Source organism: Sphingomonas sp. Leaf25 (genome assembly GCF_001421635.1).
Taxonomy (GTDB): domain Bacteria; phylum Pseudomonadota; class Alphaproteobacteria; order Sphingomonadales; family Sphingomonadaceae; genus Sphingomonas.
Window position 1 is genome coordinate 236,823 of sequence record NZ_LMKU01000029.1, and the last position, 50,532, is coordinate 287,354.

At 68.4% G+C, this 50,532-nt stretch carries 43 protein-coding genes, 1 tRNA gene and 1 pseudogene; 27 read left to right on the top strand and 18 right to left on the bottom strand.

The window, feature by feature from the left end; translation table 11 throughout:
- Positions 1-84 precede the first annotated feature (84 nt).
- The 8 genes from ASE78_RS12805 to fabD form a co-directional block, all read right to left on the bottom strand.
- Positions 85-435 (bottom strand): hypothetical protein, encoded by a 351-nt coding sequence (locus tag ASE78_RS12805; protein WP_156351500.1) that lies wholly within the window; start codon positions 433-435, stop codon positions 85-87.
- A complete protein-coding gene (gene mltG / locus ASE78_RS12810) occupies positions 435-1,403 on the bottom strand; it encodes an endolytic transglycosylase MltG (RefSeq protein ID WP_056497789.1) in 969 nt (322 codons plus the stop codon). The genes ASE78_RS12805 and mltG overlap by 1 nt, the downstream gene beginning before the upstream one ends.
- Before the next feature lie 5 nt (positions 1,404-1,408).
- On the bottom strand, positions 1,409-2,668 hold the full coding sequence (gene fabF / locus ASE78_RS12815) for a beta-ketoacyl-ACP synthase II (RefSeq protein ID WP_056497790.1): 1,260 nt from the start codon (positions 2,666-2,668) through the stop codon (positions 1,409-1,411).
- Between the two features lie 123 nt (positions 2,669-2,791).
- Positions 2,792-3,028 carry an acyl carrier protein gene (locus ASE78_RS12820; RefSeq protein ID WP_055760552.1) on the bottom strand — a complete coding sequence of 79 codons (237 nt, stop codon included), beginning with the start codon at positions 3,026-3,028 and terminating at the stop codon, positions 2,792-2,794.
- A 162-nt stretch (positions 3,029-3,190) separates the two neighbouring features.
- Positions 3,191-3,706 (bottom strand): hypothetical protein, encoded by a 516-nt coding sequence (locus tag ASE78_RS12825; protein ID WP_056497791.1) that lies wholly within the window; start codon positions 3,704-3,706, stop codon positions 3,191-3,193.
- Positions 3,703-4,440, bottom strand: coding sequence for a 3-oxoacyl-[acyl-carrier-protein] reductase (fabG, locus tag ASE78_RS12830; protein WP_056497792.1), 738 nt, complete (start codon positions 4,438-4,440; stop codon positions 3,703-3,705). The genes ASE78_RS12825 and fabG overlap by 4 nt, the downstream gene beginning before the upstream one ends.
- Positions 4,441-4,442: 2 nt before the next feature.
- Entirely contained in the window at positions 4,443-4,868 is a 426-nt protein-coding gene (locus ASE78_RS12835) for a GxxExxY protein (RefSeq protein WP_056497793.1), read from the bottom strand.
- A gap of 38 nt (positions 4,869-4,906) precedes the next feature.
- Positions 4,907-5,842 (bottom strand): ACP S-malonyltransferase, encoded by a 936-nt coding sequence (gene fabD / locus ASE78_RS12840; RefSeq protein WP_056497794.1) that lies wholly within the window; start codon positions 5,840-5,842, stop codon positions 4,907-4,909.
- A 169-nt stretch (positions 5,843-6,011) separates the two neighbouring features.
- Here fabD and ASE78_RS12845 point away from each other — a divergent pair, with 169 nt between their 5' ends.
- The 5 genes from ASE78_RS12845 to ASE78_RS12865 all read left to right on the top strand — a co-directional run bounded on the left by ASE78_RS12845 (position 6,012) and on the right by ASE78_RS12865 (position 8,223).
- Positions 6,012-6,389, top strand: a complete 378-nt coding sequence (locus ASE78_RS12845) for an RcnB family protein (protein ID WP_055759915.1) — start codon at positions 6,012-6,014, stop codon at positions 6,387-6,389.
- Positions 6,390-6,539: 150 nt separating this feature from the next.
- Positions 6,540-6,962 (top strand): 30S ribosomal protein S6, encoded by a 423-nt coding sequence (gene rpsF / locus ASE78_RS12850; RefSeq protein ID WP_055759912.1) that lies wholly within the window; start codon positions 6,540-6,542, stop codon positions 6,960-6,962.
- Between the two features lie 12 nt (positions 6,963-6,974).
- On the top strand, positions 6,975-7,199 hold the full coding sequence (rpsR, locus tag ASE78_RS12855) for a 30S ribosomal protein S18 (protein WP_010543816.1): 225 nt from the start codon (positions 6,975-6,977) through the stop codon (positions 7,197-7,199).
- Positions 7,200-7,210: 11 nt separating this feature from the next.
- A complete protein-coding gene (gene rplI / locus ASE78_RS12860) occupies positions 7,211-7,801 on the top strand; it encodes a 50S ribosomal protein L9 (RefSeq protein ID WP_056497795.1) in 591 nt (196 codons plus the stop codon).
- Positions 7,802-8,148: 347 nt separating this feature from the next.
- Positions 8,149-8,223, top strand: a tRNA-Glu gene (locus ASE78_RS12865).
- A 74-nt stretch (positions 8,224-8,297) separates the two neighbouring features.
- On the opposite strand, the gene ASE78_RS12870 is transcribed toward ASE78_RS12865, so the two are convergent.
- Both ASE78_RS12870 and ASE78_RS12875 read right to left on the bottom strand, forming a co-directional pair.
- A complete protein-coding gene (locus ASE78_RS12870) occupies positions 8,298-8,990 on the bottom strand; it encodes a DUF6445 family protein (protein WP_056497796.1) in 693 nt (230 codons plus the stop codon).
- Entirely contained in the window at positions 8,987-11,125 is a 2,139-nt protein-coding gene (locus ASE78_RS12875; RefSeq protein WP_200911056.1) for an alpha-glucuronidase family glycosyl hydrolase, read from the bottom strand. The genes ASE78_RS12870 and ASE78_RS12875 overlap by 4 nt, the downstream gene beginning before the upstream one ends.
- Before the next feature lie 107 nt (positions 11,126-11,232).
- Here ASE78_RS12875 and ASE78_RS12880 point away from each other — a divergent pair, with 107 nt between their 5' ends.
- Genes ASE78_RS12880 through ASE78_RS12890 form a run of 3 tightly spaced genes read left to right on the top strand, consistent with a single transcriptional unit; the run spans position 11,233 to position 14,973 of the window.
- Entirely contained in the window at positions 11,233-12,549 is a 1,317-nt protein-coding gene (locus ASE78_RS12880) for an MFS transporter (RefSeq protein ID WP_056497797.1), read from the top strand.
- Positions 12,546-13,700: an endo-1,4-beta-xylanase gene (locus ASE78_RS12885; protein WP_056497798.1), complete on the top strand. Its 1,155-nt coding sequence runs from the start codon at positions 12,546-12,548 to the stop codon at positions 13,698-13,700. Before ASE78_RS12880 ends, ASE78_RS12885 begins: the two co-directional genes overlap by 4 nt.
- Before the next feature lie 58 nt (positions 13,701-13,758).
- Entirely contained in the window at positions 13,759-14,973 is a 1,215-nt protein-coding gene (locus tag ASE78_RS12890; RefSeq protein WP_056497799.1) for a flavin monoamine oxidase family protein, read from the top strand.
- 119 nt (positions 14,974-15,092) lie between these two features.
- On the opposite strand, the gene ASE78_RS12895 is transcribed toward ASE78_RS12890, so the two are convergent.
- Genes ASE78_RS12895 through ASE78_RS12905 form a run of 3 tightly spaced genes read right to left on the bottom strand, consistent with a single transcriptional unit; the run spans position 15,093 to position 22,957 of the window.
- The gene (locus ASE78_RS12895; RefSeq protein ID WP_056497800.1) at positions 15,093-16,538 is read right to left on the bottom strand and encodes a flavin-containing monooxygenase; all 1,446 of its coding nucleotides are present in this window, start codon (positions 16,536-16,538) and stop codon (positions 15,093-15,095) included.
- A gap of 57 nt (positions 16,539-16,595) precedes the next feature.
- On the bottom strand, positions 16,596-20,822 hold the full coding sequence (locus ASE78_RS12900) for a translocation/assembly module TamB domain-containing protein (protein ID WP_056497801.1): 4,227 nt from the start codon (positions 20,820-20,822) through the stop codon (positions 16,596-16,598).
- Positions 20,822-22,957 carry an autotransporter assembly complex protein TamA gene (locus ASE78_RS12905; protein WP_056497802.1) on the bottom strand — a complete coding sequence of 712 codons (2,136 nt, stop codon included), beginning with the start codon at positions 22,955-22,957 and terminating at the stop codon, positions 20,822-20,824. Before ASE78_RS12905 ends, ASE78_RS12900 begins: the two co-directional genes overlap by 1 nt.
- Positions 22,958-23,169: 212 nt before the next feature.
- Here ASE78_RS12905 and ASE78_RS12910 point away from each other — a divergent pair, with 212 nt between their 5' ends.
- Positions 23,170-24,174, top strand: coding sequence for a YihY/virulence factor BrkB family protein (locus ASE78_RS12910; protein WP_235515049.1), 1,005 nt, complete (start codon positions 23,170-23,172; stop codon positions 24,172-24,174).
- Here the strand turns inward: ASE78_RS12910 and ASE78_RS12915 are convergent.
- Positions 24,168-24,650, bottom strand: a complete 483-nt coding sequence (locus ASE78_RS12915) for a MarR family winged helix-turn-helix transcriptional regulator (RefSeq protein ID WP_056497803.1) — start codon at positions 24,648-24,650, stop codon at positions 24,168-24,170. The genes ASE78_RS12910 and ASE78_RS12915 overlap by 7 nt on opposite strands.
- 84 nt (positions 24,651-24,734) lie before the next feature.
- On the opposite strand from ASE78_RS12915, the gene gntA reads away from it, so the two are divergent.
- Positions 24,735-25,421, top strand: coding sequence for a guanitoxin biosynthesis heme-dependent pre-guanitoxin N-hydroxylase GntA (gene gntA, locus ASE78_RS12920; protein ID WP_056497804.1), 687 nt, complete (start codon positions 24,735-24,737; stop codon positions 25,419-25,421).
- A complete protein-coding gene (locus ASE78_RS12925) occupies positions 25,418-26,005 on the top strand; it encodes a DUF1989 domain-containing protein (RefSeq protein ID WP_056497805.1) in 588 nt (195 codons plus the stop codon). Before gntA ends, ASE78_RS12925 begins: the two co-directional genes overlap by 4 nt.
- A gap of 204 nt (positions 26,006-26,209) precedes the next feature.
- On the opposite strand, the gene ASE78_RS12930 is transcribed toward ASE78_RS12925, so the two are convergent.
- Complete coding sequence (locus tag ASE78_RS12930) at positions 26,210-26,953, bottom strand: prepilin peptidase (RefSeq protein WP_056497806.1); 744 nt, start codon at positions 26,951-26,953, stop codon at positions 26,210-26,212.
- Between the two features lie 110 nt (positions 26,954-27,063).
- On the opposite strand from ASE78_RS12930, the gene ASE78_RS12935 reads away from it, so the two are divergent.
- From ASE78_RS12935 to ASE78_RS12990, 12 genes are all read left to right on the top strand, one after another.
- Positions 27,064-28,248: an acetyl-CoA C-acyltransferase gene (locus ASE78_RS12935; RefSeq protein ID WP_082467201.1), complete on the top strand. Its 1,185-nt coding sequence runs from the start codon at positions 27,064-27,066 to the stop codon at positions 28,246-28,248.
- Between the two features lie 217 nt (positions 28,249-28,465).
- Positions 28,466-30,745 carry an FdhF/YdeP family oxidoreductase gene (locus ASE78_RS12940; RefSeq protein ID WP_056497807.1) on the top strand — a complete coding sequence of 760 codons (2,280 nt, stop codon included), beginning with the start codon at positions 28,466-28,468 and terminating at the stop codon, positions 30,743-30,745.
- Positions 30,742-31,521, top strand: coding sequence for a formate dehydrogenase accessory sulfurtransferase FdhD (gene fdhD, locus ASE78_RS12945; RefSeq protein ID WP_056497808.1), 780 nt, complete (start codon positions 30,742-30,744; stop codon positions 31,519-31,521). The genes ASE78_RS12940 and fdhD overlap by 4 nt, the downstream gene beginning before the upstream one ends.
- Positions 31,521-32,072, top strand: a complete 552-nt coding sequence (locus tag ASE78_RS12950) for a molybdenum cofactor guanylyltransferase (RefSeq protein ID WP_200911064.1) — start codon at positions 31,521-31,523, stop codon at positions 32,070-32,072. Before fdhD ends, ASE78_RS12950 begins: the two co-directional genes overlap by 1 nt.
- Before the next feature lie 32 nt (positions 32,073-32,104).
- Positions 32,105-32,581 carry a chemotaxis protein CheW gene (locus ASE78_RS12955; RefSeq protein ID WP_056497810.1) on the top strand — a complete coding sequence of 159 codons (477 nt, stop codon included), beginning with the start codon at positions 32,105-32,107 and terminating at the stop codon, positions 32,579-32,581.
- A complete protein-coding gene (locus tag ASE78_RS12960; protein ID WP_082467228.1) occupies positions 32,578-33,849 on the top strand; it encodes a CheR family methyltransferase in 1,272 nt (423 codons plus the stop codon). Before ASE78_RS12955 ends, ASE78_RS12960 begins: the two co-directional genes overlap by 4 nt.
- Complete coding sequence (locus ASE78_RS12965) at positions 33,846-34,361, top strand: chemotaxis protein CheW (protein ID WP_056497812.1); 516 nt, start codon at positions 33,846-33,848, stop codon at positions 34,359-34,361. The genes ASE78_RS12960 and ASE78_RS12965 overlap by 4 nt, the downstream gene beginning before the upstream one ends.
- A 3-nt stretch (positions 34,362-34,364) precedes the next feature.
- Positions 34,365-36,023: a methyl-accepting chemotaxis protein gene (locus ASE78_RS12970; RefSeq protein WP_056497813.1), complete on the top strand. Its 1,659-nt coding sequence runs from the start codon at positions 34,365-34,367 to the stop codon at positions 36,021-36,023.
- Between the two features lie 5 nt (positions 36,024-36,028).
- Positions 36,029-38,029 carry a response regulator gene (locus ASE78_RS12975; RefSeq protein ID WP_056497814.1) on the top strand — a complete coding sequence of 667 codons (2,001 nt, stop codon included), beginning with the start codon at positions 36,029-36,031 and terminating at the stop codon, positions 38,027-38,029.
- Between the two features lie 7 nt (positions 38,030-38,036).
- Positions 38,037-39,080 carry a chemotaxis protein CheB gene (locus ASE78_RS12980; protein ID WP_200911058.1) on the top strand — a complete coding sequence of 348 codons (1,044 nt, stop codon included), beginning with the start codon at positions 38,037-38,039 and terminating at the stop codon, positions 39,078-39,080.
- The gene (locus ASE78_RS12985) at positions 39,077-40,732 is read left to right on the top strand and encodes an ATP-binding protein (protein ID WP_056497816.1); all 1,656 of its coding nucleotides are present in this window, start codon (positions 39,077-39,079) and stop codon (positions 40,730-40,732) included. The genes ASE78_RS12980 and ASE78_RS12985 overlap by 4 nt, the downstream gene beginning before the upstream one ends.
- Positions 40,732-42,531 (top strand): response regulator, encoded by a 1,800-nt coding sequence (locus ASE78_RS12990; RefSeq protein ID WP_056497817.1) that lies wholly within the window; start codon positions 40,732-40,734, stop codon positions 42,529-42,531. The genes ASE78_RS12985 and ASE78_RS12990 overlap by 1 nt, the downstream gene beginning before the upstream one ends.
- Here ASE78_RS12990 and ASE78_RS12995 read toward each other — a convergent pair.
- Both ASE78_RS12995 and ASE78_RS13000 read right to left on the bottom strand, forming a co-directional pair.
- Complete coding sequence (locus ASE78_RS12995) at positions 42,503-43,225, bottom strand: hypothetical protein (RefSeq protein WP_156351501.1); 723 nt, start codon at positions 43,223-43,225, stop codon at positions 42,503-42,505. The two genes, ASE78_RS12990 and ASE78_RS12995, sit on opposite strands and share 29 nt — an antisense overlap.
- Complete coding sequence (locus ASE78_RS13000) at positions 43,215-43,838, bottom strand: L,D-transpeptidase family protein (protein WP_056497819.1); 624 nt, start codon at positions 43,836-43,838, stop codon at positions 43,215-43,217. The genes ASE78_RS12995 and ASE78_RS13000 overlap by 11 nt, the downstream gene beginning before the upstream one ends.
- Positions 43,839-43,981: 143 nt before the next feature.
- Here ASE78_RS13000 and ASE78_RS13005 point away from each other — a divergent pair, with 143 nt between their 5' ends.
- Together ASE78_RS13005 and ASE78_RS13010 are read left to right on the top strand one after the other, a co-directional pair.
- The gene (locus tag ASE78_RS13005; protein ID WP_055759830.1) at positions 43,982-44,689 is read left to right on the top strand and encodes a murein L,D-transpeptidase catalytic domain family protein; all 708 of its coding nucleotides are present in this window, start codon (positions 43,982-43,984) and stop codon (positions 44,687-44,689) included.
- Positions 44,690-44,906: 217 nt separating this feature from the next.
- Positions 44,907-46,961 carry an NAD(+) synthase gene (locus ASE78_RS13010; protein WP_056497820.1) on the top strand — a complete coding sequence of 685 codons (2,055 nt, stop codon included), beginning with the start codon at positions 44,907-44,909 and terminating at the stop codon, positions 46,959-46,961.
- Positions 46,962-47,470: 509 nt separating this feature from the next.
- On the opposite strand, the gene ASE78_RS13015 is transcribed toward ASE78_RS13010, so the two are convergent.
- Positions 47,471-48,337 (bottom strand): oxygenase MpaB family protein, encoded by an 867-nt coding sequence (locus ASE78_RS13015; RefSeq protein WP_056497821.1) that lies wholly within the window; start codon positions 48,335-48,337, stop codon positions 47,471-47,473.
- Positions 48,338-48,441: 104 nt separating this feature from the next.
- On the opposite strand from ASE78_RS13015, the gene ASE78_RS13020 reads away from it, so the two are divergent.
- On the top strand, positions 48,442-50,082 hold the full coding sequence (locus tag ASE78_RS13020; RefSeq protein ID WP_082467202.1) for a histidine kinase famiy protein: 1,641 nt from the start codon (positions 48,442-48,444) through the stop codon (positions 50,080-50,082).
- Between the two features lie 99 nt (positions 50,083-50,181).
- A pseudogene (locus tag ASE78_RS19580) lies at positions 50,182-50,532 on the top strand (hypothetical protein); the annotation flags it as partial.

Sequence of the window (50,532 nt, forward strand, 5' to 3'; positions counted from 1 at the left end):
GTGGGTCGGCCGGTGGCAGGTGAGCCGTTCCCTCGCGAGCCTACCCACCCCCGGCCCCTCCCTTGTCAGGGAGGGGAGCAGGGTTCAGCCGAAACTGCGCTCGAGCCTCTTCGCCTCGGCCGGCGTCGCCCAGCCGAGCGCGTCGGAGCCGCGCAGATAGACGACCAGCCGCTCGCCCTTCGCCGGATCGCGGCGACCGCCGCAGATCGCGCGCCAATAGGGAATGGTGCGGGTGGCGGGCTTGTCGCCGCGCACGATGCGGACCGTGGCGATCGCGGGATAGCGGCGCAGGTCGAGCGACACGACATCGACCAGCAGCGCGGTCTGGGTACCCGCCGGACGCGCAGTTAGCGGGCGATAGGGACTGGAGACGGTGCAGGCGACGGCGGGCTGCGCGACCACGCCCAGCGCGGCAACCAGCACCATCCTCCGCATCACATCTCTCCCCGCGCCCTCCGGATGGCATACCATTTCTGGACGTTGGCATTGTGTTCGGCAAGCGTGTTCGCGAACACATGACCGCCGCTGCCGTCGGCCACGAAATACAGCGCCTTGCTGTCCTCGGGATCGAGCACCGCGTCGATCGAGGCACGGCCGGGGTTGGCGATCGGCCCGACCGGCAGCCCACGCGAGGCATAGGTGTTGTAGCCGTTCTTCGCCAGCAGTTCGGAGCGCAGGATGCGTCGGCCGAGCGGCTTGCCCTTCGTGATCGGGTAGATGACGGTCGGGTCGGCCTGAAGCGGCATGCCGATGCGGAGGCGATTGGAATAGACCGCCGCGACCATCCGCCGTTCGGACGGCTTGCCCGTCTCCTTCTCGACGATCGAGGCTAGGATGATCGCCTCGCGCGGGGTCTTGGCGACCGTGGTCGGCTTGCGGCTGGCCCATGCGGCGGTGAGGTAGCGGTCCATCGCCGCCTGCATCCGCGCGACATAGGCGGCGCGGGTGTCACCCCGCTGATAATCATAGCTGTCGGGCAGGATGCTGCCTTCGGGCGGAAGCGGGGTCGGCCCCTCCAACTGGGGTGCCTTGGCGACCGCTTCCTGCACCAGTACCGAGGGCCAACCTTCGGGGACGGTGACGAACCGGCGTAGCGTGCGGCCGCCTTGCAGCAGTTTCAGGATGTCGGACTGGCTGAGGCCGGCGGGCACCTGATACTCGCCGGCGCGGATCGGATCGCCGCTGCCGAGGAAACGGGCGTAGAGGCGGAAGCGATCGGCCGAGCGGATCGCCCCGGCCTTTTCCAGCTCGCTCGCCGCCGCCGTCAGGCTGGCACCTTCGGGGATGACGACGGTCAGCGTCCGCGTTGCCGGACCGGCCCCGCCCCAGCCCTGCATCACGACAAACAGCGCGGCAATCCCGAGCAGTCCGACGATCAGGCCGAGGCAACCGATCCGGCGCATGGGGCTCAGAGCGCCTTCATCACCAGCGAAGCGTTGGTGCCGCCGAAGCCGAACGAATTGTTCAGCACCGCCTTCACCTTGCGCTCCTGCGCGGTGTGGGGGACGAGGTTGACGCCCGCGCAATTTTCCGACGGATTGTCGAGGTTGAGCGTCGGCGGCACGATGCCGTCGCGCATCGCGAGAATGCAGAAGATGCTCTCGACCGCACCTGCGCCGCCGAGCAAATGGCCGATCGCCGACTTGGTCGACGACATGGCGATGTCGCCGATCGCATCGCCGAACAGCCGCCGCACCGCGCCCAGCTCCAGCTCGTCGCCCAGCGGAGTCGAGGTGCCGTGCGCGTTGATATAGTTGATGTCGGTCAGCGACAGCCCCGACTTGCGCATCGCCATTTCCATCGAACGGAACGCGCCCGACCCCTGCGGATGCGGTGCAGTTACGTGATAGGCGTCGCCCGACAGGCCATAGCCGATGACTTCGGCATAGATCTTGGCACCACGCGCCTTGGCGCGCTCATATTCCTCGAGCACGACGACGCCGGCACCCTCGCCCATCACGAAGCCGTCGCGGTCGCGGTCATAAGGGCGCGATGCTTTTTCAGGCTGGTCGTTGAACGCGGTCGAGAGCGCACGCGCCTGCGCAAAGCCGGCGATGCCCAGCGGGCAGATCGCGCCTTCCGAACCGCCGGCGAGCATCACGTCGGCATCGTCCATCGCGATCATCCGCGCGGCATCGCCGATCGAATGCGCGCCGGTCGAGCAGGCGGTGACGACGGCATGGTTCGGCCCCATCAGACCGTATTTGATCGAAACCTGACCCGAGATCAGGTTGATGAGCCGGCCGTGGACGAAGTGCGGGCTGACGCGCGACGGGCCCTTGTTTTCGCACACCAGCGATTCGCTGGCGATGCCGGGCAGGCCGCCGATGCCGGCGCCGATCGAGCAGCCGGCGCGGTAGCGCTCTTCCTCGGTCATGTCGGTCAGGCCGGCGTCTTCCAGCGCCTGTCCGGCGGCGTCGATGCCGAACACGATGAACGGATCGACCTGCCGCTGGATCTTGTGATCGACGCGCAGCCCTGCGTCGAAGCCATATTCATGGCCGGCGGGCTTCACTTCGCACGCGATGCGGCACTTCTGGTTCGACGCATCGAAATGGGTGATCGGCCCCGCGCCCGATTTGCCGGCGATCAGATTCTTCCAGGCGACCTCGACCTCGGCACCCAGCGGGGTCACGAGGCCGAGGCCGGTCACGACTACGCGGCGCATGGGCATTCCTCTTTCGTTCAGCGTCGATACGAACGACCCCCCGCCCATGGCTTTACGCCGGGACGGGGGGCCGTGAAACTCTCTGGCATGTCGGCGGGGCGGCTTCTGGCCGCCCCGGCCGGATCAGCCCTTGTGCTCGTCGATATAGGTGATCGCGTCCTTGACGGTCGTGATCTTCTCGGCGGCATCGTCGGGAATCTCGACCCCGAATTCTTCCTCGAACGCCATGACCAGCTCGACGATGTCGAGGCTGTCCGCGCCCAGATCGTCGATGAAGCTCGCGTCCTCGGTGACCTTCTCGGCTTCGACGCCCAGATGCTCGACGACGATTTTCTTCACGCGCTCGGCGGTCTCGCTCATATTCATTCCCTCTTCACCTGCGGGGTGTATTCCTGAACGCCCCTAGAACGCACGAATGCCGCGCGCAAGACCCGGCGCGGCTTCATCGGGGTCCGTCCGGAAATGCGCCGAAGCGCATTTCGCGGCACCGGCGCGCCCCTCCGCCAGTTTTCAACCGAACCCTCAGGCCGCGCGCGATGCGAACAGCCGGGCCAGCGTCGCGGCATTGAACGCATAGCCGCCCATCAGCCGCTGCACGCGCACCTGCGCCTTTTTGGCACCGGCCAGTTCGAGCATGCCGTTCATGAACGCATCCACCTCCGCCGTCTGCTTGCGCGCGAGGAAGGCGTTGAGGACGGCGGGCGGGGTCTGGCTGAGGCGGCGGTTGATCGCAACCGGATCGACGCCGTTGGCGGTAAGCCCGGAGGCCAGCGCCTCGACCGCGATGCTGGTGACGACCAGTTCGCCCGCGCGGGTATCGGCCTTGCCGGTGCCCGGCTGGCAGGTGGCGGCATGGGCGCGCGCCTTCTTCACCAGCGCCTCGATCGGCGGGGCGGGCTTCTTGCCCTCCAGCACGCCGACGATCATGCCCTGCTGGAGCTTGGCCAGTTCGAGCTTCGGCATCTTGGCGACCGCGCATTTGACGACATTGCCGTCGCCCGCCGCCGCCATCGCCGCGACCATCAGAAATACGCTCATACCATCGCCATCCCGCCGTTCACATGGATCGTCTGCCCGGTAACGTACCCGGCCTCGCGGCTGGCAAGATAGGCGACCGCGGCCGCCACGTCATCGCCCGTGCCGAGCGCCCCGGCAGGAATCTTGCCCAGCAGGGCGGTTTTCTGCGCCTCGGGCAGCACGTCGGTCATCGCCGAGGCCATGAAACCAGGGGCGACGCAGTTGACGGTGATGCCGCGGCTGGCGAGTTCCTGCCCCAGCGCCTTGGACATGCCGACGAGGCCGGCCTTCGACGCGGCGTAATTGGCCTGCCCCGGATTGCCGGTCTGCCCGACGACCGAGGTGATCGAGACGATGCGGCCGAAGCGCGCCTTCATCATCGGCCGGGCGGCGGCGCGGCAGAGGCGGAACGCGGCTTCGAGATTGACGCGGATCACCTGATCCCATTCATCGTCCTTCATCCGCATCGCGAGGTTGTCGCGGGTGACGCCGGCGTTGTTGACGAGGATGTCGAGCTTGCCGAGCGCGGCCACCGCCTGCGGCACGAGCGCGTCGACCTGCGCACCGTCGGACAGGTCGCAGACGAGCGTGACGTGATCGCCGGGAAGGGTGGCGGCGAAGGCTTCGAGCTTGGCCTGGTTGGAACCGGACAGCGCGAGGCGCGCGCCCTGCGCGGCAAGGCCCTTGGCGATGGCGGAACCGAGGCCGCCGCTGGCACCGGTGACGAGAGCGGTCATTCCCGTTAGGTCGAACATCGTTATTCTCCGGAAGATTGGTTCACGCGGAGGCGCGAAGACGCGGAGGGGCGGTAGTCGTTGACGATCCGGCGCAGCCCCTCCTTGAGCGTTTCGCCGCCGAAATTGATGAGTAGCCCTACGGGCTGTTTGGTCAGGCGCAAATAGGTCAGCAACTGCTTGCCATGGACCGGTAGGAGCTTTTCGACCGATTTTATCTCGACCAGCAACCGTCCGGCGACCAGCAGATCGATCTTGAATGCTTTTTCAAAACGAAGGCCGTCGAAGACGACGTCGATCGGCTGTTGCCGGACGACGGCGTAGCCCATCGCTTCGAGCCGTCCTGCAAGCAGCATTTCATAGACGCTCTCGAGAAGCCCTGGCCCCAGTTCCCGGTGCAGTCGCAGGGCAACGTCGACCACATCACCGGAAACCGCTTCCAGGTCCATACTTCCTCCGCGTCTCCGCGCCTCCGCGTGAACCGACCTTACAACCGCCCGACCAAAGCTTCGATGTCGGCCATTGTCACCACGCTGGTGGCGGTGGCGTCGGGGGCGATGCGTTTTACCATCGTGCCGAGCACCTTGCCGCCCAGTTCGACGAAGTCGGTGACGCCCGCGTCCTGCATCGCCAGCACCGATTCGCGCCAGCGGACCATGCCCGTCACCTGTTCGACCAAGAGTCCCCGAATCGTATCGGCATCTGCCACCGGCGCGGCGGTGACGTTGGCGTAGAGCGGGACCAGCGGGGCAGATAGCGTCACCTTCGCCAGCGCCTTAGCCATCGCATCGGCGGCGGGCTGCATCAGCGGGCAGTGGAACGGGGCCGACACCGGCAGGATCACCGCGCGCTTGATGCCCATTTCCTTGGCCAGCGGCACCGCGCGATCAATCGCCGTCTTCGCGCCCGAAATCACCACCTGCGACGGATCATTGTCGTTGGCGACGGTGCAGACGTCGCCCTGCGCGGCCGCTTCGGCCAGCGCCTGCGCCTTGGCGAGATCGGCGCCGAGCAGCGCGGCCATCGCCCCCTCACCTACCGGCACCGCCGCCTGCATCGCCTGTCCGCGCAGTTTCAGCAGCCGCGCAGTGGTCGACAGGTCGAGCGCGCCGGCGGCGCACAGCGCGGTATATTCGCCGAGCGAATGGCCCGCGACGAAGTCCGCCTTCTCCGCCAAGCGGATGCCGCCCTCGCGCTCCAGCACGCGCAGCGTCGCGATGGCATTGGCCATGATCGCGGGCTGGGCATTTTCGGTCAGCAGCAGGTCGGCATCGGGGCCGTCGGCCATCAGGCGGAAGAGATGCTGGCCGAGCGCGTCGTCGACCTCCTGAAACACTTCGCGCGCATGGGGGCTGGCGGCGGCCAGCGCCGCACCCATGCCGACCGACTGGCTGCCTTGCCCTGGGAAGATGAATGCCCGCATCGCCGTCTCTCCTGCAAATTCCAAGCCCGCGCGCCTAGTCCCGCCACCAAGCTGAACGCAAGGGGCGCCGCCGCGACAGCATGCGACCATTTGGGCCAGCAGGTGACAAACCGCTGCGATATGCGGTCGCCATTCTTGGGGCATCGAAACGCAATCAGGAGCCTGTGCGATGAAGAAACTGATCCTTGCTGCGATGACCGCGTCGCTGTTCGCCACCCCGATGGCCGCGTCGGCGCAGGGCCGCACCGTCATCAAGGAACGCCCCGGCCGCACGGTCGTGGTCGAGAAGAACCGCCACGGCCAGAACGTCCGCAAGACGGTGGTCCGCCAGCAGCCGGCACGCTATGCCAAGTGGCAGCGCGGCCAGCGGTTCGACCGCAACCGCGCCGCCAACTACCGGGTGATCGATTACCGCAGCTATCGCCAGCGCGGCGTCTATGCCCCGCCGCGCGGATACCAGTGGGTGCGTTCGGGCAACGATGCGGTGCTGGTCGCGCTGGCCAGCGGGGTGATCGGCGCGGTGATCGGCGGCGCGATCCTGAACTGACCTTGCTTTCCCGCCCGATTCGGGTATGGGCGATGAACATCCGGGGTGGCAGGTCGTACCTGCCGCCCCGGACTGCATTTGAAGACGACAGCCGGAGGGGCGACCGCGATTGGCGCGGCGTCAGCGATCGGCCAACAGACGGATCAGAATATGGCTCTCTACGAGCACGTGTTCCTTGCGCGCCAGGATCTGGCACAGGCGCAGGTGGACGCGCTGGCGGAAACCGCCACGAAGATCGTTCAGGACATGAACGGCAAGGTCGTGAAGACCGAGACCTGGGGCCTGCGCAGCCTCGCCTATCGCATCGCGAAGAACCGCAAGGCGCATTACGTCATGCTCGAAATCGACGCGCCGGGCGACGTCGTGGCCGAGCTGGAGCGCCAGACGCAGATCAACGAAGACGTGATCCGCTTCATGACCGTCAAGGTTGACGGCCACGAGGAAGGTCCGACCGTGATGATGCGCAAGAGCGAGCGTTCGGAGCGTGGCGAACGTCGCGGTGGTCGCGACCGTGATGACCGTGGCCCGCGCCGCGACCGCGAGCAGTCGGCCCCCGCCGACGCCGAAGCGTAAGGAAGAACACCCATGGCACGTCCGTTTTTCCGCCGCCGCAAGAGCTGCCCCTTCTCCGCGAAGGACGCTCCCCGGATCGACTACAAGGATGTCCGGCTGCTGCAGGGCTTCGTGTCCGAGCGTGGCAAGATCGTCCCCTCGCGCATCACGTCGGTGAGCGCGAAGAAGCAGCGCGAACTGGCCCAGGCCATCAAGCGCGCCCGTCACCTGGGCCTGCTGCCCTACATCGTTAAGTAAGGAGCGCTCCCATGGACGTCATTCTGCTGGAGCGCGTCGAGAAGCTCGGTGCCATCGGCGACGTGGTGAAGGTAAAGGACGGGTTCGCCCGTAACTTCCTGCTGCCGCGCAAGAAGGCGCTGCGCGCCAACGAAGCCAACAAGAAGGTGTTCGAGGCGAACCGCGAGCGGATCGTCGCCGACAACGCCGCCCGTCGCACCGACGCGGAAGCCGAAGCCAAGACGCTGGAAGGCGTTTCGGTCACGCTGATCCGTCAGTCGTCGAACACCGGTCAGCTCTACGGTTCGGTCGCGGTTCGCGATCTGGTCGATGCGCTGGTCGCCGACGGCCACAAGGTCGACAAGTCGCAGGTCGTGCTCGACCGTCCGATCAAGGCCATCGGCCTGTACGACGTGAAGGTCGCGCTGCACCCCGAAGTGACGACGATCGTCAAGGTCAACGTCGCGCGCTCGCCCGAAGAGGCCGAGATGCAGGCGCAGGGCGTCGATGTCATGGCATCGATGTTCGAGCGTGACGACGCCGGCTTCACCGAGGATTATGACCCCAACGCCGAGCCGGGCGACATCGCCCGCGACGACGCGGACGAGGGCCAGCAGGGCTGATCCAGCCCTGTCCTTCGGGATCCATGGAAAAGGCCGTCGGGAGCGATCCCGGCGGCCTTTTCGTTATGGTATTTGGAAAGCGGTGGGGCTTTACGGGCAGGCCACGCAGGCACCGATGACGGCGGCCAGCGGGATCAGCGACAGGATGACGGGAACGGCCTTGCTCATGCGATGATCCGATCATGGAGAGTTTGGCGTTTCAAAGCCGGAACGCGCGAAAGGTTTCGCGGAGATGAATATCATTCCGCAACTTTTCCCGGGCGATCGATGACAAAAGGCGTTTGCTCCCGCCGACAAGCCGCTTGACGGCAACGGCGATCGGGCATAGAGGCCGCGCTCCGCTACACGGCCCCTTCGTCTAGCGGTTAGGACGACGCCCTCTCACGGCGTAAGCACGAGTTCGATTCTCGTAGGGGTCACCAGCGGTTCCGGGCACCATGATGCCCCGACACCTCTCCATTATCGGGTTCAGCGACGGCGCCGGGGCGATCGTGCGCTACCCGTTCGCGCGGTAGGTCAGGAAGATGTTCGCGGTCAGCCGCCCCCGGCGCGGGTCGGGATCGAGTGCCCCATGGACCTGCCCCGAATGCAGCACCCGGCTGCGATAGACGACCAGCCGGTTCCAGCGGCCCGCGACGATCGCGGTCTGTTCGAATGCGGGGGTGGTGCCGTCGATATAGCCGGGTGGGTCCGCCTCCCCTGCCCGCACCGCTTCATACTGCGGCAGGCGATCGGCGGTCAGCGTTTCATACCCGGTCGCGCGGTGACGATAGAAGGCGGTGCCGCCATGCGCCGGATCGCACAGATAATGGAGGATGGCGAACTGGAGCGGATCGACCGTGTCGACATGCGGCGCGCGCTGCGTGGGGACGAGGTCGGCGGCGGGGCGGGTCACGATCGAGAACGAACATTCGGCACGCCCGAGCCGGACGTCGCCCAATGCAAAGGCATCGCGCAACAGCGGGTCGAGCGCGCGGACCACGGTATCGGCATAGGCGCTCGGCATCGGCGCTCGGATGCCGGGATAGCCGCCTGCCGGGCCATAGGCCGGAGCGAAGCTGCCGGCGGCGGCGATCTCGACCAGCCGCTGCGGATCGAGCAGCGCGCCGTCGATCAGCAGCAGCGGCTCACGCTCGGTCCCGATCCGCGCGGTACGCGGCGCGGCGGCAGGATCGAGCGCGAAGGTCATTTGCCGTTGCCCGGCGCATAGGGGGTGCGGATCGCCTTGTAATAGGCGAGCGGCTGCGGCGGCGGCACGGTGCCGGCGGGGAGCGGCCGGCCCGACACCTCGGCGAAATAGGCGATGGAGGCGTCGCGCCACCACTGTGCCTCGCCGCGCTGGATGGCGAGGAACTGCGTGACTTCGGCGAAGCGCTGCGGATCGACCTTGCCCTCCAGCGCGGCCCATTGTTCCTGCATCGCCGCGACCTCGGCCACGCCATGATCGTAGTGCGCCACCAGTTCCTCCCACAGCGTGCGGCCCGATTCCATCCGCCGGTCCCACGACACGTGATGGAACCACAGCAGCAGCTTTTCGGGAACCCGCTTCGGATCGCCCCAAGTCCGCGCCAGCGCCGGGGCATATTGCGACACCGCGTCGCTGCCGGTGCGGGTCCGGTCGAAGCCGATGCCGTTCCGGTCGGCCTTGTGGAAATAGGTCGGGTTCCAGTCCTCGCGCGCCAGATCGTTCACCCATGGCCCCGGGCCATAATGATGGCCGGTCGCGAAGAGATGGTTGAGGCCGAGCGGCATCATGTAATCGACCACCGCCTCGCGCGAACGCAACATCATCGCGGTGACGGGAGCGACGACCGCCGGATCGGGGCTCCACGTCATTGCCGCCCAGTCGCGTGCGATCTCGCCGGCCGACCCCTGCGGATCCCACGCCAACCGGCCGAAGGCGTACCAGTTGGCCTGATCGAACTGCGATCCCGACCAGTTGCGATCGGTGCCGATGTTCGCCACCCCGGCGATGCCGGTCGGCGCGCCGGGCCGCACCGGGCGTTCGAGCACGTCAGCGACGGTCGTGCCGCTCCGCCGGCGGTAGGTGTCGCTCTTCAGCACCTCCTCCCACATCGTGCCGAGATAGGCGAGATGGGTGGCGAAGCCGAGATATTCCTTGGTGATCTGCACTTCCATCATCAGCGGCGTACGCGGCATCGCGCCGAAGAGCTGGTGGAAGGGTTCGCGCGGCTGGAAATCGATCGCGCCGTTCTTGACCTGCACGATGACGTTGTCGGCGAACCTGCCGTCGAGCGGTTCGAACTCGCTGTACGCCTGGCGGACGCGGTCCTCGGGCTTTTCGCTGGCATAGACGAACGCACGCCACATCACGACGCCGCCGTGCGGCTTGAGCGCGGCGGCGAGCATGTTCGCCCCCTCGGCATGGCTGCGGTGATAGTCGCCGGGGCCCGGCTGGCCTTCCGAATTGGCCTTGACCAGAAAGCCGCCGAAATCGGGGATGCGGGCGTAGATTTCGTCGGCCTTCGCCTTCCACCATGCCGCCACCTGCGGGTCGAGCGGGTCGGCGGACTTGAGCCCGCCGACCTCGATCGGGGCGGAGAAGCGCGCCGACAGATAGACCCTGATCCCCCATGGGCGGAAGATGCCGGCGAGCGTCTCGATCTTCGGCAGGAACGCCGGGGTCAGCATGTCGGCGCTGGCGTTGACGTTGTTTAGGACGGTGCCGTTGATCCCGACCGAGGCGTTGGCGCGGGCGTATTCGGTGTAGCGCGGATCGGCGAAGCCGGGCAGTTTCTGCCAGTCCCACAGCGACCGCCCGGCATAGCCGCGCTCGACATAGCGATCGGGATTGTCCCAGTGGTTGAGGAGGCGCAAATCGAGTTTCGGCCGGTCGCGCACGTTCAGCGCGGCGATCGACGCCCCGGTCTGGAGCGTGCGCAGCAACCGGAAGCTGCCGTACAGCACGCCGACCGGCGCGTTGGCGGCGACCACCGTCACCCGCCGGCCGTCGATGGTTGCCGAGCGCAGCACATAGCCCTCGCGCCCCAGCCCTTCGAGCGGCAGGCGCAGCGCGGCGATGCGCTGCGAACGCGGCGTGCCGATCACCACGCTGCCGTCACCGATCGCCGATTCGCCGACGCTGCGCCCGGTCAGCCCCGACAATCCGCGCACCAGTTCGGCGGCGGCGAGATCGATCGTCGGATCGCGTTCGTCGCGCACCACGCCGGTCGCTACGGCAGCCTGCGCGGTCGTGGCGGGCGACGCACGATAGCGCAGCCACAGGTCATAGCCATCCTCGGCGCACGCGGGCGCGCTCCATAACATACCCGCCAGCGCGACCAGCCCGATCCATTTCACCATGCCGCATCCTCTTTCTCGTCCCGTCTGACCGACGGCGTTGACATCGGCATAGCATGGCGGTCATGGTAGCGCTACCACGTCGAAGAACGTGGGCAACAGGAGAGCGCATGTCCCCGAATCCGCCCGAATCGCCGGCCTCCTCGCTGCCGCCGCTGGCCAAGCCGGCCGGCCGGGTGCGCTGGATCGTGTGTGCGCTGCTCTTCTTCGCGGTCGTGCTGTCCTATGTCGACCGGCTGGTGCTGGCGGTGCTCAAACCCGATCTGGCGCAGACCTATGGCTGGTCGGAAACGGGCTATGCCGATCTCGCCTTCTATTTCCAGCTTGCCTATGGCCTCGCCTATGTCGTCGCCGGGCGGATCGTCGACAAGGTGGGGGCGAAGGCCGGCTATGCGCTGGCGATGATCGTGTGGACGGTCGGCCATGTGCTGCACACCGCCTTTACCTCGACCAGCGGCATGATCCTCGCGCGGATGCCGCTGGCGGCGGGTGAGGCGGGCACCTTCCCCGCCGCGATCGCCGCGACCAACGAATGGTTTCCCAAGCGCGAGCGGGCGCTGGCGATCGGCATTTTCAACGCGGGGTCGAACGTCGGCGCGCTGCTGACGCCGCTGCTGGTGCCGTTCATCGTCGTGACGCTCGATCTTGGGTGGCGCGCCGCGTTCTGGATCACCGGCGCGCTGTCGCTGGTGTGGCTGGCGGCGTGGTTCGGCTTCTATCGCCGGCCGCGCGAAAAGGCGTCGCTCAGCCCAGAGGAACTGGCGTGGATCGAGGCCGATCCGGTCGAGCCGCAGCGGGCCGTACCGTGGAGCCGGATGTTCCGCATCCGCCAGACCTGGGCCTATATCGCCGGGCGGTTCCTGATCGATCCGGTGTGGTGGACCTTCCTGTTCTGGCTGCCCGATTATTTCGCCAAATCGTTCAACCTGTCGATGAAGCAGTTCGGGCCGCCGCTGATCGCGGTCTATCTGCTCGCCGATGTCGGATCGGTGGCGGGCGGATGGCTCAGCACCCGGTTGATCGGGCGGGGCATGTCGATCGGGCGGGGGCGCAAGACGGCGATGGTCTGCGCGGCGCTGTGCGCAGTGCCGATCGCCTTTGCGACCCATGCGCCCAGCATGTGGATCGCGGTCGGCCTGATCGGCCTCGCCTGTGCCGGGCATCAGGGGTTTTCGGCCAACCTCTATGCCCTGCCCGGCGACCTGTTCCCACGCTGGATGGCGGGATCGGTGATCGGGATCGGCGGACTTGCCGGCGCGGTCGGCGGCATGTTGATGGCGAAGTTCGCCGGCATGATCCTCGAAACGGTCGGCAGCTATCAGCCGATCTTCCTAGTCGCGGCCTGTGCCTATCTGGTCGCGGTCGGCGTGATCCACCTGATCGTTCCCCGCTACACCCCCGTCGATGCAAGGCAAGTCACCGCATGACCATGATCGATCGTCGTCAGGCGCTGGCGGGGGGCGTCGCGCTGCTCGCCGCCTCTGCTACCCCTGCCCTCGCCGCACCCGCCGACACGTTAAAGGCCGCCGCCGCGTCGCGCGGGCGGCGCTTCGGATCGGCGTTCGCCTTCGGCACAGCGGGCGCGGATCGCGCCTCGTTCGCCAACCCGGCCTATGCCGCGCTGCTGCGCCGCGACTGCAGCGTGCTCGTGCCCGAGAACGAGATGAAGTGGCAGGCGATCCGTCCTGCCCCCGACCGGTTCGATTTCAGCCGGTTCGACCCGATGGTCGACTGGGCGGTGGCCAACGGCTTCGCCTTGCGCGGGCATACGCTGCTGTGGGCCTATTCGCGCTGGTTTCCGGCGTGGCTCAACAACTACGATTACGGCGCGCGGCCGGCGAGCGAGGGCGCGCGGGTGCTGTCCCGCCATATCGACACCGTCACCCGCCGCTATGGCCGCAAGATCACCAGCTATGACGTGGTGAACGAAGCGGTCGATCCCGATACCGGAGCCCTTCGCGTCACGTCGCTGTCGAGCGCGATGGGCGGGACCGAGGCGGTGCTCGACCATGCGTTCCGCACCGCTCGCGCCGCCGCGCCGCATGCCGAGCTGGTCTACAACGACTATATGAGCTGGGAGGACGGCAACGAAAAGCACCGCGCCGGCGTGCTCAAACTGCTCGAAGGGTTCCGCCGGCGCGGCGTGCCGGTCGATACGCTGGGGGTGCAGTCGCACATCGGGCTGTTCGCGCCGACCCCCGATGCCGGCGCGCTGGCGCGGCGGCTGGAGCCCGAATGGCGCCGCTTCCTCGATGCGGTGGTGGCGATGGGGTATCGCCTGATCGTCACCGAATTCGACGTGCGCGACAAGGGCCTGCCCGCCGCGATCGCCCCGCGCGACAAGGGGGTCGCCGATTTCGCGCGCGCCTATCTCGACATCATGCTGTCCTACCCGCAACTGCGCGATGTCCTCGCATGGGGGATGAGCGACCGCTATAGCTGGCTGCGCACGTTCGAGCCGCGGACCGATGCGGTCATCAACCGTGGCTGCCCCTATGACGACCGGTTCGCGCCCAAGCCGCTGTACGGCGCGATGGTCGGCGCGCTGGCGAATGCACGCGAACTACGGATCATCTGAGCGGAACCCGGCAACGGCTGGCGCACTGTAGCGGTCCGTCACGACAGGACCCGCGCTTATGATCGACGTCGCTATCATCGGAGCCGGTGCCGCCGGGATCGGCGCCGCGCGCGCTTGCCATGCCGCCGGGCGATCGGTCGCGGTGTTCGAAGCGGGCGACCGCGTCGGCGGGCGGGCGCATAGCGTCACGATCGACGGCATGGCGCTCGATCTCGGCTGCGGCTATCTCCATTCGGCAAAGCGCAATCCATGGGTCGCCATCGCCGGGGACGCCGGGTTTGCGATCGATCGCAGCCGTCCGAGCTGGGGACAGCAGTACCGCGACCTCGGTTTCTCCCCGGTCGAGCGGCAGGCGGCGAATGCCGCGCGCGCCGCGTTCGAGGCACGGTTGCGGCATGATCCACCGGCGAGCGACCGCGCCGCCGACGCGCTGGACCCCGCCGGGCCATGGAACGGCTTCCTCGATGCGATGTCGGGCTATGTGAACGGGGCCGATCTCGCCTCGCTCTCGGTGGCCGATTACCTTGCCTATGACGATGCCGCGACCGACGACGACTGGCGGTTGCCCGATGGCTATGGCAGGCTAGTCGCCGCCAGCCTGCCGCCGGTGCCGCTGTACCTTGGCACACCGGTCCGGGGCATCGAGGAACGCGCGGACGGCGTCGCGATCGTCACGCCGCGCGGCAGCGTGAAAGCGGGTGCGGCGATCATCACCGTATCGACCGCTGTGCTGTCGGGTGGCGGGATCGCGCTGCCGGGGTGTTTCGACCCGAGCCTCCATGCCGCGAGCCATCTGCCATTGGGACTGGCGGACAAGCTGTTCTTCGCGCTGCTCGACGATCACGGGCTGGCGGCGGAGGGTCATCTGCTCGGCAATCCGCACCGTGCGGCGACAGGCAGCTATTATCTCTGCCCGTTCGGGCGACCGGTCGTCGAATGTTTCGTCGGCGGCAGCAGCGCGCGGGCGCTGGAGCGCGAGGGGCTGGACGGCGCGGCAGCCTTCGCGAAGGCGGAGTTGGCGGCGTTGCTCGGGGCAAGGCTGGTCGACCGGATGGTGCTGATCGCCGGATCGGCGTGGGGCCGGGCGAGCCATTTCGGCGGATCATACAGCCATGCGCGGCCCGGCCAAGCGAATGCGCGCGCGGTGCTGGGCGAGCGGCGGCACGACCATATCCTGATCGCGGGGGAGGCGGTGTCGCCGACCGACTTTTCGACCGCGCATGGGGCGTATGCGACCGGGGTGGCGGCGGCAGAGGTCTTGCTTCGGGACTGAGCAACTCCCCTCCCTGACCAGGGAGGGGTTGGGGGTGGGTCGGTTCGCGAGGGAACGACAGCACCCGCCCCAACCCTACCCACCCCCTCCCCCCCCCCNGGGAGGGGAGCAAGGGGACGCTACCGAAACTCCATCTGCTCGGTCACGTCGCCGAAACGCATCGTGATCCGGTCGCGCAGATAGCTTTGCCGGACGCGCCACGGCGCCTTCGACCCTTGTCGCGGCAACCGGTCGATACCGCGCTTCACATAGCTGGAGGTGAAGTCGAGCAGCGGTTCCTCGGTCAGATCGGTGTCGGCGATACGTGGCGTCGCCTGTACTACACCCCGTGCCTTCATCGTGTTGAGCAGGCGGCAGACATAAGCGGCGGTCAGGTCGGCGCGCAGCGTCCACGAGGCGTTGGTATAGCCGAACGCATAGGCGAGGTTCGGCAGGTCGCTGAACATCATCCCCTTGTAGTTCATCGCCTTGCTCGGATCGACCGGCCGCCCGTCGATCGACAACGTCGCCGCGCCGAAGAGTTGCAGTTCGAGCCCGGTAGCGGTGACGACCACATCGGCGGGAAGGTGGGTGCCGTCGGTCAGGCGGATGCCGGTAGCGGTGAAACGGTCGACATGACCGGTCGCGACCTCGGCGTGCCCCTCACGGATCACCCGGAACAGGTCGCCGTCGGGGACAATGCACAGCCGTTGGTCCCACGGATCATAGCTGGGTGAGAAATGCTTCGCGACGTCATAGCCCGGCGGCAGCGCGGCGTGGACCTGTTTCAGCAGCCAGCGGCGGACCGCCTCGGGCTTGCGGCGCGAGCGGACGTAGAAATACTGGCTGATGCCGATCCGCAGCCAGCGGGCGATGCCGTATGCGGCGCGCCACGGCAGCACCCGGCGCAGGACGCCCAGCAACGGATCGCGCGCGGGGGTGGTCAGCACATAGCTTGGCGAGCGTTGCAGCATCGTGACCTTCGCCGCGCGGTCGGTCATCGCCGGGACCAATGTCACCGCCGTCGCGCCGCTGCCGATCACCACCACCTGCTTGCCCGTATAGTCGAGGTCGGCGGGCCAGAATTGCGGATGGACGATCCGCCCGGCGAAATCACCCTCCCCGGCAAAGGTCGGGCGATAACCCTGCGCATAGTCGTAATAGCCGGTGCACAGATACAGGAAGCCGCACGACAGCGTCGTCGTTCCACCGGTATCGGTCCGCTCGATCGTCAGCGTCCAGCGGGCGTCGGCGCTCGACCATGCGGCATGGACCATGCGGTGGTGATAGCGGATGTGCGAATCGATCCCGCTCTCGCGCGCGGTGTCGGCGATATAGTCGCGGATGGTCGCGCCATCGGCGATCGCCTTCTCCTCCGCCCATGGCCGAAAGCCGTAGCCGAGCGTGAACATGTCCGAATCCGAGCGCACGCCGGGATAGCGGAACAGGTCCCACGTACCGCCCAGCGCCCCGCGCCCCTCCAGCACCGCGAAGCTGCGATCGGGGCACAGCCGTTGCAGATGGTGCGCCGCGCCGATCCCCGACAGCCCTGCCCCCACTACGATCACGTCGAACTCGTCGGGCATAGCAGCCGCCTCTCCTTGCGCCGCCGCTATGCCCTCAACCGGGGGACCGGCTCAAGCTTAGTAGTCCCGGCTATAGCGTACCGACGCATTCGATCCGCCGAATGATCCGGTCTGCGACAGCACCGACAGCGTCTTTGTCAGCGCGATCTGAATCTGCGTGGCGGTGAAGCCGCGCGCGTCGGTGATGATCTCGATATAGATGTCGTCGGTCAGATATTTGCCCGCCGCAAGGCTGGTGCCCCGCCCGGTCGCCTCGTCGCCGCCCAGCACGCGCAGGCGATCGAACCCGGTCGCCGAGCGCAGCTTGCCGAGCGGGTTCAACCCGCCCCCGCCCGATCCGCGCAGCGAATTGAGCGCGGCGGCGAGCTGGATCGCCTCGGTCGCCGACAGGTTCGTCACCGAACTGCCGAAGAGCAGCCGCGACAGCACCTCGTCCTGCGCGAGTGCCGGCGTCGAGGTGAAGGCGATCTGCGGTGCCTGCGCCGTACCCGTCACGTTGATGACGGCGGTCACGCCTTCGGCGGTGGTGGTGGCGGAGATGTCGATCACCGGGTTGGTGAAGTCCGACCCTTCGAAGCGGATGTTGCCGCGTTCGACCTCGAACCGCTTGCCGGCGAACGAATAGGTGCCACGCACGAGGCGCAACTGCCCGTTGATCGTCGGCGCGGCCGAGGTGCCGGCGATCCGCAGATCGGCCTCCCATTCGGATTCGAGGCCCATGCCCGATACGAACAGCCGATTGTCGGCACGGACACGCAGCGCCAGGCGGAACAGCCCGGCCGAGGCGGCGGCCTGTCTGGGCGGTTGCGCCGCGCGGGTAGCGTCGCTCTTGCGGCGCACCCCGGTCAGCTCGGGGACTTCGGCCGCGCCCTGGCGGATGATCTGATAGCGCGCCTCGGGGATGACGAGATCGCCCGAGATCAGCCCGCCGTCCGCCCCGTTCTGGATACGGACGTCGCCGGTGGCCGATGCGCCCAGCGCGTCGCTGCGCGCCAGTTGGGCATTGCGCAACTGCGCGCGAATATCGACCGGGAAGCCGCTGTTCGCCGCCAGCCCGACCGTCCCCTGCGCCGCGACGGTGCCCTCGCCCGCCGTGGCGCGCAACTGCACCAGTTCGAACCGGTCATTGGTGAAGCGGCCGTTGATGCCGAGGTTGGTCAGCCGCGTGCCGAGCGTCTCATTCTCATAGGTCAGCGTATTGGCGCGGACCACGCCGGTCAGTTGCGGTGCCTGCACCCGCCCGCCGAAATCAGCGGCGATGCCGATCGCGCCGGTCAGTTGCTGGTCGGCCAGCCCCGCGAACGAGAACAGCACGCCCGCCGGCCCGTTGTAGCGGATACCGCCCGACAGCGGCGCCGCCAGCATCCGCGTGACCCATGATCCGCTGCCCGGCGGCAACGGCCGCAGGTTGGCGACCATCCGCCCGACCGTGGTCGTGCCGCGCTGGATCAGCGCCCGGCCACTGCCGCCTTCGGGCCGCAGGTCGCCGGCGAACACGATGTCGACCGGTTCGGAGACCGAGGCGAGGCTGGTCCGCTGGAAATTGCGGATGGTCAGCCGGGCATCGGCGCGCGGGAAGCTCTGATCGGCGGCCTGCGCAAAATCGAGGCTGCCGGTGGCGGTGCCGCCGATCCCGGTGCCGGGAACGAAGGCGTTGACGATGCCGAGGTCGAGCCGGTCGAGCCGGGTCTGGATCGACATGCCATTGCCATAGACGCCCGCCGCACGGATCGAACCTTGCGCGAAATCGATCCGCGTCGGGTAAAGGCGATAGCCGCCGGTCGCAGGGGTGATCCGCGCCGGGTTGATCGTGCGGAACGGGATGTTGTTGGCAACGCCCTGCAACGCGACGAGATATTCGTTCGGCTGCAACCGGGCATTGGCGGCGACGCGGAACGGCACGCCCGACGATCCTTCGGCGAAGATCTGCGCCAGTCCGTTGCCGCCGCGATAATTCACCTTGGCGCGGCTGCGTTCGAGGACGAAGTCGCCCATCGACAGGTTGGCGACCTGCGCGTCGGCGACGATCTCGGGCTGGTCATAGAGCACCGCGCTGGCGGTGACGATCGCCCGGCCGATGCGCAGCCCCATGTCGCCGGGAATGACCGCGTTATAGGCGCGCGCGTTCACGTCGGCGCGCTGGTAACGGCCCTGCGCGGACAAACGTGCAACGCCCGCCACGCCCGATCCGGCGAAATTGACCCGGCCGGCGAACGGCCCGGCATTCGTCGCCTCGACCCGGCCGTCGATGTTCATGCCGGCGAAGGTCGCCGAGCGAATATCGGCGACGAGACGCGGCGCGGTCGAGACGAGCACGTCGGCGCGGAACGGACCATAGTCGGTGCCGCCGGTCGCCTGGATCGCATAGCGGTCGCCTTGGCCACGTACCCGGGCTTCGAGGTTGACGAGGCCGATGCCGACGCCGGGCCGGGCCGCGCGCAACAGGATTTGCGGTGCGGCGACGCTGCCCGTCACCTGCGCGGTCAGCGGACCGTACTGGGTCGACACCGCCTGCGCGTTGACCAGCAGCGGCCCGGCCGGATCATAGCGGCCCGACCCGTTCAGGATGCGAAACTGCGGCGCGTTCATCCGCAGGTTGGAAAAGGTGACGATCCCGTTCGGATCAACGCCGACATCGACCCGCGTGGTCGACACATTGCCGCCAAGGAAATCGCGCACGCCTTCGTTGAACAGCCGCGTGGTCTGCGCGACCACCCGCCCCTTGATGCCGAAACCGCCATTCGGCGCGGCATAGAGGTTCGCGTCGGTCGACAGGTTGAGGATGCCGATGCTGGCGACTTCGTAGTCGTTGACCCGCCCCTTGATCGCGCCGGTATAGCGCCCGGTCGACAGGTTCGCGGCGACGATCACGGTCGCATCGATCCGGTCGGAACGGATGCGCAGATTGTCGGACAGCACCTGATCGCCGTTGATCGCCAGATCGCCGTTGATCGAAACATTGGTGACGAGCCCGCCGACGGCGGCGTTCAGCCCGGTGATCCGTTTGGCACGCGCCTTGATCGGGATCAGGATGCGGTCGGCATCGACGGTCGCGCGCCCTTCGGCGTACAGTTGCTCGACGGCCATCTCGCCGAAGCCCAACGCCGCCGCCTGGATCTTGTAGTCCACGGTCGGCGTGCCGAAGCCGCCGTCGAGGACCACCGCTGCACGGACCGAGCGGCCATTGAGGTTGGGGGCGATCGCGCCCGGCGTCAGCAACATCGCCTCGGTGCGGAAATTGCCGAAGCGGCTGTTCGCGAGATCGAGGATGCCGGCGGCGTTGACCGCCAGCGCGCTGGAGCGAAGCTGGATACGGGTATCGGCCTTGCGGTCCGCGAGCGTCGCGTCGATCGCGACGTCGAGGCGCGGCGACGTCAGCCGTTCGACCGGTCCCTGCAGGATCAGGCCCGGCTGGGTCGATCCGCGCACGGTGAAGCTGCCGTTGCGGCCGGTGATCGCCAGATCGGCGAGCGGCCGCCCGCCGAGCGTGCCGGCGAGACGCCCCTGCCAATTGGTCCAGCTACCCCGGCCGTCGATCGTGGCGGCGATCGGCTGGGCGAGGCCCGCCATGCCGGCGATCATGCCGTTCGCCGGGCCGGTTACGCGCGCATCGACATCGAATTTGTCGTCGTCGGGCACCGCGTCGAGTTTCAGCATAACGCTGTCGCCGCCGCCCAAGCCCGGCGCGGCAATGGTCAGCGCGTTGGCGGACACCTGCGCACGGCGATCGGCGATATGCACCGCACCGTCGATCCGGGCGATATGGCGCTGGCCGGTGACGGCCGGGCCGACCTCAATCCGGTCGACGCGCAGGCGGTTCACGTCGATGTCGTAATCGGGCAGCAGCGGCGCGTTGGGATCGCCCGGCGGGGTATCCTTCAACACCGGGTTGCGTGCATAGCGCACCAGCGGACTGGTCAGGCTGCGCACGTCGACATGGCCGTTGGTGAAGGCGAACGGCCGCCAGTCGAGCGCGACCTGCGGCGAATAGGCGAAGACGCCGCGCGTATCGGACAGGCGCAGGTCATGGAGGGTCAGCGCGCCGTAGAGCGACCCGTCGATCCGGCCGATATTGACCTTCAGCCCCGATGCGGTGGTGTACCCGTCGAGCTGGCGGACGACGAAGCCCCGCCCCGGTCCGGTATTGAGCGCGAAGATCAACGCGACCACCGCCACGAACAGCACGGCGATGGCGATGCCGATCCATTTCAGGATGCGGACCCACAGCGGCTGCTTGCGCACGACGACGGTCCCGGTCGCGGGGGCTGCGAAATCCTCGGCCATCAGAATGCCTGCCCGATCGAGATATAGAGTGCGATTTTGGACTCACCGGGACGCCGGGCGATCGGCGTCGCTACATCGACCCGCATCGGCCCGAAGTTGGTGTAGAAGCGGCCGCCGATCCCCGCGCCGAAGCGCAGGTCCGAGGCATCGGGCAGCGAACCTTCGTACACCTGCCCCGCATCGAGGAACGGCACGATGCCGAAGTTGCCGAAGCGGTAGCGCGCCTCGATCGCGAATTCGTTGAGGCTGCGCCCGCCGATCGGCCGGGCGAGGGTGTTGCCGTCCTCGTCCACCTCGGGCGTGCGCGGACCCAGTTCCTGGAAACCGAAGCCGCGCACCGATCCGCCGCCACCGGCATAATAGCGCCGCGAGGGCGCAAGGTCGTCGCGGTCGATCCCCTGGATCGATCCGGCACGGGCGCGCCCGGCGATGACGATGCTCTGCCCGATCGGATAATAGCCGGTGCCCTCGACCATGAAGCGGCCGTACGGGCGCACGCCGTCGGACACCGATCCTTCGGGGCTGACGTTCAGCTTTACGCGGAAGCCCTTGGTCGGGTTCAGCAGATTGTCCGACGTGTCGAACCCGGCGAACAGCGGCAGCGCGGCGATGCCATAGGTGCGGCGGCGACGCTCGCCGACGGTGAAGTCGTAGGTGTCCTCGTTGGTGCCGATCAGTTCGGCGCCATAGGCATAGGTGAAGCGCTTCTGCCAGATCGGCGTCGAGTCATACGACCAGCGGATGCCGAGCGTGCCGGTGAACGCCTCGAACGCATCGTAATTGCTGCGGCTGGCGTTGGCGAGAATCTGGAAGGTGCGGTCGCGCCGTCCGGCGTTCGATCGGCGGAAGGTGACGCCCGCCCCCTGTTCCTGCGTGCCCGCCACGCCGCGCACGATCAGTGCGCCTTCGGGCGGGAACAGGTTGCGGTGGGTCCATGATCCCTCGACCCGGAGCCCCTGTCCGGTGCCATATCCCGCCTCGCCCGCCAGCGTGCGCGCCGGGCCGGCGTCCTGCCGGACGAGCAGATTGACCGCCTCGGTCCCGTCGGCGGCGACCTGTCCGGTGCGCTGCGGTTCGACCGAGACGCTGGAGAACAGCCCCGTCGCGACCAGCGCGGCGCGCAGATCGTCGACCTTGCGATTGTCGTACAGCTCGCCCTGCCGGAAACGCGCCAGCACGCCGACATGCTCGGCATCGAACGCCAGCTTGCCGGTGGTGGAATAGGTGCCGAACGACGAGCGCGGCCCGGTATCGACCGGTAGGGTGTAGCCACCCGTCACCGTCGCATCGTCGAGCAGGATGTCGCGCTGCCCGACCTGCACGAACGGATAGCCCTGTTGCGGCAGCTTCAGGCTGACGTTCGCCTCGGCCGCCTGGATTCGTTCGGCGTCGATCGGATCGCCGACCTTCAGCGGCAGTTCGCGGTCGACGAGGTTCGGCGGCACCGTCGGCTGGGTATCGATGCGGATCGACGACAGGGTGTAGAGCTTGCCCGGCAGCGCGGTCACGACCGCGCGGATGCGTCCGCCCTGCGGCTGTTCGATCATTGAGCTGACGGTGCCGTCGTAATATCCCTTGGCGCGCAGGATGCGCAGCGCGAGCGATTCGTCTTCCTTGGCGCGCGCCTGCACCATCGTCGCGTTCGCGGCCTTGCCGTCGCCTTCCTCCAGCGAGGAGAGCGCGCGGAACTGCGCCGTCCCCCCGATCGCGTCGAGGCCCTTGACGACGGTGTCGTAGCGGATTTCGACCGCACGCTTGTCATCGACGCCCGCGACCTCGACCGGGGTCACGTCGAAGGTGTTAAGCGGCGGCAGCGGCTGCGCCAGTTCGGCCGCCTCGGGCAGTATCGCATCGGGCAGGGTTTCGGGCACGACGGCGTTTTCCGTCGCCGGCACGGTCGGGCGGACCGGCGCGGGCACGGCCTGTGCCGTGGCGGTGGTCGTCGTCGCGGGCTTTGGCGCGGCGGATGCCTCGAACCCGGCGATCGGTTCCAGCGGGGCGTTGATGTCGCCCGACAGGCTGGGCAGCGCCGCATCGAATTCGGCATCGGGAACGATCGGGCCATCGTCGTTGTTGGCAGGTGGCATGGTGGTTTGCGGACGGTCGGTCGGTGCCGACGAAGCCGTCTGCGCCATGACTCCGCAAGGAATCATCGTTCCTGCCAGCAGGATAGCGACCGTGCGCGCGCGAATTTCCGCCAACTGCTATCCCCGTGTCGTTCAACCTTGGGTTGCAGCGCACAACCCCCCTTGCGACCCCAAACGCGCGTTCGGCGGATTTGGTTCATTTCTACCCACTTGCATCCGTTTTGCGGTGCGGGCGTTGCATGTCGGCGAAGGGGACTGATGTGACGGAAAGCACGACGCAAATCGATCCGGCCACGATTCCGGGGAGTGGATCGACCCATCCATGGGCGCATCCATGGGCGGCGTGGAAGGCGATATTGACGCGCGTCTACACCATGGTCGGCTATCACAATCTGACGCTGATGGCGGCGGGAGTCGCCTTTTATGCGTTCCTGTCGATCGTGCCGATGCTCGGCGCGATCGTGATGACCTATGGCCTCGTCGCCGATACCGCCACGGTCGCGCGGCACATGCAGACGATCTTCGAACTGGTGCCGGCCGATGCCGCGCGGCTGATCTCCGACCAGTTGATCGCGGTCGTCACCACCGCGTCGCGGCAGGCGGGCCTCGGCCTCGTCATCGCGCTGCTGCTCGCCGTCTATGGCGCGATGCGCGCGGCGAGCGCGATCATCCAGGCGCTGAACGTGATTTACGAAGAGGAGGACGAACGCAGCATCGTCACCACCACGCTATTGTCGGCGATGATTACGCTGGCGGCGATTTTCGCGGTCATCGTCGGCATCGTGTCGGCCGGCGTGTTGACATGGTTGCAGAGCGCGGTCGCGTTCCTCGGCACGGCGGGCGCGGTGATGATCCAGATCGTCACCTGGGGCGTGGCGGGCGCGATCACCAGCGCGGGCATCGCCTTTGCCTATCGCTACGGGCCGGACCGAACGCGGGCACAGTGGCGCTGGCTGTCGGTCGGGTCGGTTGCCGCCACGATCCTGTGGTTGCTGGCGACGGTCGGCTTCGGGGTCTATGCTGCCAACTTCGCCAATTACAACGCGACCTATGGCGCGCTGGGCGCGGTCGTCGTGCTGCTGATGTGGCTGTTCGTCTCCAGCCTCGCGATCCTGATCGGCGCGGAGATCAATGCCGAGGCCGAACGCCAGACCGCGATCGATTCGACCGTCGGCCATCCCCGGCCGATGGGCCATCGCGGCGCGCGGCTGGCCGACACGCTGCCGAGCAAGCGCCAGTTGAAGCCCAGGCGGGGCGCCTATTGAGCGGCGGCGGTGCGTTCCTCCAGCACGTCGGCCGCGTCCTGAATCCGCGCCAGCATGTCGCGCAGCACCTCGATCTCCTGCGGCGTGAAGCCGGCGAACAGGTCGCGCTCGATCGTCAACGCGCGCGGTGCGACCTCTTCGTAGAGCGTCCGCCCCGCCTCGGTCAGCACAAGAAGGTGCGAGCGCTGGTCGCCGGCATTGGCATGGCGGTCGACGAGGCCGCGATCGACCAGCGCGATCGCCGCGCGGCTGACCGTCACCTTGTCCATCCGGGTCGCCACGCACAGCGCCTGCTGGGTGATGCCGTCATGTTCGGCGATCACCGTCACCAGCCGCCATTCGGGGATGCGCAGCCCGAACAGCGCGCGATAGGTGGAGGCCACCGCGTCGGATACGCGGTTCGACGCGATCGACAGGCGATAGGGCAGGAAATCGTCGAGGAGCAGCCGTTTGTTCACGACCCCGACTGTTACCATTTAGTGACGGGTCGTCAACGACTTGGAACCGGGAACGGCAGCGAAACGTAGTGTTCGTCCAACAACCGGGCCGGGACCTCCGCGATGTTCAACTGGAAGCACGAAGCGCAGGATCGCCTGCAGGCGATGTTGTTCGCCCATGTCGACGACCGCGTCTTTCCCTGCGTCGGGGCGAAATCGGCGATGGCGAAGGGCACGCTCGACGTGCTCGTCTGCTCGCGGATCGACAGTGCGTGGGACGATGTCCGCATTCACGATGCGCTGATGCGGCTTGCCGAGGCCTATCGCCGCGACCGGGCGATGTACCGCAGCTTCGCGGTGATCTTCGAGGGGCCGGACGACCTGAGCGAAAATGCGTTCGAGCGTGCCCTGTGGCAGCGGGTCCAGTCGCTGTCGGACAAGGATGTGTGGCGCGGGCAGGAATATGACACGCGGGTCAGCACCGATCCCGACAATCCGCATTTCTCGCTGAGCTTCGGCGGCGAGGCGTTCTTCATCGTCGGGCTGCACCCCAATGCCAGCCGCCCGGCGCGCCGGTTCGAGCGGCCGACATTGGTCTTCAACCTGCACGACCAGTTCGAACGGCTGCGCGCCGAGGGCAAGTACGAGACGATGCGCGAGAAGATTCTCGTGCGCGACGAGGCGCTGGCGGGCAGCCGCAACCCGATGCTCGAACGGCATGGTGCCGCCAGCGAGGCGCGGCAATATAGCGGGCGCGTGGTCGATGACCGCTGGGCCTGCCCGTTCCACTATTCGGGGGAGGCCAAGTGACGACGACCATCCCCGAACGGTCGGGCACCGCCTTCCGGCTGGCGAAAGGCGAGACGCTGGTGGTGATCGATCAGAAGGGGGAACAGGTCGCCGACCTGCTGGCGTTCAACGCCGATGATCTGGACGAGGTGATCTCTTCAGGGCGGACGCTCGATTATGCCGAGACGATCCGGCTGACGACCGGCCATGCGCTCTATTCCAATCGCAGCCGGGTGATGCTGGAGATCGTCGCCGACACGGTCGGCACGCATGATTTCCTGCTGACGCCGTGTTCCTATGACACCTTCCACCATTTCTATCCCGATCTGCCGCCGCATCGCGGATGTTTCGGCAATCTGGCGGCGGCGCTCGAACCCTATGGCGTGGTGCCCGACCGGATACCGGTGGCGTTCAACTGCTTCATGAACGTGCCGGTCGATGGCGCGACGGGGAAGCTCTCGGTCCTGCCGCCGATCAGCAAGGCGGGCGATTCGATCACTTTCCGCGCAGGCATGGATCTGGTGATTGGCCTCACCGCCTGTTCGGCTCCGGCGTCGAACGGTGGCAGTTTCAAGCCGATCGAGTATCGCATCGAACCGGCCTAGCGGCTGATCGACATTCAGCCGGACGGCGGCTCAGGCGCCTCCCCTCCCTGACAAGGGAGGGGCTGGGGGTGGGTCGGCCCGAGAGGAAACGTAAGCGCTCCACAACCGGCCAACCCCCCCCCCCCCCCCCCCCCNACCCCCAACCCCTCCCTGACAGAGAGGGGAGAAGATTGGGACGGCATTTCGTTGAATGTCGATCCGGCCCTAACCGCCTACACTCCAGACGAGGAAGGCGGCGATTGCGAGCAGCGTGCCGAGCGGCAACCGGTCGGTCGCCTTCACCTCGCGCCCCGCGATCCGCATCGCCACCACCACACACAGCCCGGCGACGGTCGCGACCAGCAACACCACCGGCAACGCGCGCCAGCCGAGCCACAATCCGATCGCGCCGAACAGCTTGGGATCGCCCCCGCCCAGCCCGGTCCGCCCGCGCATCGCGCGATAGAGCGTCGCCACCAGCCACAGGCTGCCGAACCCGGCCAGCCCGCCGATCGCCCGGTCGCTGAAATCGGGCGCGATTCCGCCAAGTCCCCCCGCCGACGCGACCAGCGCCAGCGCGATCGTCAGCCGGTCGGGCAGCCAGAAGGCGGCAAGATCGATCGCGCCCGATGCCAGCAACAGCCAGCCGCACACCGCCCCGGCCACCCCCTCGATCCCCGGCGCGACCAGCCCGGCGACGATGCCGATCGCCGCGCCCAGCACTTCGGCAACGAACTGGCCGGGCGCGATCGCGTCGCCGCAGGTCCGGCATCGACCGCGCAAGGCGAGAAAGCTGACGATCGGAACCAGCTCGACCGGCCGCAACGTCCGCCCGCATCCGTCACATGCCGATCGGCCGGCGGCGACGCTGCGCCCCGCTGGCCAGCGGATCGCCAGCGCGCCGATGAAGCTGCCGAACACGCCGCCCAGCAGCCCCAGCAGGATCGGCCAGAACAGAGGACTCACCATGATGCCGCCTATCCCCCGCCCGACCCGCCGACGCAACGCCGCTGGCATCGCCCGCCCCCACGCCCTAGATACGGTATCAAACGAAACATAATCGTGTCTGGAGAGAGCCCGTGTCCGATCCCGTCGTCATCCTGTCCTATGCCCGCACGCCGATGGGCAGCTTCCAGGGCAGCCTTGCCGGGGCGAGCGCGACGCAGCTCGGCGCGACGGCGGTCGGCGCGGCGGTCGAGCGTGCCGGCCTGTCGGGCGAGGCGATCGAGCGTATCTACATGGGCTGCGTCCTCCCCGCTGGCTTGGGACAGGCCCCGGCGCGACAGGCGGCGCTGGGCGCGGGGCTGCCGACCCATGTCGAGGCAACGACGGTCAACAAGATGTGCGGATCGGGGATGCAGGCGGCGATCATGGCCGCCGACGCACTGGCGGCGGGATCGGCCGGGCTGATCGTCGCGGGCGGCATGGAAAGCATGACCAACGCGCCGTACCTCTCGACCCGTCACCGTTCGGGCGCGCGGATCGGCCACGACCGGCTGCTCGACCATATGTATCTCGACGGGCTGGAGGACGCCTATGATCCGGGCAAGCTGATGGGCAGCTTCGCCGAGGAGACGGCGGCCGAATATCAGTTCACCCGCGTTGCGCAGGACGACTATGCGATCGAATCGCTCCACCGTGCCCAGCGCGCGCAGAAATCGGGCGCGTTTGACCGCGAAATCGTGAGCGTCGAGGTCGCCGGCCGCAAGGGCACGACGACGGTGCGTGAGGACGAACAGCCCGCGCGCGGCGACGTGGCGAAAATCCCGACGCTGAAACCCGCCTTTGCGAAGGACGGCACGATCACCGCCGCCAACGCCTCGTCGATTTCGGACGGGGCGGCGGCGCTGGTGCTGACGCGCCAGTCGGTCGCCGACCGGCTGGGGCTGACCCCGGTCGCGCGGGTCGTGGCGCATGCCGGCCATGCCCATGCCCCCGCGAAGTTCGCCACCGCCCCGGTGTTCGCGATGCGCAAGGCGATGGCGCGTGCCGGCTGGTCGGCGGGCGACATCGATTTGTTCGAGGTGAACGAGGCTTTCGCCTGCGTCGCGATGATCGCGATGCGCGACCTCGGGCTGTCGCACGACACGCTCAACATCCACGGCGGGGCGTGTGCGCTGGGCCATCCGATCGGGGCGAGCGGCGCGCGGGTGCTGGCGACGCTGTTGTCGGCGCTGGAGACAACCGGCCAGCGGCGCGGCCTCGCCTCGCTGTGCATCGGCGGCGGCGAGGCGACGGCGATGGCGGTGGAACTACTCGACTGACGACTTCCCTTGTCACCCCGGACTTGTTCCGGGGTCCACCTGCCCGCACGCGCCGTCCCGCGATCGTCAGATGGCATCGTTGGCCGATCGGTGGACCCCGGAACAAGTCCGGGGTGACGACAGGACGACAAGCGGAGCGTACCCTCCCACGCTACAGCGGAACTTTCCAGCATCCCCCGACGTAGCCTACGCTTAGGCGTAGCCGGAAGGAACAAACGTGGCGGATCGCGAAGATACGGTTGGATATGACGGTCCGGCCGGCGGCTGGGGTTCGGTCAAGGGCATGTCGAAGATTCTCGGCAAGGAGAAGAACCGCCCCGCCGCGCTGGCCCAGCTTGCCCGCCAGAACAAGTCGAAGGGGTTCATGTGTACCTCCTGCGCATGGGGCAAGCCCGCCGAGCCGCACCCGTTCGAATTCTGCGAGAATGGCGCGAAGGCGACATTGTGGGACCTGACCCCCAACCGCTGCACCCCCGAATTCTTCGCGAAGCACAGCGTCACCGAACTGAAGCGCTGGAAGGACTTCGACCTCGAACACGAAGGTCGCCTGACCCATCCGCTGCGCTACGACCATGCGACCGACCATTATGTCGAATGTAGCTGGGATGAGGCGTTCGCCGCGATCGGGGCCGAACTGAAGGCGATCGATCCGAAGAAGGCAATCTTCTACGCCTCGGGTCGGGCCAGCCTTGAAACCTCGTATCTGTGGGCGTTGTTCGCGCGGCTTTATGGCCACAACAACCTGCCCGACAGCTCGAACATGTGCCACGAGACGACGTCGGTCGCGCTCAAGAAGACGATCGGCGCGCCGGTCGGCACCTCGATCCTCGACGATTTCGAATCGTGCGACGCGATCTTCTTCTTCGGGCAGAACACCGGATCGAACAGCCCGCGCTTCCTCCACCCCTTGCGCGACGCGGTGAAGCGCGGGTGCAAGGTGGTGACGTTCAACCCGGTCAAGGAACCGGGGCTGATTGCCTTCACCGATCCGCAGAACCCGTTCGAGATGGCGACACGCGCCGAAACCAAGATCTCGTGCCAGTACCATCAGGTCCGCCCCGGCGGCGACGTGGCGGTGATGATCGGCCTCGCCAAGCACGTCCTCGCCGCCGAGGACAGGAGCTGGGCCGAGCACAGGGTCCATGTGCTCGACGTCGATTTCATCGAACAGCATACCAACGGCTTCGACGCCTTCGCCGCGATGGTCCGCGCGACCGACTGGGCCGACATTGAGAAGGAAAGCGGCCTGACCCGCGCCGCGATCGAGGCGGCGGGACAGGTGTATGTCGAGGCCGACCGGACGATCGGCATCTACGGCATGGGCCTGACCCAGCAGGTCAACGGGTTCGACAATGTCGCGACCTACGTCAACCTGTTGCTGATGAAGGGCAATATCGGCCGCGACGGGACCGGCATGTCGCCGGTGCGCGGGCACAGCAATGTGCAGGGCCAGCGCACCGTCGGCATTTCGGAAAAGCCCGAACTGGTGCCCAACGACCGGTTGCGCGAACTTTACGGCTTCGATCCGCCAATGGACCACGGCCACAACACCGTCACCGCCTGCGAAGGGATATTGAAGGGTGAGATCGACGCCTTCGTCTCGCTCGGCGGCAATTTCCTGCGCGCGATCCCCGATCTCGAACGGATCGAGGCGGCGTGGCCGGCGATGCGCCTTACCGTGCAGATCGCGACCAAGCTCAACCGCAGCCACCTCATCAACGGCCGGACCGCCTATCTCCTCCCCTGTCTTGTCCGCACCGAGGTCGACGTGCAGGCGGGCGGTGAGCAGATCGTGTCGATCGAGGATACGTTCAGCCACATCCACGGATCGATCGCGACCCATCCGCCCGCCAGCGAGCATCTGAAATCGGAGATCGCGATCCTCGCCGGCATCGCCAAGGCGACGCTGCCGCCCAACCCGAAAGTCGACTGGGACGGCTGGACCGCCGATTATGCGAAGGTCCGCAAGCAGATCGAGCTGACCTACCCCGAGGAATTCCACGATTTCGAGGAACGGATGTTCACCCCCGGCGGCTTCTATCGCGGCAATTCGGCGCGCGAGCGGGTGTGGAAAACCGAAAGCGGCAAGGCAGAGTTTACCGTGCCCAAGACTCTGTCGGGTACCGACATTCCCGATGCGCCGGGCCGGCTGCGGCTCATCACGCTGCGGTCGAACGATCAGTTCAACACGACGATCTATGGCTATGACGATCGTTTCCGCGGCATCTCCGGCACGCGCGACGTGGTGCTGATGAACCCGAAGGAGATCGCGAAGGCCGGGCTGCACAAGGGACAGGTGGTGACGATCGTCGGCGACGGCGACGACGGCATCGACCGCCGCGTCGGCGGATTGAAGATCGTGCCGTTCGACCTGCCCGACGGCTGCATTGCCGGCTATTATCCCGAACTCAACCCGCTGATCCCGATCGGCTGGCACGACCGCGAATCGAAGACCCCGGCGGCCAAGGCCGTGCCGGTCCGTATCCACGCCGGATGAGCGAGACGCCAAGCGCCATCCGCAGCTTCGCGCGGGTGGCGGCTGCCGGCACCCCCTCGCCCACCGACCAGCCGGTCGCGGTCGAGGCGCCGGTCGCGATCGAAATCGACGGGCTGGGCTATGCTGTGCTGATGGCGACGCCCGCCGATCTGGCCGACCTCGCGACCGGGTTCGCGCTGGCCGAGCGGTTGATCGACCATGGCGGCGAACTGGTCGACGTGGACGCGCATGCGATCGATCGCGGTACGTTGCTGCGCCTGACGCTGATCCCCGACCGCCACGACCGCGTCGCCGAACGGGTGCGCCATCGCGTGTCCGAATCGTCGTGCGGATTGTGCGGGATCGAAAATCTCGAACAGGCGCTGCGGCCGCTGCCGCCGCTCACCGCGCATAGCGATGCGACGCCGGCGGCGATCCTTGCCGCCGCCGCCGGCTTGCGCGACCATCAGCCGCTGTCGCGCGAGACGGGGGCCGCGCATGCCGCCGCGCTGTGCGCCGCCGACGGGACGATCCGGCTCGTCCGCGAGGATGTCGGCCGGCACAATGCCTTCGACAAGCTGATCGGCGCGATGCGGCGCGAGGGCCATGACTGGGACGGCGGCTTTGCGCTACTCTCGTCGCGCTGCTCGTTCGAGCTGGTCGAAAAGGCGGTGCTGGCCGGCTGCCCGCTGCTCGCCACCCTGTCGGCCGCGACCAGCCTCGCGATCGATCGCGCCGCCACCGCCGGGCTTCCCTTGCGCACCGCCGTGCGTGGCGACACGATGCTGGCGTCGTGATGCGGGTGCTGGGCGCGATCATCGCCGGCGGACAGGCCAGCCGCTTCGGCAGCGACAAGGCGCTGGCGCTGCTGGACGGACGCGCGCTGATCGACTGGGTGGCCGATGCGCTTGCCCCACAGGTCGATGCGGTCGTCGTCGTTGGGCGCGATCATGGCATGCTGGCGTCGGTGCCCGATCGGCCTGCGCCGGGTCTGGGGCCACTCGGCGGGATCGCCGGGGCACTGCACCATGCGACGGCGCGAGGGTTTACGCAGGTGCTGACGGTGCCGTGCGACGCACCGTTCCTGCCCAAGAACCTGCGCCAATTGCTGAACGCCGCTACCCTCCCTGAAAGGGAGGGGAGTAGTGCCGCCTTCCTCGCCGACCTGCCGGTCATCGGCTGGTGGCCCGCCACTGCGTTGCCCGCGCTCGATACCCTCCTCGCCGGAACCGGATCGCGATCGATCCGCGCGTTCGGCGACCGGATCGGCGCGACCGCCGTCGCCGCGCCCGCCATCGCCAACGTCAACACCGCCGACGATCTCGCGCGGCTTGCGCAACACGACTGACAGGCCGTCCCCCGATCGATATAGCGCGCAGGATGACCGGCCCCTTCCTGATCCTGCGCACCGGCGCACAGCGGCTCGCGCTGCCGATGGCGGCGGTGCGTGGCGTTCTGCCGCTGCTGCCGGTCGAGACGACGCCGGGGCTGCCGCGCCCGCTGCTGGGCTTCATCGATCTGCGCGGGCAAATGGTGGCGGTGCTCCACCCGCTGGCGCTGCTCGATCCCGCCGCGCCGGTCGGGCCGGTCGGGCTGTTCGCGCACCTCGTCCATCTGAAGGGCGCGGACGCCCCCTGCCTGCTGGTCGACCGCGCAGAAGATGTCGTGTCGGGCGAGGTCGGCGGCATCGACCCCGCGCTCAGCCTGAACGAAGCGATCATCGGCGAACTGGCGGTGGGCGACACGGTCGCGCATGTGATCGATCCCGACCGGCTGCTGCTGTCGGCCGAACGCCATGCGATCGACCGGCTGGCCGCCGCCGCCGCCGCGCGGCGCGACCAGTGGACGGCGGCATGACACTGCCGCGCAACGACCCCGTCTTCGCGCAGGTCAAGGCGATGGTGATCGAGCGCACCGGCCACCATTATTACATCGACAAGGACGGGCAGCTTTTCGAACGCATCGCGCAGCGCATGGCCGATCGCGGCGACGCCACGCTCGCCGCCTATCGCGACCGGCTGCTGCGGGCCGATGGCGACGAATGGCCGCGCCTCGAAAGCGCGGTCACGATCAACGAGACGTTCTTCTTCCGCTTCGCCGAACAGTTCGACGCGCTGCGGACGCATATCCTGCCCGCGCTGATCGAGGCGCACCGGGTGGACAAGCGGCTGCGCATCTGGAGCGTCGGCTGCTCGACCGGCGCGGAGGCGCATTCGATCGCGGTGCTGCTCACCGACCTGCTGGGCGACGCCATCGCCGACTGGCGGATCGCGCTGACCGGCACCGACATCGACGAGGCGGCGCTGGAGGTCGCGCGGCAGGCCGACTATGGCGCATGGTCGCTGCGCACGCTGGGCGAGGCCGAACGCGCCCGGCTGTTCGACCGGACCGGCGATCGCTACCGGTTGAAGGACCGCTATCGCGGGATCGCCCGGTTCGAACGGCACAATCTGATGGCGATGATCGCCGATGCCGCACCGCTGCATTTCGATGGCTACGACCTGATCCTGTGCCGCAACGTGCTGATCTATTTCGCGCATGACGATGCGACGCGGATCGTCGGCGCGCTGGCCGACCGGCTGGCGGGCGACGGGTTGTTGCTGCTCGGCCATGCCGAACCCAATCCGACGTTCGATGCCGTGGCCGATCCGGTACAGGTCGGCGGCATCCTCGCCTATCGCCCGCATGGTTCGGTGCCGCGCCCGTCCGCGCCGGCGCCAGAACCGCTCCGCCCGGTCGCGCCGCCGGTCCGCCGCGAACCGCGCATCGCGCTGCCGCCCCGCGCCGTACCGCCACCCCCTGCTCCGCCGCCGGCCGTCGCGCGCGCGCCCGATGCGGTCGCCTGCTACCTCACCGCGCTCGGCGCGATGGCGGCGGGCGAGCGCGAGCGGGCCGAGCGCGGCTTTCGCGACGCGCTCTACCTCGACCGGTCGTTCGCGATGGCGCATTACCTGCTCGGCCGCCACCTGCTGGCGCAGGGGCGCACCGACGATGGCCGCCGCAGCCTGACCAACGCGCTGCGCGTCGCCGCCGCCCTGCCGCCCGATGCCGAACTGGCCGAGGGCGAGGGGATGACCGCCGGCGCGATGGCCGCCGCCGCCCGCCACGCGATCACCACGCTGTGACGGTGCTCACCATCATCGCCGACGGGCTGGACGATGCCGCGATCGCCGCCGTGCTACGCGATCGGCAGCGACGGGTGGCGCAGGCAGGCGACACCGCCGCCCATCCCACCGAAACGCTGCTCGCCTTCGATCTGGGGGGCATCGCCCATGGCCTGCCGATTGGTGACGTGCGCGCCGTCGCCGCGCTGCCGCCGGTGTCGCGCGTACCGCAGACGCCGGGCGCCTTGCTGGGGTTGGTCGCGTGGCGCGGGGCGGTGGTGAACCTGTTCGCGCCCGCCGCCGCACTGAGGCGCGAGGCGACGACGGCGGGGGCGATGATCGTGCTGCGCCACGATGCGCCGCGTATCGCGCTGGCGGTCGACCGGCTGCTCGGCGTCGTCACCGCGGGCGTGGATCCGGCACCCCCGACGCTCACCCGGCTGGTCGATACCGGCGGCGGCGACCGCCTGACCCGGATCGACCCTGCGCAACTGATCGATCACCTGCTCCCGAAGAGCCTTCAGGAAGGATAAGCCTTGTCCGTTTCCACCCGCATCGCCGCGGGGTTCGCCGCGATCACCGCCATCCTGCTCGCCCTCGGCCTCTATGCGCTGGCGCAGATCGGCGACGTGCGCACGACCGTCGACCAGATCGTCGGGCGCGACCTTGCCTCGATCCAGGCGCTCGGCCGGATCGATCAGGCCTTGTCGCGCAAGGTCGAGGCGCGCGGCACGATCGTCCGCGCGTTCCTGACCGACGATGCGGCGGGCGTGCGCGACGGCACGGTCGCATGGCGCGCCGCGATCGACGATGCGACCCGCGACATCGCCGAACAGCAGCGCGCCGCCGAAAGCTACCGCGCCGATGCGATCACCAACGCGCGCGCCGAACAATGGACGCGGATGGTCGCGCAACTGGGCGACGCCGAAGCGGCGCTGTCGCGCACGCGCGGCGATGTCGAGGCGCAACTGGCGGCGGTGCGCGGCGGGGATCGCGCGGCGGTACTGGCCGCCGAAACCGGCATCGTGCGCGATCATGCCGCGACCGTCGCCCGGCTGGCGCAGGCGCGCGAGACGCTGAACATCGCGATCCAGCGCGGCAGCGAGGCGACGCGCGACGTATATGATACCAGCCGGCGCTCGATCCTGATCGGCCTGCTGCTCGCGGTCGTCATCAGCGTGGTGGTCGCGGTGACGATCCGCCGGTCGGTGGTAGGCCCGTTGAGCGAGTTCATGGGCTTCGTCGGGCGGATCGGCGGCGGCGACCTGTCGACCACGACTGCCGCGACCGGCAAGGACGAACTGGGGCGGCTAGGCATGACGCTCAACGACATGGTCGGGGGCCTGCGCACCATCGCGACGCAGAACCGTGCCGCGACCGAGAATCTGAACGCCGCCGCGACCGAAATCCGCGCCTCGACGCAGGAACAGGCCGCCTCGGTCGAGGAACAGTTGGCGGCGGTGCAGGAAACAGCGGCGACCGTCGACGAGATCACCCACAGCGGCGCGCAGATCAGCCGCCGCGCGCAGGAAGTGATCGCGGCGGCACAGGCGACCGCGCAGGTAAGCGATTCGGGTCTCACCGCCGTCGCCGACACCGCGCGTGCGATGGACGCGATCCGCGATCAGGCGGAGGCGGTAGCGACCAACATCGTCGCCCTGTCCGAAAAGACGCAGGCGATCGGCGACATCATCGCGACCGTCAACGACGTGTCCGAACGCTCGCACCTGCTCGCGCTCAACGCCTCGATCGAGGCGGCGGCGGCGGGCGAACAGGGGCGCAGCTTCGCGATCGTCGCCGCCGAGATGAAGATGCTGGCCGATCAGGCGAAGGGCGCGACGCGCAACGTCCGCTCGATCTTGGGCGACATTCAGCGCGGCATCAATTCGTCGGTGATGCTGACCGAGGAAGCGGTCAAGCGCATCGCCTCGGGCAAGGAACGCACCGATCAGGGCCATGCCGCGATCGAGGAACTGGCGGCGCGGGTGCAGGAGAATGTCCAGACCTTCCAGCAGATCGTCGCGTCGACCAACCAGCAGCAGATCGGCATCGAACAGGTGACGATCGCGCTGCAGAACATCCGCCAGGCATCGCAGCAGACCGCCGCCTCGACCCGCCAGCTCGATCAGGCGGCGGGCGACCTCAGCGACCTGTCGCGCACGTTGGTGTCGCTGACCGAACGCTACCGTCTGTAACCGCCGTGGACGAGCTTGAGGCCGAATTGCTGGCGGCGTTCGCGTCGGAACTGGCCGAGCATATGGCGGGCATCCGTACGAGCCTTGCCGATGCCGATGCCGGCCGCGCGGTCGACCTGCGCGAATTCAGCCGCCGCGCGCACAGCCTGAAGGGAGCGGCGCGTGCCGTCGACCTGCCCGACACCGAAGCGGCGGCGCACGAGATGGAGGCGCTGCTGCTGGGCGTCGAGCGCGGCGAGGCGGCACTCGATGCCGTGACGATCGCCGCGCTGCGGGCATATGCCGACGCGATCGAGGACGGCGCGGCCCCCGCCCCCGATCCCGCGCTGCCCGTGGCGGAGGACGACCGCCGCGTCGCGCTGCCCGGCCACCGCGTCGAACGGCTCGGCCGCTCGTTGAGCGTCCTTGCCACGCAGATCGCCGATCAGGGTGCCGTCACCGACCGGTTGCAGGCGCTGTGCGACGATCTGGCGGGATTGCAGGCGCTGGTGGCGCAGGGCGGCAATGCCGAGGCGGTCCGTCGCGTCGCGCAGGCGACGACCGAGGCCGACCGCATCCGCCGCCTGCACCGCCGGCTGGCCGACCAGCTCGAACGCTCCTCGGCCGAACTGGAACGCGACGGCGAACGGCTGCTGCTGCAACCCGTCGCCACGCTGTTCGACGGATATGAACGCGCCGTGCGCGACCTCGCCACCGCCGAGGGCAAGACCGCGCGGCTGCTGCTGCCCGACGTGGAGGGCGAGGCTGACCGGCGGGTGCTGGCCGCCTTGCGCGATCCGCTGCTCCACCTGCTGCGCAACGCGGTGCGCCATGGCATCGAACCGCCCGGCGTCCGCGTGGCAGCGGGCAAGACCGACGAGGGGCTGATCGCGATCGAAGCGCGGATCGATCGCGGCCGGCTGACGCTGACCGTGCGCGACGACGGGCGCGGGCTGGACGACGGCGCGATCCTCGCCCGCGCGCGGGCCGCCGGCCTGATCGCGCCCGATGCGCCGCGTCCCGCCCCGGCGGCGCTCCACGCGCTGCTGTTCGAACAGGGATTTTCGACCGCCGACCGGCTCGACGAGGTCGCCGGGCGCGGCATCGGCCTGTCGGTCGTCGCGGAGACGGCGCGGCGGCTGCACGGATCGGCGACGATCGCCCCGGCGGCGGGCGGCGGCACCGCGATCCGCCTCACCGTGCCACTCACCCTCACCCGCCGCACGCTGTTGCTGGTCGAGGTGGGCGCGATGCTCTGCGCGCTGCCCGCCGATGCGGTGCGCCACGTCCGGCGGATCGCACCCGCCGACCTGCACGCCAGCGGCGACGCGACGATACTGGTCGTGGATGGCGATCCGGTGCCCGTTACCCGGCTGGGCGACGTGCTGGGCGAAGCGCACGGCGCCGGGGGCACGATGCTGAACGCACTGGTGCTCATTGCCGACGGGCAGCGCCGCGTGCTGGTGGTCGACACCCTGCGCGAAGTCCGCGCGCTGCTGGTCGGTGATCCGCAGGCGATCGCCGCCGACGTGCCGCTGGTGCTGGGCACGGTGCTGGTCGGCGGCGCGGTCGTCCTCGTGCTCGATCCGGCGCAACTGGTGCGCGACCGCCCCGGCATGCCGCTGCTGCCTGCCGCGACCGCCACCGATGCGGCGCGCACGCGCACCATCCTGGTCGTCGACGATTCGATCACCACCCGTACGCTGGAACGCAGCATCCTTGAAGCGCAGGGCTACCGCGTGCTGGTCGAGGTCGACGGCCTTGCCGGGCTGGAGCGGCTGCGCTCGGGGATCGATGCGATCGACCTTGTCGTCGCCGATGTCGAAATGCCGCGGATGGACGGCTTCGGATTGCTTGCTGCAATACGGAACGATCCGGCACTGAAAACGCTACCCGTCGTCATGATGACCTCGCGCAACAGCCCCGACGACATCGAACGCGGCCTCGGCCTCGGGGCCGATGCCTATGTCACCAAGCAGGATTTCGATCAGGGAACGCTGGTCGGCGTGGTCCAGCAACTGCTCTGACCCCTCCATGCCGCGTCGCACCACCCCCGCCCGCGTGATGATCGTCGAGGATTCGGCGGTCGTCCGCCGTCTGTTGACCCATATCGTCGCGGGCGATCCGCGTTTGAGCGTCGCGGCGGCGGTGGCGAGCGCGGAGGAAGCGATCGCCGCGATCCCGAGCGTCCGGCCCGACGTCATCTCGATGGACATCCGCCTGCCCGGCATCGACGGGCTGGAGGCGACGCGGCGGATCATGGCCGATCATCCCACACCGATCGTCGTCGTTTCCGCCTCGATCGATCGCGGCGAACTGGGCAACAGCATGGATGCGCTGCGCGCCGGTGCGCTGTCGGTCGTCGAAAAGCCGGTCGGGCTGGCCGACGCCGCCTATGTGCAGGTCGCCGCCGAAATCCGCACCCAACTGGCGATCATGAGCGAGGTGGCGGTGGTTCGTCGCCGGATGCGCGAACCGGCGCTGTCGCCGCCGGTCATGCCGCCGCGTACCCGCGCACCCCGCGTCCTGCTGGTCGCCGCCTCGACCGGCGGGCCGCCCGCGCTCGCCCGGCTGTTCGCCGCGCTTCCCGCCGACTTTCCGCTGCCGATCCTGCTCGTCCAGCACATGGGGGCAGGCTTCATGCAGGGCTTCGCCAACTGGCTGGACAGCGTCGTGCCGCAGCAGGTGGAACTGGCCCGTCACGGCGACCTGCCGCGCCCCGGCACCATCCATGTGGCACCCGGCGACAGTCACCTGACGATCGGCCGGGCCGGCACGATGACCGTCTCGACCGACCCACCGGTCGGCGGGCAGCGCCCCTCGGCCACCCGCCTGATCGAAAGCGGGGCGACCGCGCTCGACGGCGCGGCGCTCGCGATCGTCCTGACCGGCATGGGCGACGATGGCGGGGCCGGGGTCCAGACCCTGCTCGCCGCCGGCGGATCGGCGGTGGCGGAGGACGCGACCACCGCCGTCGTCTATGGCATGCCCGCCGCCGCGCAGCGCGCCGGCGCCCTCTCGCTGCCGCTCGGCATGATCGGCCCGCATGTCCGCCGGATCGTGGAACGGCGGGCATGAGCGACGCCGCATCGATCCTGCTGGTCGAGGATTCGGATACGCAGGCGCTGCAACTGCGCCGCATGTTCGAACGCGCCGGCTTGACCGTCGAGCGCACGCGCGACGCCGAAACGGCGCTCGGCATGCTCAACGTCCGCCGCCCCGACCTGCTCGTCGTCGACTATCGCCTGCCCGGCATGAACGGCGACGAACTGGTCCGTATCGTCCGCCAGACGACCGCGACCCGTACCCTGCCCGTCCTGATGCTGACCGGCGACGATGCGTCCGACATCGAACGGCAGGGGCTGGACAGCGGTGCCAACGCCTATGTCCCCAAGCGCGGCGGCGGCGAACTGATCGTCTCGCGGGTCCGCGCGCTGCTGCGGCAGGCACGGTCCCGCCCGGTCGAGGACGGCCCCGCCCCCGCGCTGCGCCGCGCCCGCCTGTTCCTGCTGGGCGGGGTGAGCGCGGACCGCGACACGTTGTTCGTGCGGCTGACCGCCGATGGCTATGACGTCGGTGACATCGGCACGCGCGTCGCGGCGCTCGCCGCGATCGACACGGACGGGGCCGACGGCATCCTGATCGTCGAACATGACGGCGCGACCCGGTTCCAGACGACGCGACTGCTCGACGCGCGCCGCACCGCGCGCGCCAGCGGCATCGCGCTGGTCGCGCTGACCGACGATGCCGATCCCGCGACCGTCCTTGCCGGGCTCGCCGCCGGGGCGGACGACGTGGTGCCGCAGGGGCGCGACGGCGACATGCTGCTCGTCCGCATCCGCGCGATCGTCCGCCGCAAGCTCGCCCGCGACGAGGAAGCAGCGGCGCTGGAGCGCGACCGGACACAGGCGGTGGCGCTGGCGCAGGCGCGGGCCGAAGCCGAATCGGCCGAACGCCTCGCCCATGCCAATGCCGAACTGGCTGGCGCCAACGCGCTGCTGCGCGAGACGCAGGCGCAACTGGTGCAATCGGCCAAGATGGCGTCGCTCGGCGAACTGGTCGCCGGCATCGCGCACGAGATCAACAACCCGCTCGCCTTCATCCTCGCGCATCAATCGACCGTCGAACGCGCGGTCGGCGCGGCACGCGGCGCGACCGACGATGCGACGCGCGAGACGCATCTGACCAAGGCGTCGGACCGGCTCGACTCGATCCGCTCGGGCCTCACCCGTATCCAGGAACTGGTGGTGAAGCTGCGCCGCTTCTCGCGGCTCGACGATGGCGAGGTATCGCGGATCGACGTGCCCGAAGCGATCGATTCGGTGCTGACGCTGCTCGCCCCGCGGCTCGGCACGGTCGGCGTGACGCGCGACTATGGCCCGGTGCGCCTGCTCGAATGTTCGGGCGCACTGGTCAATCAGGTGGTGATGAACATCGTCGCCAATGCCGCCGACGCGGTCGATCCCGCCTGTGGCCACATCACGGTGTCGACCGCGTCGGACGGCGGCCGCTTCACCATCCGCATCGCCGACAACGGCCCCGGCATCCCGCCCGACCGGCGCGAACGGGTGTTCGAACCGTTCTTCACCACCAAGGATGTCGGGGCCGGCACCGGCCTCGGCCTCGCCATCGCGTACGGCGTGGTCCGCTCGCACGGCGGGACCATCGCCATCGAAACCGCCGCGCAGGGTGGCGCGGCATTCGTAATCACGATACCGGAACGGCCGTAATGGAAAAACCCGGCACCCCGCCCCTGCTGCTGCTGGTCGATGACGAGCGCGAGATCCTCGTGGCGCTGACCGATCTGCTCGAGGATCGCTACCGGGTGCTCGCCACCACCTCGCCGGTCGAGGCGCTGGGGCTGGTCACGGCGAACCCCGACATCGCGGTGATCGTCTCCGACCAGCGGATGCCCGAATTGACCGGCAGCCAGTTTCTGGGACAGGCCCGGCCGACGACCGATGCGGAGGCGATCCTGCTGACCGGCTATGCCGATCTGTCGGCCGTCGTCGCCGCGCTAAACGACGGCGCGATCAGCGGCTATGCCAACAAGCCATGGGACGGCGACGCGCTGCGCGCGATGATCGATGCCGCCGCGACCCGCTTCGCGTTGCGCCGGGCGCTGGCGTTCGAGCGGGCGGCGTTCGACGGGCTGATGCGCAGCTCGGGCGACCATGTCGTCATCCTCGACCACGAGGGTGCCGTCGTGCGCGGCGACGGCGCCCCCGCCGACTTCGCCGATCGGGCCGCACTGGCCGGCGAGGCGATGGCCGAGGAGGAACGGCAGGACGGCGAGGCCGGCGGCGGCGAACGCTGGACGCTGGTTCAGCGCATCCCCTTCGGCCCGACCGACCGGCGGTTCCTGCTGCGGATCGAGCGTGACGATACCGAACGCCGCCTCGCCCAAAGACGTCGGCATCAGTCGGAAAAGCTGGAGGCGCTGGGGACGCTGGCAGGCGGGATCGCGCATGATTTCAACAATCTGCTCGCCGCCATCCTCGGCAATCTCGAACTGGCGCAGCGGCGGATCGACGATCCCGTCCGGCTGCAGCGTTTTCTGTCCGCCGCGCGCGAAGCGGCGGGCCGGGGCAGCGCGATCACCCGCCGCCTGCTCAGTTTCAGCCGCCAGCGCGACCTTGCCGCCGAAACCTTCCACCCCGATACGGCGATCCGCGCGGTCGAGGAACTGATCGTCCGCACCGCCGCCGGGCGCATCCGCCTCGCCTATGATTTCGCCGATCCGGCGTGGGCGGTACGGACCGATCCGGGGCAGTTCGAACTCGCGCTCCTGAATCTGGCGATCAACGCGCGCGACGCGATGGGGGGTCAGGGGATCGTGTCGATCGCCACCGCCAACATCGCTGATGCCACCGGCATGGCCCACGGCCTGTCGGGTCCGTTCGTCCGCATCTCGGTGGGCGACACCGGCACCGGCATCGACGATGCCTTGCGCGAACGGGTGTTCGAACCGTTCTTCACCACCAAGGCGCAGGGGGTCGGCACCGGGCTCGGCCTGCCGATGGTGCGGGCGATGGCCCGGGCGGCGGGCGGCGAGGTGACGATCGACAGCCGTTTGGGCGAAGGCACCACCGTCCACCTCTGGCTCCCGCCGGTCGCTGCCGAGGCGCTGGCCGCACCGACCGCCGCCGCCGGGCCGGTTGCCCCGCGCCGCGTCCTGCTGGTCGAGGACGATGCCGAGGTGCGCCACGTCGTCACCGCGCAGCTCGAGGCGATGGGCCATCACGTCACCGCCTGCGCCACCGCCGACCGCGCGCTCGCCGCGCTCCGGCCGGGCTATTGCTGCGACCTGCTCATCACCGATTACGCCATGCCGCTGCTGTCGGGCGTCGAGCTGGCACAGCGGGTCCATGCCTGTTGTCCGGGACTGCCGGTGCTGCTCATCACCGGCTTCGCCGAGATCGGTGAACGGCAGGTCGATCTGCCCGTCCTGACCAAACCGTTCAGCAGCGATCAGTTGCACGCGGCGATCGCCGGCGTCCTCAACGTGGACAGCGCACCCGGCGGATAGGCGCGCCCTCGCCCGCGATCGTCAGCACGTCACCCGCGACTCGCAGCGTCTGCCGCGTCGTCCAGCGTTCGCCCTCGCCGCTATAGGCCACCGCGATCGCCACGCCCCCGGCGACCGGCGTCACCGCCGTCACGTCGCCAAGGCTTTCGTGGAAGCGCAGCTCGCGCGGGGAGATCGTCACGCCTTCGATCGAGGTGGCGGGCGCGGCACAGGCCGCCGCGTCGCGATCCCACCGCCCGAGGAACGCCGCCGGGATCGTCGCCTGCGCGCGCGGCGTCGGAAAGGCACAGCCGCGCGCGGTCCGTCCGCCCACCGTCAACACGCTGCGGAACGGGCGCGGCTCGCCCGACATGTCGTCCGCGCACGCCTGATCGATCACGGTGACGGTCACGCCCTCGGCCCGCCAGCGCCGCCCGTCCGGCACCGCGTCGCGCGCGACGATCCCCAGCCGCCGTTCGGGCAGGTCGACCCCCGACAGGCGGATCGCATCGCCATCGATCGCGGCAGAATAGAAGGGCTCGTTGGTCGTCGCCGTCACCGCATCAGGGATTGCCGAGGTCGCGGTCGGCACCGGCACCGGCGTGGGCGTCGCCACCGACATGACGACGCTGGCGGTCGGTTCGGGCGCAGGGACAGGCGCGCCACCACATCCGGCGAGCATCGCCGCCAGCCCGATCGTCACCCTACCGCGCACGCCCGCCCCCGCCGCTCACCCGGTCGTCACGCGCCGCCAGCATGCCCGCGATCGTGCCGTCGAGCACCGGCACCGCATCCGCCGGACGCCGCGCCGGAAAGGCGATGACCTCGTTCACCACCGCCACCTGCCCGCCCAGCCGCGTCACCTGAAACAGCGCGCGGGCGAACGGCGTCGGGATACGGATGCAGCCGTGCGACGCGGGGTATCCCGGCAGGCTGCCGGCATGCAGCGCCACCCCGCCCCAGGTGAGGCGCTGCATGAACGGCATCGGCGCGTTGTTGTAGAGGTTGGAGCGGTGGAACGGCCGCTTTTGCAGGATGACATATTCGCCGATCGGGGTGCGCTTGCCCGGCTTGCCGGTCGACACGGTCGACGCCCCGACCAGCCGATCGCCGCGATAGACGAACGCCATCTGCATCGGCACGCTCACCACCATGCTGACCTCGCCGCCCTGCGCCGGATCGTCGGCCCAGCGATGGTCGCCCGGCCGCATCGTCAGCACCGCCCGCTCGATCGCCAGCGTGTCCGCGTCCTGCGCCATCGCGGGGCACGACACCATCGACAGGATCAGGGCGAGACGCAGCCGCATCGCGACCTTATCGGACAGCATATCCGGTTTGGCAAACGCGCCGTTAACGATACGCAGGCGACCGGCCGTTGCAACGCTGCGGCAGACGGCGGAACGCACAAACCGCCGACAATTGAACCGGTTCCAGTAGTCGTTTAATTATACGGAACAGCGGAATCATGAGGATGTGGATGCAGGACGCAGAGGTTCGGTCGCGGCGAGCGGTATTGAAGGCGGCGGGCGGGCTCGCCGGTCTGCTGCTGACACAGGGCTGCGTCCGTCCATCGGTTGGTCCGGTCGCCTCGGCTCCGGTGCCGCATGCGCCCTATCCGTCGCTGGCGCGGATGCCCGCCCAACCGGTGCGGACGATGGCCGCGCCGGCCACGGTCAATCCCAAGCTGTTCGAACGCGCCGTCGCCGCGCTCGACCGCCACTCGCACAGGCTGCGCCGCACCGATCGCATCGTCATCGCCGACTTCGCGCTCGATTCGGCGCACCCCCGGTTCCAGTTCATCGACATGCACAGCGGCGTCGTATCGGCGATGCGCGTGACGCATGGCAGCGGATCGGACCCGGCGCATCGCGGCCAGCTCGAACGCTTCAGCAACATCCCCGATTCCAACGCGACCTCCGAAGGCGCGTTCACCACCGACAACTACTATATCGGCAAGCATGGCCGCTCGCAGCGGCTGGTCGGGCTCGATCCGACCAACGACAATGCGCTGATGCGCGCAATCGTCATCCATGGCGCATGGTATGCCAACCCGGAAATGATCGCCCAGCACGGCAAGCTCGGCCGCAGCCAGGGCTGTTTCGCGGTCGCCGAGGGCGATCTGGCGCGCGTGTTCGACCTGATCGGCGAAGGTCGGATGCTGTACGCCGCCAAGGTGTAACGCCCAGCCGTCACCCCGCACGCCACCGTCACCCTGGACTGGTTCCGGGGTCCACCGGGCAACAGGTGACCCCCGTCGCGCCTCCATCGTCATCGCTTGCGGCAAGGCGGACCCCGGAACCAGTCCAGGGTGACGGGCAGCGAGTGACGAACAGCCTCCCCAAACCACCACCCCTTCGCGCTGGCATCCCCCCACCTGCGCCGGTACAACCGCGCCCATGGCCGCGCACCCCTTCGCCTCGATCCACACCCATGGCCTGCTCCGCGTCGGGGCCTGCACGCCGCTGGCCAGCGTCGGCGATCCCGCCGCCAACGCCCGCGCCGCGATCGAGCTTGCGCGCGAGGGGCATGATGCCGGGGCCGACCTGCTGGTCTTTCCCGAACTCAACCTCACCTCCTATGCGATCGACGACCTGCATCTTCAGGACGCGCTGTGCGACGCGACCGAAGCGGCGCTCACGCAAGTGGTCGCCGCCAGCGCGGACCTGAACCCCGTCCTGTTGCTTGGCGCGGCGCTGCGGCGCAGCGGGCGGCTCTACAATTGCGCGGTGGCGGTATCGCGCGGGCACATCTTGGGCGTCGTGCCCAAGACCTATCTGCCCAACTACCGCGAATATTACGAGAAGCGCTGGTTCGCGTCTGGCGCCGGCCTGACCGGCCTGTCGATCCGCGTCGCCGGACAGGACGCGCCGTTCGGCACCGACCTGCTGTTCGCGGCCAGCGACCTGCCCGACTTCGTGTTCCACGCCGAAATCTGCGAGGATTACTGGGCGCCGCTCCCCCCCTCCACCGCCGGGGCGCTGGCTGGCGCGCTGGTGCTGTGCAACCTCAGCGCGTCGAACATTGTCATCGGCAAGGCGCGCGAACGCGAACTGCTGTGCGCCTCGCAATCGGCGCGCACGCTGTCGGCCTATGTCTATTCGGCGGCGGGCATGGGCGAGAGCACGACCGACCTGTCGTGGGATGGCCAGGGGATGATTCACGAACTCGGCGAACTGCTCGCCCAGTCGGCCCGCTTCGACCGGGCGAACGGCGCGATCTATGCCGATGTCGATCTCGCCCGGCTGCGGCTGGAGCGGATGCGCAACGGCACCTTCAACGATTGCGCCGCCGCCAACGGCCATCCCGAAACCCGCTTCCGCCGCATCGCCTTCGATCACCGGCCGGGCTTCACCGACATCGGCCTGCTGCGCGCGGTGCGGCGCTATCCCTTCGTCCCCAACACCCCCGACCGGCTCGACGACGACTGTTACGAAGCGTTCAACATCCAGGTCGAGGCGCTGCGCCAGCGCCTCGTCGCTTCGGGTGCCAAACGGCTGGTGATCGGCGTGTCGGGCGGGCTGGACTCCACCCATGCGCTGATCGTCGCCGCCAAGGCGTTCGACCGGCTGGAGCGGCCGCGCAGCGACATCCTCGGCTTCACCATGCCCGGCTTCGCGACCGGCGAGGCGACCAAGGCCAATGCGTGGACGCTGATGCACGCGCTCGGCATCACCGGCGCGGAGATCGACATCCGCCCCGCCGCGCGCCAGATGCTTGCCGACATGGACCATCCCTTCGCGCGTGGCGAAGCGGTCTATGACGTCACGTTCGAGAATGTGCAGGCGGGGCTGCGCACCGACTATCTCTTTCGCCTCGCCAACCAGCGGCAGGGGATTGTGCTGGGCACCGGCGACCTGTCCGAACTGGCGCTGGGCTGGTGTACCTATGGCGTCGGCGACCAGATGAGCCATTACGGCGTCAACGCCGGCGTGCCCAAGACGCTGATCCAGTATCTGATCCGCTGGGCGATCCGCACCGACCAGTTCGATGCCGCCACCGACACCGTCCTCGACGCGATCCTTAACACCGAAATTTCGCCCGAACTGGTGCCCGCCGACGACCAGGGCCGGATGCAGAGCACCGAGGACCGCGTCGGCCCCTATGCGCTCAACGACTTCTTCCTCCACCATATCGTGCGATACGGCATGGCCCCGTCTAAGGTAGCCTTCCTGTGCCACCACGCCTGGGCCGATGCGACCAAGGGCCACTGGCCGATCGACTTCCCCGAGGATGCGAAGGGTGCCTACGCCCTGCCGGTGATCGCGGCATGGTTGGAGAAATTCCTGTGGCGCTTCTTTCAGACCAGCCAGTTCAAGCGCTCGGCGCTCCCCAACGGCCCCAAGGTATCGGGCGGCGGCGCGCTCTCCCCCCGCGGCGACTGGCGCGCGCCGTCGGACGGCGTGGCGCGGGCGTGGGTGGAGGAGTTGAAGGCGGGATTGCCGCTGCTGTAATAGTAACATCCCAATGTTATTCATGATGAAGTGCGGAGTATGCCGTAGGATCGTCTTACACGCTGCGAATCGGTTTAGGCACAGGGTTCGTTACTAACAGTACCCTCAATAACCAATGACCGGCAGCTCCGACTGCCTGTCTTTGCTTCACAAATCCCGGTTTGGTTCGTTGCGCCATGGGTGCTTTTGCCAACTGAAACGCACTCTCCCTCGCATTGACTTCCGCTCGTACAAATTTTCCCGGCATCCGCATATGGGCGAACGCACTCTTCGACATTCCAGTAGACCATGGCCGGCACGCCGCCTTTTGCGTAACATGCTCGCAAGTCTTGCACGGACAACCTTTTCACCATCGGACCATCCAACGAAGCATTAGTCACCGTTGGGACCGCACATAGCGAGAGTAAGGCAGTAAATCGGATAACGAGGAACGAAAGGGAAGCCATCGCTCCGTCATAAGAAAGTTGAGGAACAACTGATAGTGGGCGAAAGCGGAAACCCGACCGCCCCTACCCCTGCGCCCGCGCGGTCTTCTCCGACGCCGACCCGTTCAACGCCCAACGCAGCACCCTAGCCATCCCCTGCGCTCCGGTCCGCGCCGCAACCCTTGCCCCGGCACTCCCCGCATCCAGTTCCAGCATCGCCCGCGCCCATGGCGGCAGCAGGTCGATCGCCGCCGCCGTATTGATCGCGCCGAACCCGCGCAGGAACGGACTCTTGAGCGGCTGGTTCACCAGCGCATCGCGCACCGCCCGCGTCCGGTGGTCGCAGCGCAACTCGTGCCGCATGCGCACCAGATAGGCATCGACCGCCGCGCGGCTGTCGGGCACGTCCACCGCGCCCAGCGCCTGCGCAACCACGACATTCTCGGCGAAATACCGGTCCTGATCGGCGCGCGACAGCATCGGATCGCGGTAGCGCAGATAGCCGCGCAGGAAACAGTCGACCTCGGCGACATGCACCCATGTCAGCAGATGCGGATCGTTGGCGCTGTACGCCGTGCCATCGGGCAGCACGCCGTGGACATGATCGTGGATCATGCGCACCCGGCCGATCAGCCGCCGCGCCTCGGCGGTCCCGCCATAGGTGGTGGCGGCGATGAACTGCGCGGTGCGCTTCAGCCGGCCGAGCATGTCGCGGCGGAAATCGCTGTGATCCCACACCCCGGCAAGCGCGCCGGGATGCAGCATCTGCATCAACAGCGCGGCGGTGCCGCCGATCATCATCGACGAGAAATCGCCATGCACCCTCCAGCTTACCGACCCCGGCCCGAACAGCCCGTCGTCGCCCGGCGCGCGGATCAGGTCGATCGCACCGTCGCCCGCGCCGGTAAGCGCGCGGACCTGCGTAGCGATGGCGTGGCGTACGGGATTCATGCGAACAAAACGTTCCGATCGCGGGCAAAGGTCCGTATCGCACGCGGAACAAAACGGTACGCCAGCGGCTTTGACGGGAAGTTTCGAACCGGTAGAGTACCCCCATGGCGAGCCCTGCGAATACCGAAACGGGCGCGACGGGCGGTCCGCCGCCGCATCTGGCGCAAGCCAACGACGACATGCGCGATCCGAACAACGAAATCTTCTTCGCGGCGGTCAAGACGACGCGCATGCCGATGACCGTCACCGATCCCAACCTGCCCGACAATCCGATCATCTTCGCCAACCCGGCGTTCCTCTCGATGACCGGCTATGGCTGGGACGAACTGATCGGCAGGAACTGCCGGTTGTTGCAGGGACCGGAAACCGATCGCGACACCATCGACGAGATTCGCCGCGCGATCGAACAGCAGCGCGAAACCTCGGTCGAGGTGCTGAACTACAAGAAGAACGGCAGCGCCTTCTGGAACGCGCTGTTCATCTCGCCGGTCTTCGACAAGAACGACAAGGTCCGCTATTATTTCGCCTCGCAGCTCGACGTCAGCCGCCGGCGCGATGCCGAGGACGGGCTGCGCCAGGCGCAGAAGATGGAGGCGGTCGGGCAGCTCACCGGCGGCATCGCGCATGATTTCAACAATCTGCTGACGGTGATCCAGGGGTTCACCGACATGCTGCTCAACCAGATCGACCGCGCCGACGACCGGCCGATCGATCCCGCCCGCGCGCGCCGCTCGCTGAAGGCGGTGATGCAGGCGGCCGAACGCGGCGCGGGGCTGACGCAGCAGCTCCTCGCCTTTTCGCGCAGGCAGAAGTTGCAGGGCCGCGTCGTCAACGTCGACGATCTGGTCGATTCGATGATGCCGCTGTTCGCACGCACCATCGGCACCGCGCGGCTGGCGATCGAGCTGACGCGCTGCGGTTCGCACTGCAACGCGCGGATCGATCCGGTGCAGGCGGAAACGGCGATCCTCAACATCCTGCTCAACGCCCGCGACGCGATGCCCGGCGGCGGCACCGTGCGCATCACCGTCGAAAAGGCGCGGATCGATCCGTCCGACGCCGGTTTCGGCGACGTGGCCAGCGGCGACTATATCGAACTGGCGATCAGCGACACCGGCACCGGCATTCCCGCCGCCATCCGCGACCGCGTGACCGAACCGTTTTTCACGACCAAGGATCAGGGCAAGGGCACCGGGCTTGGCCTGTCGATGGTCTATGGCTTCATGAAACAGTCGAACGGCGCGCTGCGCATCGAATCGGAGGAGGGCAAGGGCACGACCATCCGCCTGCTCTTTCCCGCCGTCGACAGCGCGGCCGATCCGCTTAGCCAGCGCATGCCGCGCGCCGAAGCCGAATCGCAGGGCAGCGAAACCGTGCTTGTGGTCGAGGACCAGAGCGACGTCGGCGATCTGGCGGAGGCGATCCTCGGCGACTTCGGCTATCGCATCCTGCGTGCCTCGAACGGTCCCGATGCGGTCGCCATCCTCGAAAGCGGCCGGCCGATCGACCTGCTGTTCACCGACCTCATCATGCCCGGCGGCATGAACGGGGTGATGCTGGCGCGCGAGGCGCGGCGACAGCGCCCGCGCCTGAAGATCCTGCTCACCACCGGCTATGCCGAGGCGTCGATCGAACGGGTCGATGCGCGCGGCACCGAATTCGATCTCATCAACAAACCGTACAAGCGCGTCGACCTTGCCGCCCGCGTTCGTCAGGTACTGGATGGACCGACCGGCGTCGGATGATAAGAAGCAGTATATCACGAAAATGGTACGACCCTCGCCGGCATATCGGGCGGGCAAGACATGTTGTGGAAAGGCGCGGGTTTGGCGACGATTCCTGAAGTGAATACCCCCTTCGATCCGGTCGACGCGCGATCCCCCTCCGCGCTGGGGCAGGACCTGACGGCCTGCGACCGCGAGGCGATCCATGTCCCCGGCGCGATCCAGCCGCACGGCGTGCTGCTGATCGCCGATGCCGACAGCCTGATGGTCGTCGGCGCGGCGGGCGATTATGCCCCGCTGGTCGGCACCGTCTGGTGGAACACGTCGCTCGCCGCCGTGTTCGGCGAGGCCGGGGTCGCGATCCTCGCGGGCGACGGCACCACCCACACGCTGACGCCGCTGATCGGCGGCGACCGGTCGGCGGTCGCCCACCGCGAGGGGCGCCACTGGCTGATCGAACTCGAACCGCGC

Bases quoted from the DNA above. Each gene is read 5' to 3' on its own strand.
- ASE78_RS12820 (WP_055760552.1), bottom strand. From the start codon at position 3,028: ATGAGCGAGACCGCCGAGCGCGTGAAGAAAATCGTCGTCGAGCATCTG.
- ASE78_RS12950 (WP_200911064.1), top strand. From the start codon at position 31,521: ATGCGGGTGCTGGGCGCGATCATCGCCGGCGGACAGGCCAGCCGCTTC.
- ASE78_RS12980 (WP_200911058.1), top strand. From the start codon at position 38,037: ATGCCGCGTCGCACCACCCCCGCCCGCGTGATGATCGTCGAGGATTCG.
- gntA (WP_056497804.1), top strand. From the start codon at position 24,735: ATGTTCAACTGGAAGCACGAAGCGCAGGATCGCCTGCAGGCGATGTTG.
- ASE78_RS13015 (WP_056497821.1), bottom strand. From the start codon at position 48,337: ATGAATCCCGTACGCCACGCCATCGCTACGCAGGTCCGCGCGCTTACC.
- ASE78_RS12870 (WP_056497796.1), bottom strand. From the start codon at position 8,990: ATGACCTTCGCGCTCGATCCTGCCGCCGCGCCGCGTACCGCGCGGATC.
- ASE78_RS12915 (WP_056497803.1), bottom strand. From the start codon at position 24,650: ATGGTAACAGTCGGGGTCGTGAACAAACGGCTGCTCCTCGACGATTTC.
- ASE78_RS12845 (WP_055759915.1), top strand. From the start codon at position 6,012: ATGAAGAAACTGATCCTTGCTGCGATGACCGCGTCGCTGTTCGCCACC.
- ASE78_RS12880 (WP_056497797.1), top strand. From the start codon at position 11,233: ATGTCCCCGAATCCGCCCGAATCGCCGGCCTCCTCGCTGCCGCCGCTG.
- rplI (WP_056497795.1), top strand. From the start codon at position 7,211: ATGGACGTCATTCTGCTGGAGCGCGTCGAGAAGCTCGGTGCCATCGGC.
- ASE78_RS13005 (WP_055759830.1), top strand. From the start codon at position 43,982: ATGTGGATGCAGGACGCAGAGGTTCGGTCGCGGCGAGCGGTATTGAAG.
- ASE78_RS12930 (WP_056497806.1), bottom strand. From the start codon at position 26,953: ATGGTGAGTCCTCTGTTCTGGCCGATCCTGCTGGGGCTGCTGGGCGGC.
- ASE78_RS12955 (WP_056497810.1), top strand. From the start codon at position 32,105: ATGACCGGCCCCTTCCTGATCCTGCGCACCGGCGCACAGCGGCTCGCG.
- ASE78_RS12890 (WP_056497799.1), top strand. From the start codon at position 13,759: ATGATCGACGTCGCTATCATCGGAGCCGGTGCCGCCGGGATCGGCGCC.
- fabG (WP_056497792.1), bottom strand. From the start codon at position 4,440: ATGTTCGACCTAACGGGAATGACCGCTCTCGTCACCGGTGCCAGCGGC.
- ASE78_RS13010 (WP_056497820.1), top strand. From the start codon at position 44,907: ATGGCCGCGCACCCCTTCGCCTCGATCCACACCCATGGCCTGCTCCGC.
- rpsR (WP_010543816.1), top strand. From the start codon at position 6,975: ATGGCACGTCCGTTTTTCCGCCGCCGCAAGAGCTGCCCCTTCTCCGCG.
- ASE78_RS12985 (WP_056497816.1), top strand. From the start codon at position 39,077: ATGAGCGACGCCGCATCGATCCTGCTGGTCGAGGATTCGGATACGCAG.
- ASE78_RS12895 (WP_056497800.1), bottom strand. From the start codon at position 16,538: ATGCCCGACGAGTTCGACGTGATCGTAGTGGGGGCAGGGCTGTCGGGG.
- ASE78_RS12875 (WP_200911056.1), bottom strand. From the start codon at position 11,125: ATGGTGAAATGGATCGGGCTGGTCGCGCTGGCGGGTATGTTATGGAGC.
- fdhD (WP_056497808.1), top strand. From the start codon at position 30,742: ATGAGCGAGACGCCAAGCGCCATCCGCAGCTTCGCGCGGGTGGCGGCT.
- ASE78_RS12990 (WP_056497817.1), top strand. From the start codon at position 40,732: ATGGAAAAACCCGGCACCCCGCCCCTGCTGCTGCTGGTCGATGACGAG.
- mltG (WP_056497789.1), bottom strand. From the start codon at position 1,403: ATGCGCCGGATCGGTTGCCTCGGCCTGATCGTCGGACTGCTCGGGATT.
- ASE78_RS12885 (WP_056497798.1), top strand. From the start codon at position 12,546: ATGACCATGATCGATCGTCGTCAGGCGCTGGCGGGGGGCGTCGCGCTG.
- ASE78_RS12900 (WP_056497801.1), bottom strand. From the start codon at position 20,822: ATGGCCGAGGATTTCGCAGCCCCCGCGACCGGGACCGTCGTCGTGCGC.
- ASE78_RS12960 (WP_082467228.1), top strand. From the start codon at position 32,578: ATGACACTGCCGCGCAACGACCCCGTCTTCGCGCAGGTCAAGGCGATG.
- fabF (WP_056497790.1), bottom strand. From the start codon at position 2,668: ATGCGCCGCGTAGTCGTGACCGGCCTCGGCCTCGTGACCCCGCTGGGT.
- ASE78_RS12825 (WP_056497791.1), bottom strand. From the start codon at position 3,706: ATGAGCGTATTTCTGATGGTCGCGGCGATGGCGGCGGCGGGCGACGGC.
- ASE78_RS12905 (WP_056497802.1), bottom strand. From the start codon at position 22,957: ATGGCGCAGACGGCTTCGTCGGCACCGACCGACCGTCCGCAAACCACC.
- ASE78_RS13020 (WP_082467202.1), top strand. From the start codon at position 48,442: ATGGCGAGCCCTGCGAATACCGAAACGGGCGCGACGGGCGGTCCGCCG.
- ASE78_RS12835 (WP_056497793.1), bottom strand. From the start codon at position 4,868: ATGGACCTGGAAGCGGTTTCCGGTGATGTGGTCGACGTTGCCCTGCGA.
- fabD (WP_056497794.1), bottom strand. From the start codon at position 5,842: ATGCGGGCATTCATCTTCCCAGGGCAAGGCAGCCAGTCGGTCGGCATG.
- ASE78_RS13000 (WP_056497819.1), bottom strand. From the start codon at position 43,838: ATGCTGTCCGATAAGGTCGCGATGCGGCTGCGTCTCGCCCTGATCCTG.
- rpsF (WP_055759912.1), top strand. From the start codon at position 6,540: ATGGCTCTCTACGAGCACGTGTTCCTTGCGCGCCAGGATCTGGCACAG.
- ASE78_RS12805 (WP_156351500.1), bottom strand. From the start codon at position 435: ATGCGGAGGATGGTGCTGGTTGCCGCGCTGGGCGTGGTCGCGCAGCCC.